Origin of the sequence: Rectinema subterraneum (genome assembly GCA_009768935.1) — a bacterium.
GTDB lineage: Bacteria > Spirochaetota > Spirochaetia > Treponematales > Rectinemataceae > Rectinema > Rectinema subterraneum.
The window spans coordinates 1-43,753 of record WESA01000021.1 but is presented as its reverse complement, the minus strand read 5'-3'; the positions used below and the strand labels follow the sequence as shown (position 1 = coordinate 43,753).

Here is a 43,753-nt window from a genome sequence, read left to right as displayed (position 1 = left end):
AAGCTTCTATATACGTTCTCGAGCGCAGTTGCATCGATGCCGCTCGCCTCGGCATGGGTGGCGGGTCTTCGGCCTGTCGGCCAGCGGATACGGTAGGGCTTTAAGTAGTTGTGCCACATAAGGTAGGCCCAGAGGCGCAGCATGCCGTTTGCGACATTGCGGTTGAAGCAGACACTCTCACGATGGTGGTTCGCCAGGTCCTTTCTGAGCTCGCGATCGGTGTAGTTCGAAGAAAAGAGCGGATTGTGGATCGTCCGTGGCAGGTGTGAAGAAATCCTCAGGTGCACGAGTCGCCCTCCTCCCTCACCCCAGTAGACTGCAAGCTTCCGCACGAGGCGCGCATAGTCGGGCTTCTCATCGGTGATCAGCACGAAGGGCCTATGAGGCTGTGGCGGCTGCACAGCAAGGCTCGTCGCCAGCACCTCCCTGAATGACCGGCCGATCCCACCCCGTTCGAGCCGAATCGTCGAATAGAGCGCCTGTGCCTTCGCCTTCTGGTCCTGCCGCATGCTCCCTGAACGTTTTCGTGTGCAGTGACTGACATCGAGCACGAAGCCGCTTGTCCGTCCCACCGCAATGGGGATTTCGCTCGGGAAGTACTGCGAGCAGTCGAAGGAGACAAAGCCGTCGATACAGATGTCTTCCTTGCCTCGCCGAACGCGCAGCATCCGGGCGTGGAGTGCAATACCCTGGCGAGCCAGTCGGTCGATACGATTCGTAAGCAGCGAAAGCGAGCACCCGAGCGCGCGACTCATCCCCCGTAGGCTCTCCCCGCCTACCAGCCTATAGAGCACATCCCGGTACGAGACAATGCGCTTGAGATAGTAGTGCGTCGAGTACGTCTGGGTGGAAAAGCTTTTTCCGCAGCGCGTACAACGAAACCGGCGCACCTTCCCGAAAGCCTTGGTAGCATACCAGCCAATCGCATAGGCCCAGGACGAGGCGGGTGCCTCGTAATGGTAGGGACAGTTCGGATTGGGACAAAAGGCAAACCAGTGCACGAATACCCTCCTTGACCGCAGTGGCGGTCATAGAGATATTCGCGCAAACTGACTATCTTTGCTTCAAGTCTTTACACAAGGTTGAGAGCACTACTCAAATTCTCATCGATGCAGTGCTCGCTCGATCTCGGGTTTATTGAAACCGACAATAATTCTGCCATTTACATCGATAACAGGTACGCCCATCTGTCCGGACTTCCGCACCATTTCCTCAGCGCGGCGCATATCTGCAGCGACATTATATTCGGTAAATGGAATGCCATTCTGGCGGAACCAATCTTTTGCCATCCTGCAGTATCCGCAGCTTGGTGTGGTGTAGATTGCAACAGACATATTTCCTCCTGCTTGGTGGTAGGTTTTTGTGGTTTGTGGTTACATATGAAAAATAATATATATAAAGTTGTGCGTCAAGATATTGAGCGCCAAAAAATGAAGCAGGCAAGCAATTGCTTGCGTCTAGTAAATGTGGGGATCAAAGAATATTGCTTGATTTCAGCATGGGTTGTTGCGTTCACATGTGGCTCGGGGTGTCTGGGCCTAGGGGGAAGAATTTCGCTAAGCGCCTCGACAAGCAGTACACGCACATATTTCCAGTATGAACTGTCGCCAGCGTTCCAGATTCAGGCTGCCATTCCGCTCGCTATAAGGAATGAAGTCTTAACACAATCCGTATTTGCGGAATCAGCTTTTGCCGCAAAAGGCAAGATTGCCGGAGCCGAGTTTGCCGCAGGAAAGCTTGCAATCAATGATGCTGCTGGTTTCCTAGCAAAAGCCGATGCGATTTCAAATCGCGGTTCATCGACGCTTTCTGTGAGCAGCCCTGGCAGCGTGAATGACCCATGGGGGCTTTCGGTTGGAGCCGGAAAATGGGCGCTTTTTGCCGCAAAAGGACCTCTGTACAGTGATGCTGCATTTCAATATGTACTTGCCGATCGGCCTGGAAGGCTGGCGGTTGCAGCAGGCTTCCTGATGGATGCGCAACAGGAAATAGGAACTGCATTGCGTCATGCGTCTCCGTGGATAGCAATCAGCGCAGGATATTTCCACCATAGTTCGAGCATTCTAGCAAGAATACAGATGCTGCCAAATTTTCAGAGCGCCCGGCAAATTCAGGCCGACCTCGATTGGGCAAAAGGCGCGGCAGCCCGGCTTGATTTTTCGTTCCGGAAAGGAAATTCGTCCGTCGAGGGATTCGCGTATGCCGAAGCTGGCGATTTTATTTCCGCTTCCGGCGATGTCGCAGCATATGATGCATTGATCTATTCCCATTACGATGCAGTCTTTCCTGGCTCACCGATAATAAAAAGCGTAAGCCTTCGGGCGGGAATATATTCAAAACAGGGAGCAGTCTCGCCAAAAACAGGCAGCCTGCCTGCATGGGGACAATATCCCGATCCGCTTCTATTGCGCTATTGGCCGGACAAAGCCGATATCAATTTCAAAATCAACAATACTGAAAGACGCTTCAACATATTCAACAGCCCAGGAGTTTTGGATTCAGCTTTTTCAGCAGGGATATCCATTGAACCTTCGGATTGGCGCGCAAGACTGCAGATGGATTTGCATACAAGACATGCGGGCAAAACATATCCGCAGTATGGCATAAATCTGGCGATTCAAGGCTCTTTTGCACTGCCGGAGGATAAAGCCAATGCTGCTTCGGAGCCCGAAAATGCAGTTGAAAATGCAGAAGAGAATGCGGCGGACGGAAATTTTTATGAATATCCAGAGCAGCAGGGGCGCGCCATCTCGTATTTGGACAGATTCCTTGGACGCATGCAGATCTCTCTGAGTTTTTTGTTTGAAAAATTTTCTTCGCGATTGGCGGTTGCGATTCCGATGAATGCAGAAGAGTCTCGCACCTATTCCTGCAAAATTCAGATCGGGCTCAAAACGGAGCCTTTACATCTCGAAGGCTCATTGACGCTTGAATATAATCCGGAAGCAATGATCATATCGCTGCCATATGCACGCGTTTTTGCAAGCTTTGCGCTATAGGGTCATCCTCATATAAGCGATTTTTGGTTCGGCGCTTTCAGGAAAGCGAATTCATCCAAAGGTAGTTTTCAAATCCTGGACATTGCGTTACCATGAACAAGGAGGATGCGAAGTGGAAAGTGCACTAATCGTTGTTGATATCCAGAACGATTTTTGTCCTGGCGGTGTGCTTGCCGTCCCGGATGGTGATGCGATTATTCCAGCAGCAAATTCACTGCTGGCTGCCTACCCCATCAGCGTGCTGACTCAAGATTGGCATCCACTCAATCATTGTTCATTTGCCTCTGCAAAGTCCCTGCCTCCTTTTTCTCTGGATACGAGTGCTGAGCCTCCGAATGTGCTGTGGCCCGACCATTGCGTCGCAGGCACCAAAGGTGCCGATTTTCATCCCGCGCTCCAGAGCTGGAAAGCCCGGTTCATCATTCGAAAAGGAACCAGAAAGGAACTCGACAGCTATTCTGCATTTTTTGAAAATGATGGTGTGACGCCTACAGGCCTTTCGGGCTTGCTGTCTTCGCTTGGCATACAGCGCGTGCTGGTTTGCGGGCTTGCAACAGATTACTGTGTAAAGGCAACCGCACTCGATGCCCGGCGTGTCGGGTTCAAAGTTGTCATCGTTGAAGATGCAATCAAAGGAATCGATGCAAATCCAGGGGATATCGACAAAGCAAAAACGCAGATGCGCGATGCAGGCTGCGTGTTTGCCAAGACACACGAGCTGCTGGCCAAGATCTAGAAGATAGCCTCAAGTAGCAATGAGGAAAGGAACACTATGAATTGCCTCTATCAAAGCGCGCTATTCACTGATTTTTATGAGCTGACTATGGCGCAAGGATACTGGAAGCGCCGCATGACCATGCCTGTTGTGTTCGATTATTTCTTTCGCAGACATCCGTTTGGAGGAGGATATTCGGTTTTTGCCGGGCTCGCGACGCTCATCGAAGCCCTCGAGGACTTTGCATTCTCCCGAGAAGATCTGGACTATCTTGCAACGCTCGGGCTTTTCGAAAAGGAGTTCCTCGAATATCTCTCTTCATTTCGTTTCAAAGGAACGATTTATGCTGCCCGCGAAGGAGAGATTGTATTCCCGCAGGAACCGCTCCTTCGCGTCGAAGCAGACCTCATCACCGCGCAGATTGTCGAAGGCCTTGTGCTCAATGTGCTCAATTTCCAGAGCCTCATTGCCACAAAAGCTGCACGCGTGTGGAATGCTTCACGGCGCGGTGCGATTATGGAATTCGGCTTGCGCCGCGCACAGGGCGCGGATGGGGCGCTTTCAGCAAGCAGGGCTGCATTTATCGGCGGTGCGGTCGGAACCTCGAATACACTTGCCGGCAAAGAATATGGCATTCCCGTCCTTGGCACTATGGCTCATTCCTGGGTCATGTCCTATGCTTCCGAGCTTGAGGCATTTAATGCATATGCCGACATTTATCCGAAGAATACGGTTTTTCTTATCGATACCTACAATTCTCTCGAATCAGGCATCGTCAACGCCATCGAAGCAGGCAAGAAACTCAAAGAAAAAGGGCTCAGTTTCGGCGTGCGCCTCGATTCCGGCGACATCGATTACCTTTCGCGCATGATCCGATCCAGGCTCGATGAAGCCGGCCTTCAGGATGTCAAAATTGTTGTCTCAAACGAACTCAACGAAGAGATCATTGAAAGCCTCGTCGACGACAAGGCCCCAATCGATGTGTGGGGCGTCGGAACGAATCTCGTAACCGGCGGGGATGAAGCAGCATTTACCGGAGTCTATAAACTCTCGGCGATCGATCCTGAGGGCGAAAAGCGGCCAGTCATGAAGTTTTCTGACAATCCCGAAAAATCGACCAATCCGGGAGTCAAAAACCTCTGGCGTATGTATGACGAAAAGGGTTCGGCACGGCTCGATCTTATTTCCTGCAGCGAAGAAGAAATTCAAGAAGGCACGGAATATATTGTCCACCACCCGAGCGCTGACTGGCGCCAGCTGAAAATTGTCCCTGCGCGAATTGAGCCGCTTCTTTTTAAAGTGATGGACCATGGCGTTCGCGTGCTCGACCTGCCCGATATCAAGGAATGTCAGGCATTCATGAAAGAGCGTATCAAGAGTTTCGATTCGACATACCTGCGCCTGCTCAACCCGCATATCTACAAGGTGTCGATTACCGACAGGCTCTATGATCTCAAAGTCTCGCTCATCAACGCTTTCTTGAAGCAGAAGCTGTCCAAATCCTGAGGATTTCTAGCGTTTTTGGGTTTCAAATTGGCGCTGGGGGCAATCCGAAAACTGCGTCAGCTGAATTTTCAGCTCCTTCGTTCGGGTTTTTTAAAAAAAGGCACGGCTGCTCCTTTGCCGATTTTAGCGACGAGGGATTCAATCAAGCGATCCATGTCCGTGTCCACAATGAGATCGTCATAGATTTCCTTGTGCAGAAAGCCTTCATTCACCATATGGCGCAGCAAACTCAGAAGCTGGTCGTAATAATGCTCGATATTGAGCAAAGCGACCGGCTTCTGGTGGTACCCGATATATCGCCAGCTCCAGACTTCAAAGAGCTCCTCCATTGTTCCTATGCCTCCCGGCAAGGAAATGAAGGCGTCTGCTTTTTTCTGCATAAGTGCTTTTCTCTCATGCATATCCTTGACAACGAGGAGCTCTGTCAGTTCCTGCTGTTCCACGAGCGCGAAAAGACGCTCCGGTATAATGCCGATTACCTTTCCCCCGGTTTTCATCGCCGATTCGGCGACGATGCCCATTAGGCCGACATTGCCGCCTCCATACACCAGGGTCATCCCTTGACCAGCAATTGTGCGCCCTAACCTTGCGGCAGTATCCGCGTACACAGGGCTGTTTCCCATGGAAGAGCCGCAGAATACGCAGATTTTAAGAGTTTTCCTGGACCGCGGCGCAGTATGCATGCTGTCTGTTCCCGACAGGTTTTTGCTCATTGGAGTTCCTTTCATTACTAAAGTATCCGGAAAAGTGCCGTCAGGCAATGGCGAGCCGGAAAGCGACAACGAGAGACAGCGGGCGCGCAAATAGCAGCGGGCTCGCCTTTTGGCAGCGTGCACGCAGACAAATGCAAACCCGCTTCCGCCAGTAAGAAGCCTACAGTACAATATTAGCAGGATAATAGAGAGGTTAATATGCCAAATCGCAATTACAAAGCAGAGCTCGTAGGCGTTTTCGGTTATCCTGTCGCGGAAAATCCTACGGTTGTCATGATGGAGGCCGCCTTTCGGGCGCTGGGACTCAACTGGCGGTACCTTACGATCGAGGTGAAGCCGGACAATCTCGCTGATGCGATACGTGGCCTTGTGGCCTTCGGCATGCGGGGTATCAATCTCACCATTCCGCATAAAATCGAGGTCATGAAGTACCTCGACGAAATCGCCGGCGACGCGCGCCTCATTGGTGCGGTGAATACGGTTGTCGCCGAAAATGGCCGGCTTCGCGGTGAAAATACCGATGGCAAGGGTTTTCTTCGCTCTCTGAAAGAGCAGGGTAGTACGCGCATCGCAGGCTCGAGGGTGTTTCTCCTTGGTGCGGGAGGAGCTGCGCGGTCCATTGCGGTCGAACTGGCCCTGGCTGGCGCCGGACACATTGTGGTTGCAAACCGGACGAGGACAAGGGGCGAGGATCTGGTGAGGACACTGAATGAGGCGACACAGTGCCACGCCGACTTTCTGCTATGGGACAGGCAGCTTGCAATTCCGGAAGATACGGACATCTTGGTCAATGCGACCTCGATCGGCCTTTTCCCGGATATAGAAGCAGTGCCGGACATCGATTATCGGACAATCCGGCCCGACCTCGTTGTCTGCGATGTCATCCCCAATCCGCCGCACACCGCATTCCTGAAAAAGGCTGAAGCGCGCGGCGCAAAGACGATCGATGGGCTTGGCATGCTGGTCAATCAGGGAGTCATAGGCTTCAAGCTGTGGACAGGGCTCGAGGCGCCTCGCGAGGTTATGATGGAAGCTCTGTCGAAGGAGTTTGCGGGCTGAAGCCTTTCCATGAGTGATCGAGCGAATCGGCGATATCCTTGTAGAGCTTGTATTTTTTTAGATACATTCCAGCTTTGGCGGAATCTGGCTCGAAGCGGCTTCCAAGCTTTACCATATGCGCGGCTGCTTCGCGCAAATCTCTGTAGGTGCCGCTTGCGACTGCGGCCGACATAGCGCAGCCCAGGGCTCCCGGTTCCGATGCAAGAACCGTTTCTACCGGAAGGCCGATGACATCGGCGAACATCTGGACCCATTCTCTCGACCTGGCTGCTCCTCCGGTGAGACGCACAGCAAGCGGAGGCGTGCGCGTCGCAAGCAGTTTGTCGATATGCGTTTTGTGGCTGAACACAATTCCTTCGAGCACAGCGCGAATCATGTGCGCCCTCGTGTGCCGGGCTGAAAAGCCTGCAAAACAGGCCCGCGCCTCAGGATTATAGTTCGAGCCGAAGAGAAATGGCAGGAATACAAGATCGCAATCTTCTGGCGCGATGTGCCGGGCCATGCGCTCTGCGAACTCGAAAATACTGAGGCCGGCTTCCGCAGCCTCATTTTTTTCTTTATCCAGAAAGAAATTGATGAACCATTCGTAATTACCGGCAGAGGTGGGGCTCGATTCCTCGATCAGGTAATATTCAGGCATGCAGAAAAGCGAGTTCATCATGATGTTGCCGTCGGTGACGGGCCTTCTGGACAAATATTCATTGATGCTCCAAGTGCCGGCGACGACACAGAAATATTGCTCATCGATCACACCCGAAGCCACCGCACAGGCATCGATATCGAACATGCCCCCCGCAACCGGCGTTCCTTCGACAAGCCCCGTCGCCTGAGCTGCTGACGCGCTGATTTTTCCGCACAGGTCTGTGGAGTGAACAAGCGGCGGCAGTTTGTCGTACAAATCGCCAAGGCCATAGGCTTCCAAAAGCGCGCTGTCGAAGCTCCGGTCGCGGATGTTCAAAAGCCCGGATCCGGAATAGTCGGTGATTTCGGCATACGCTTCACCTGTCAGCATAAAACGCACATAATCCTTGGCTTCGAATACCCATTTCGTGCGTTCAATAACCTCGGAAGCATGGTCCTTGAGCCATGCGACAAGCGAGACAGGCTGGCAGGCAAGTATTTTCTGAAAGGTTTTTGCATAGACGGTTTGAGCGGTGCCGTCTTTCTCCCAGCGCAAGGGGTATTCCCAAGCCCTTGTGTCGGTGGAAACTATGCCGGGGTAAGCTGGCCTTTCATTTTTTCCCCAGAGGTAGAGCCCTTTGCCATGGCCTGTACAGGCAACTCCTGCTATCAACTTTGAAGGAATGCGCGACTTCTGGAGCACTTCTCGGATGATTCGGCAATTAGCCTGCCAGAGCTCGAGCATGTCGCGCTCGGCAAAGCCGGGTTTCGGGGCAGAGAAGGGCACGGTTTCGGATGCGATGGCTATTTCTGCGCCTGTTTCATCGAAGAGGGCAGCTTTTGCAACGGTGCCTCCGTTGTCGATGCCGAGAAAATAGTGTTGCATATTCATTCTCCGCTACTGATTCGATCGAGCTTTTTTCTGAGGAATGCGTGGGCACGCCCAATGTCGAGCTCCCAATCTGCGCCTTTCTGGTACCAGAATTCCGAGGTAAAAATCCGCGCGCCGGCAGAAAATGCCGCTTCAACGCATGTATCGAAATTGACATGCCCCTTCCCGTACGGTATTTCGCGGAAAATACCGGGCTGCGTCTCTTTCAAATGGACTGCCACCAAATGCCCTGCGCCGCCCAAGATATCTTGAGAAATGCGCGTAATATCGCCTTCAAACGCATTCGTCACATTGCCGACATCGGGATAGATCTGCAGAAATGGCGAGTCGATTTTCCGCACAAACCTGAGCGCTTTTTCTACAGTATTCATAAAAGGTGTTTCCATTGTTTCGAAAGCGAGGCAGACCCCATAGCGTGCCGCGAATGCCACACTTTTTGCCAGGTTTTCAGCAAAGAGCGCCTGCGTCGTTTCTGTCGAAGGCTCATAATAGGCGTCGTAACCGGCAATCTGAATAATTCGTATACCGAGGTCTGCAGCCAGAAGTATCGCGCCCTCCATGATTTCCATACCGCGCGCGCGGGTTTTCGGGTCTGCACTGCCAATAGGGTATTTTCTGTGACCGGACAGGCACATGGTCAAAATGCGAATGCCAGCGTCCTGTGCTGCGTTTACTAGCTCGCGCTTCCACTGAGCTGACGCTTCGAGGCGAGCTAATTTTTCATCGCTCTCATCGATGCTAAGTTCCATAAAATCGTAGCCATGCCGCGCCGCAGCCAGCAGTTTTTCCGAAAGGATGAGCGATGGAGGCATGGCTTTTTCGTATATTCCAAGCGAGTATTGGTTTCTGGAGCTCTCATGTTTCATTTCAGCAGGCGCGATACGAGTTCTCGCAGCCCGGAGAACGAGGCATCGAGCGACACCCGCTGGTAGGTCCTCGCGGTTTTGAGCACAAGCATGTCGCCTTCCGCTTCTATATCGGTTATGGCCTCGGCAGCCAATGCATCTTCCAGTTCGACAAGCGCGGTTCCGTAGTTGAGCGTACGTGCGCTTTTTGCCGGGATGGTCACCATTGTTGGCGTCCCGAGCAATTCGGGATGCGCGCGGGAATACGCAAGGCCATTGGCAAAAGCCCCGACGGCGTTCTCTGTGCCGAGACAGAATGTCCGATCTGCACCGCCTTCGTGCAAAGCCCACGGTGTAAAATTGCGCCCGCCGTACTGCATCCAGAGGTCGTTGAAGCCGAGCGCGATTTCATCGTTTGGCAGCCCTCGTGGCCCAGGGAAAAATGTTACATAGGCGAGCTTCAGAACCGGATTGACGACACAGCTCCAGCCCAGCGCCTTGTGTGCAGGGATTGCACCAGTCACGAAATCGGTATACCCGATCATGCCCGGGACAATGCTCAGGTCGACCGGTTTGCCGTCGCGGCCTGGCGCCTTGAGCAGGCTGTCGAACTCAGCGCCCTGCGCAAGCCTGCCAGTGTCGTCGAATTCGGTGCCCTTTGGTGCGGTCATACAACGCTCAGCACTCACATAGATGCGGCAGCCAGCCTGGAGGAAGGGCGAGCCCAGCGTGTTGTGCCGAGCAAGGTTTATGGAGACGGGAGCATCGCCATGGTTCTCTATGGTCATGGCGCTGTAGTATGCCGGTTTTCCTGCCTGCACGACATCGTATTTTGTGTAGGAAAGCGGCATACGCACATCCGGGCTTTCGAGCGTGAATTTTGCATACGCAGCATTGCCATCCTGTATGGCGCCTGAAGACGCTAAATTCCATCGCTCATTCGCTGTCCAGCCATGGGCAGGAAGCCCGACGCCATCCACTGTGCAATCGGGGCCAAAATTCGGGCTGCAGGGGAAGTCGCCAGCCAGAATATAGAGAATGTTTGCTTTCCAGTATTGCCCATGCTCGTGCGAGGACCAGGGCAGCCCAGAATTGCCGCGAAAATCTGGTATCCAGTGCGCGTTCACTGCGCCTTTCCCTTTTTTAAGACTGAATTCTGGCATCATGCCGCCAAGATCATCGACGATCGCGCGTACCTTTTCATTGCTGAGCAGAACAGAATTCCGGCCAAAATATGCTATGCGTTCGACATCCGCCGCGGTATGCATCATGGCGCCTCCTTCTTCAAGCCTTAAGCCTCGGGCCCGAAGTGCTTGAGCATGACGAGGTCGTCAGTGTCGCTTGTGTTGGTAATCAGCACCCCTTCACGCGCCGCGCGCTCCGTGACAAAGAGCTCGTCATGTGTCATCTGGCCGAAGCGGATCATGGCCGGCGACTCGATGTCGAGCGAGCCGAATTTCCCGTGTCCCTGAATGACTATGGCACCGTATGGGCCCTTGTCCTTGATGAGCGCCGAGCGCCCCGGAAGAATGGTCAATTCTTTGGCCGAAAAATATTCGGACTTGTAGACAATGTCGTGCTCCTCATAACCTTCCGCGCGCATGTCTTCCAAAGGCTTGGCGGGTTTGGGCGGCATGAAGCGATGCTCGTAGAAGAGCGGATCGGTGTTGAGTTCCCAGTCCAGAAGCTCTACATAGTAGTCGAGGTCGTCTTTTTTGTCCTCGGGAATATCCTTCTGCAAAAGCTCTTTGGGTGTGTAGGAATTCCATACGATATTCTGGAACATCGCAAATACATCAGAAGCGCGCTGTGGTTCATAGGTGAGCAGGGAGCCAGGTGCGTGCAGGATTCCGGGCGGTACATCCCAACCAGTGCCGGGCTGCAGCAGGTAAGCCCGCGAGAGCGCGAGGATATTGTTGTCCTTTTTCTCCCAGTCAGCGAGGCATTGCTTGATCTGTTCCCTGGTCGTGCCCGGGTTGAGGCCGAAGAAGGTATAGGGGAACCATCCACCGTGATTGTTGAGCTGCTTCGGGAAATAGTAGGATTCGGGCTTTCCCATCTGGCCTATATTTGCGGCCATTTTGTCGGTGTGGTGCACATGGTGGGGCAGAGGTTCCTGATTGTCGAAAAATTTCGAATACGCGCGCCATCCGCCATGCTTTTTCATGACAGCATCCCCCAGGATTTCGCGTCCAGCGAGCTCGATCGCATCTTTCAGGAGCACATGCTGCTTTTCATCCACCCAGATAAACGAAAGGCCTTCGAATGGGGTTGTCAAAGGGCCGTTGTCCGCTTTGGTAGTCGAAGCGAACCAGCGTTCATCGATGCCGCCGCGGTTTGCGCCATACGCATAATAATCATTTGGATGCAGTTTGAGGCGCCTGCCGGGGATGCAGAACGAGCGCGGAACCCATGCGGGCTCGAGCCTGAATACGCCATTGCCTTCATTCAAGGCTTTTTCGACGAGCTGTTTTTCATGTGCCATAGAATAGCCTCCTGTGCAGTTCTTATTATTTTCTTTCAACTTCTTTTCTTTCGGCGGCAAAGCTGCCTTCTGGCGGTCTTGCCGTTGTTTCCCGAACGATGAGTTCCGGCTTGAGCATTACCCGGATTTTTTCTCTATTGTCATCTTCCCTGCCAGCTCGATCGATTATGATATCGACCGCATGCGTGCACATTTCGCGGAAGGGTTGAGCTACAGTGGTCAGCGATGGTCGCATCATCCACGATTGCTGGATATTGTCGAGCCCGGCGACGGAAATCTCGCCAGGAACCGCTATGCCGCGATCAGAAAGCAGGTTGAGCACGCCAACTGCCATATAGTCATTCTGAGCCCACAGCGCAGTGAATCGTGCTCCCGTGTCGAGAAGATACGCAATACCTTTTTTGCCCGATTCGAACTTGAAATTGCCCTCGTAGATACACTTGTCTTCCAGAGTCCCGCCACCTGCCAGCACAGTATCCCGAAAACCGGCAAGCCTGTCGCGATTTATCGCAATGTCGAGCGGGCCGGTAATGCATGCGAAAGCCCGGTGGCCGAGCGAGAGCAGATGCTCTGCAACCAGCTTGCCGCTTTCGTAATTGTCCATAACTACAGATGGAATATCTTCTCTTTCGAGTGTGCGGTCGATAATGACGACCGGAATTTTTGTCCTGTCGAGAATCTTGAGCACATGGCTCTTGTCGGAAACGCGGGAGAATATGATGCCATCGATATTGCGCCGGATGAGGTTCTCGATGAACCGCTCTTCCCGGTCGGGGTCGGAATTAGTCGAGCCGATTATGAGATTGTAGCCTTTTGCCTCAGCGGCTTCTTCAGTAAAGCGGATGAAGGAAATAAAGGTTTCATGCTGCATTTCCGGCACAACAAGCCCGAGGAGCCTCGTACTTTTGATTCGCAGGCTTTGCGCGACCAGGTTGGGTTTGTAGCCCATGTCGCGGACTGCTTTTTCGACTCTCAGGCGAGTCTCTTCGGACACAGGAATAGTTCCGTTGATTGCCCGCGATACGGTGGATGTCGATACACCTGCCAGCCTTGCGACATCTTTTAACGACGGCATATGGTCAGCCCCGATTCATGATAACGATTGCACAAACGATATCGCACTTTTAGCAAGTTGTCAAGGTCGAACAGAAGATTAAATAATTTCATATTATATAAATAAAAATTTCAATATCATGCGGATAGTTGGCAACTATGTATCTTTTTCTTGCAATCGATTGCACAAATGATTTCATGAAAAAAATTGCGCTTTCTTGTTGACAACAGGACAGAATCGCCTGATAATATGATTGCAGAATGCAAACCTTTTCTAAACAGGAGGCTACAATGAAAAAGGTTATTCTTGTCGCGCTGGTGGTCATCGCCTTGGTTCCTGTTTCTGTTTTTGCGCAGAAGCAGATTGTCATAGGCATGACAGTCCCTGGCCTTCAGTTCCCGTTCTTCGTCACCATGAAGCAGGAAGCTGAAGCAGCTGCCGCAAAGCTCGGCGTAAAGATAAACTTTATCGATGCGCAGAATGCTTCGGACAAGCAAATGGCAGCCATAGAAACATTCATTTCCCAGAAGGTCGATGGAATTCTCATATCGCCAATGACAGAGGATTCTCTTGTTCCGGCGATTGAAGCCGCGGTGAAAGCTGGTATTCCTGTCGCCACTGTAGACCGCAAAGCGAACACAGACAAAGTTCTCATCCATGTGGGCGCCGACAATGTGGAAGGCGGCCGCGCAGCAGCCCGGTTCATTATCGAAAAACTCGGCAACAAGGGAACTGTCATCGAGCTCGAAGGGACACCGGGATCATCCGCTGCAATCGACCGCAAGAAAGGGTTCGACGAGGTGATGAAGGCTTCGAATGTCAAGATCCTTGTCTCCCAGACCGCGGATTTCACCCGCTCCAAAGCGCAGTCCGTAATGGAAAACCTCATGCAGGTGTATCCAAAATTCGACGCCGTATTCGGTGCGAACGACGAGATGATCATCGGTGCGATCGAGGCAATGCTTGCAGCAGGCATTAAGCCGGCAACAAAGGTTACGATTGGATTCGATGCGACGACCGATGCCTTCACCTATATGAAAGAAGGCAAACTGAATGCGACGATCGACCAGTTCCCCGGCAAACAGGCCGCGATGGCACTGGAAGCGCTTGTCAACAAGATCAAGAATAATGTGAATCCGCCGCAGAAAGTGGTATTTATCAGCCCTCTGCCCGTAACCAAATAAGGACATGACGGCAATTTCGGAATGAGCGGCTGATCGAGAGGCGCCTGAGAAATTGCATACGAAGCCTCTCTGGAGGGCCGGCTGAACAGGCCGGCCCTTTTTCTAAAATCGCGAGCAAAAGGCGAACATATGGATGACATTGTGCTTTCCATGAAGGGCATAAGCAAGTCTTTTCCGGGAGTCCAGGCCTTGAAATCCGTGGATTTCGATCTCAAAAAAGGAGAGGTCCATGCATTGGTAGGCGAAAACGGAGCCGGGAAATCGACACTGATGAAGATATTGTCCGGGCTGTATCGCGCAGACGAAGGTGAAATCTGGCTGAAAGGAAAAAAGATTACGACGCGCGGTATCAAGGCGATGATCAATGCAGGCGTGTCGGTTATTTATCAAGAGCTGAATCTTATTCGCCAGCTTTCCGTTGCCGAAAATATTTTTATTGGAAGGGAGCCTATGCTTCCCGGGGGTTTTATCGACTGGAAAAAAATGTACAGCGATGTACATACGCTTCTTAAGCCCTTCAATGTCGATATCAATCCCAGAACAAAGGTTTACATGCTGAGCCCCGCATATCAGCAAGTTGTGGAAATCGCGAAAGCTCTTTCTCTCAAATCCGATATTCTTGTCATGGATGAACCAACTGCGCCCCTCACCGGGAACGAAGTGGACAAGCTCTTTGAAATTATCCACAATCTCAAGAAAAGCGAAGTGTCGATCATCTACATATCTCACAGGCTGGAAGAAATTCCCAAAGTTGCTGAGCGTGTTACAATATTGCGAGACGGCGAAAAAATACTGACAAAACCCTTGGCCGAACTCACTACCGCCGAGATAATCAAACATATGGTTGGGCGGACGCTCACCGAGCAGTATCCCAAAATATCCATACCAATCGGCGAAGAGGTGCTGCGCATCGAAGGCTTGAGCAAAAAGGGCTACTGTACTGATGTTTCATTCAGCGTGCGCAAAGGCGAAATTGTCGGATTTACCGGCCTGGTCGGCGCCGGCCGCACCGAAATAATGCAGACAATCTATGGCCGCATGAAAAAGGATGCTGGCAGAATCTATATCGATGGCAAAGAAGAACATATTCGCGGTGTGTGCGATGCAGTCAGAAAAGGCATCGGCCTTATTCCAGAGGAGAGAAAACACCAGGGGCTCGTGCTGGGCTTATCAGTTCAGGACAATGCCACGATGACAATTCTCGACAAGGAATCCGTTTTCGGTTTTCTGAAACAGAAAAAATTGAGCGCCCTTGTAGGGAAAATGATCGAGACAATGAATATCAAGACACCTTCCGCCAGACAGCTCGTGCGCTATCTGTCCGGAGGCAACCAACAGAAGGTAATTCTCGCGAAATGGTTTTTGCACAATTGCAAAGTGTACATCTTCGATGAGCCCACCCGAGGCATCGATGTCGGTGCGAAGGTCGAAATCTATAAACTGATGCAGAACCTTGCAAAAGACGGGGCAGGTGTGGTCATGGTTTCTTCTGAATTGCCGGAAGTCCTCAATATGAGCGACCGGATCGAGGTCGTCTTCGGCGGCAGAATTGTCAAAGAATTTCGCAGGGATGAAGCAGACAGCGAGACTGTAATGGAATATGCGCTTGGCCTTCGGGAGAACGCCAGCCAACAAACACCGCTTGAGGCAGGAGCTGAATCATGAAAGTAAAATTCGTCGAGACGTTGAAAAATTATGGCATCATTCTTGCCTTTTTCATTATTCTGGTTGTCCTTTCCATTTTTTCTCCTGTGTTCTTAACAGTAAACAACATAATCAATGTGATCCGGCAGACATCGATTTACGGCATAATGGCAGTCGGGATGACCTTTGTCATTCTCACAGGCGGAATTGATCTTTCAGTCGGGTCGGTTCTTGGCGTGTCGGGAGCAATTTGCGCAGGAATGCTCAAGGCGGGCAATCCAATAATCCTTGTTATTATCGCCACGCTCGGTGTGGGAATTGCCTGCGGCTTTGCGAGCGGTATTTTCATCACCAAGGCCAGAATCACACCATTTGTTGTCACCCTTGGCATGATGAGCATCGCGCGAGGGCTTACGCTCATCTATACAAAGGGCTATCCCATTTCCGGTTTTTCTCCCGCATTCCGCCTGATTGGCGGCGGCTATGTCCTTGGGCTGCCGATTCCGATCATTATTTTTTTAGTCATAGTAATAATCGCGTATATTGTACTCACGCAGACAAAACTGGGCAGGTATACCTATGCGATCGGCGGCAATGAAGAGACAGTGCGGCTTTCGGGTATCAATTCGAATTTTTACAAGACGTTGGTGTACGTCATTTCGGGAGCCACCGCAGGTTTCAGCGCGCTTATTCTCACATCGAGGCTGAATTCCGCCGAGCCTGTTGCTGGAACTGGCTACGAACTGGATGTCATCGCTGCGGTGGTCATTGGCGGAGCGAGCCTGAATGGCGGGCGTGGCAGTGTGTGGGGCACATTCATCGGCTCGCTGCTTATCGGCGTTATCAATAACGGCATGAATCTGCTGGGTATTTCGCCATATTTTCAGCAAGTTGTGAAAGGGCTCATCATCATCGGCGCAGTATGGCTCGATCAATTGCGGGCCAAAGAAGATTGAGGAGGCATGCAATGAAGACAGAAGCGCTCTGGTATCTGGGAGAACGGTCGATCGAGCTGAGGAAAATGGAAATCCCGGAGCCGAAAGCTCATGAAGTGCTTGTGGAAATGGAAATATGCGGCATGTGCAGCTGGGATGTACTTGCATTTGCGGGCAAATTCGGAAAATTCCATCCATATCCTTTTGCAGCAGGGCACGAAGGGGTGGGGCGAGTGATAAAGGTTGGCGACAATGTCGCATCGATCAAGGTCGGCCAGCGCGTTGCCTGCCATGAAGTACCTATCGGCACGCCAGGCGGAGCCCTCATGGCTCGCCATGCGATTCGCACGGAAGACAAGGCGACAGTTATCCCCGAAAATCCGATACCGCTCAAGTATTGGGTTGTTGAGCCAGTTGTCTGCATTGTAAATGGCCTTGTGTATGCGGGAATCCAGCCAGGTGATTCGGTCGCACTTGTCGGGGCTGGCTATATGGGGCTCATTTTTGCGCAAGGGCTTGCAAAGACCCTGGCGCGCGAGGTTGTCGCCTTCGATGTGGATGAAAAAAGGCTTAGCTTAGCTCGCGAATTCGGAGTGACTCGCACGGTTAAAATCGAAGGGGATGCCATCCCTGAAGATTATCGAAAACATTTCGACGTAATAATAGAAACCGCTGGGAAGCCTTCATCGATGCAGCTCGCGCTTGCCGTCGCAAAGACCGGTGCCATTATCGAGAATTTCGCATGGCACCATCATATGCATGAGTTCGATCTCGATGCATGGCACATCAATGCATGGCGCATTTTGAATATCCAGCCGGGAGTGAATTCGCATTTTAGCGATCTCTTCCAGCGCACGATCGATCTTATGATCGCAGGCACTTTTTCGAACGAGAAGCTGATAACGCATTGGGCTCCGGTTGAGCAGGCGAAAGAGATTTTCACCACGGCGCTCGAGCGCCGCGACGGATACATGAAGGGCGCGATATTGTTCTCGTAGATGCATATGGCCGGCAATATGGAGGTGGGGGGAATTGAACCCCCGTCCCCGGGCGTGCAATGCACGCGTCTACAGGTTTAGCCAATCGGTATATTGTCGGGATCCGGCGAGTGGATTGGCGCGCGTCCGGCTCCGTATTCCGGTTTGATGTCCCTCGGAACTTCCGGACCAGCCCCAAGGTAAGCCCCCGAGTGTTACAGACCTCCATAGCGTCGGAGACAGCCCGCTATGGTGTCCGTCGCCTGCTACTTACGCAGCGAGAGCGAAAGCGCCGTTGTTGTTGGCACTTAAAGGTTTTGCCACTTTGAGGAGAGTAGCCACTCCACCTGCAGCGCACACCACGAACCGCACAGGTCGAAACCAGTGCACCCCCATGATGCTCAATACCATAAAATACTTGAACTCATTCGAAAAATCAAGGCTGAAATCTTGAATGCCGAAGGCAGCGCGCTGTTGTTTTTCTATATTCCGGCGCTCAGCCTGAATGCAGCACGCTGTTATTCTTCAATGTCCTCGTCAGGGATTGCCTCATCGATAATTCCGCCGCCAAGCACAAGCCCGTCATCCGAGTAGAGCACTGCGGATTGTCCGGGCGCAACGGCTCTCTGGGGAATTTCGAATTCGATGCGCGCTTCGCCATTGGATTGCACGAGGACAGTCGCTGGTGCGGGCTTGTGGTTCTGGCGAATTTTTACTCGGCAAGCAAAGGATTTGCCCAAATCACAGGGATTCTGCAGCCTGAATGAATTCGAAATGAGGCCCGAAGAGAAAAGGCCTTTCCCATGGCCAACAATGACGCGGTTCAGTTTTGCATCGAGGGCGAGGACGTAGAGCGGCTCTGTTCCTATGGAAATTCCGAGCCCGCGCCGCTGGCCAATTGTGTAGAAGGGCAGTCCGCGGTGCCGCCCCAGCACATTGCCTTTTATATCAACAATATCGCCGGCTTCGGGCTTATCATTTTCGAAAAGCGGCGCGTAATCGCCGCCTCCTACGAAATCCTGGCTCTCGGGCTTTTCGGCGACTTCGAGCCCGTGGGTGCGCGCAGCTGCACGCGTCTGCTCTTTTGTCATTTCGCCAAGCGGAAACATGATGTGCGATAGGCGCTCGGAATCGAGTCCATAAAGGAAGTAGCTCTGGTCTTTGCCTGCATCGCGCGCTGTCTTGAGGTAGGTGATGCCATCAATGGTCGCTTTGCGAACATAATGCCCAGTCGCAAAATAATCGAATTCGAGGCCCGCCTGGTGCGCGCGTTCAATGAGAAAGCCAAATTTGATCTCGCGGTTGCAGATGATGCAAGGGTTCGGCGTTCTTCCGACGAGATATTCTTTCCTGAAGTATTCGATGACAAAGCGCTCATATTCTTCAGACAAATCGATGACATGATAGGGAATATCGAGCCGGGCGCACAGCCGCTCGCACGCGGCGATGTCTTCCTCCTCACCAGGGCCGAAACACGCATGCTTGAGATCTTCTTGAATCTTATAGGCGCCTTTCCATATTTTCATCGTAAGGCCTATGACTGCATATCCTTGTTCTTTAAGGAGATATGCCGCAAGCGAAGAATCCACTCCGCCTGAAAGGCCAACGGCGACAATCGCGGTGTTTATAGCTTTCATAGCTTCCATAGCTTCCATAGCGCAGCCACTTTACTATAAAGGCAGCAATTAATCCAGCGCGCTTTACTGCGGATATACCGCCCGCGGCGGGGCCCTTTCAATAGTGTTCTTAACCTTGTGTAAAGAATCGAAGCGAAGCGAAGCCTTTCCGCCCTTGTTGAGATTTGCAGCTATTGTCCCTTCCTGTTGTATTCTTGTCCTGGATGGCCGCTGTAGAGTACATTCAATCCATGCAGGATGTATTTATCGGCTTTACTTCGATTACCTGGAAAATGCTGGTCATGTATGGCATCGGCGGACTGCTCATATGGCTCGCAATAAAAAAGCAGTACGAGCCCATGCTCCTTCTGCCGATTGGTTTTGGCTCGATCCTCGTCAATCTGCCGCTCGCAATTGCATGGGAACATGAGGGTGTGCCAGGATTCCTGCACATCCTGTATGATGCAGGAATTGCAAATGAGCTCTTTCCTTTGCTGATTTTTATTGCGGTGGGGGCGATGATCGACTTCGGGCCGCTGTTCCGCAATCCCCTCATGATTTTTTTTGGGGCAGCCGCGCAATTCGGCATCTTTGCGACAATGATCATCGCAACATTGCTCGGCTTCGATCTGAAAACTGCGGCGTCCATAGGCATCATCGGGGCGGCGGACGGGCCAACAGCCATCTATGTGGCGAACAAGTTTGCCCGCGATTATCTTGCACCAATTTCGGTTGCGGCATATTCCTATATGTCGCTCGTGCCTATCATCCAGCCGCCGGTCATCAGGCTTCTTACGACAAAGCAGGAACGGGGCATCCATATGGCATTGCATGAAAAGCCGGCGCCCCACTGGCTCAGGATTTTGTTTCCGATTGTTGTAACGATGACAGCGGGTATTGTCGCGCCGATTTCAGTGCCGCTTGTCGGCTCGCTCATGTTTGGCAATCTTATCCGTGAATCTGGAGTCCTGGAGCGGCTTTCTCAGTTCGCCCAGAATGAGCTTGCCTATCTGGTGACGCTCCTTTTGGGAATCACCATCGGCGGCAGCATGTCAGCTGAAAAGTTCCTGAACTGGCAGACTCTTCTTATTCTCGCGATGGGGCTTGTGGCGTTTGTATTCGACACGGCGGGCGGCGTGCTGTTCGCGAAGTTCGTCAATCTGTTCCTGCCGCACGAGCGCAAGATCAACCCGATGATTGGAGCCTGTGGCATTTCCGCTTTCCCGATGTCCGCGCGCGTCATCCAGAAAATGGCAAACGACGAGGAGCGTGGCAACATTATCCTTATGCAGGCCATTGGCGCGAATGTTTCAGGTCAGCTCGGATCGATTATTGCAGGCGGTCTGGTTTTGGCGCTTGTGCCGCTTCTGGTGAAGTAGGGGAGAATATGGAAAATCTTATAGAGACACTCAAGAATGCAAGCCCCGCTGTTCAGGCAATTGGTGTGTCAGCGGGCGGCCTTATAGGGGTTTTTGCGACAATTGCATTCTTCTTTGTGCTGATAGTGGCCGCCGATCGTTTTGGGAAGCGCTGAGCAACGAGGGGCGCGGATCCTGCGCGACCTGCGTGAGCGCCTTTTTATGCCCCTTTGACAAGTCGGGCAAGCTCTCGGCCCCGTTCGCGCAAGAGCTCAGCAGTTTCTTCATCGGGGGCGCCGGCCCATTCAACAGGCTCGAGGGAATCCCATTTGAGCTGTGCAATTTTCGCTTCGTATTCTTTTTTTGCGCCGCCAACCCAGCCGAAACTTCCGATACGCAGGGCTTTGCGGTACCATACATGCTTTCGTTCGAAAATATCGAGCACATAGGCCATCGGCGGGAACATTTTGTACTCGTAAGTAGGCATGGCGATTACGATGCCTTCGCTTTTGTATGCATCTGCCAGAACCCATGAGACATTATCATTCGGCACGCGATGGATCGTATAGGGAACCTGTTCTTCTTCAATACCTTCGATGACGTGCTGGAGGCCGTTTTCCGTGTTGCCGTACATGGATCCCCACACAATGGCGATTTCTTTTTCTCTTGAGCCCTCGAGGTAATCGGCGTAGCGGAGATATCGCTCAATGATCATCTCGGGGTGTTCTCTCCAGATAATGCCATGGCTGGGTGCAACCACCTTTATCTGAAGATTCGAAAGCTTGTCGACAGCGCGCTTCACGAAAAGGCCGAAACTTGCGACGATATTGGCATAATACCGAAGCGATTCAGCTTCGAAAAACTCGTGCTCTTCTGCAGAGAACTCATCGTCGAAGACGCGGTCTCCAAGGGCGCCGAAGCTTCCAAATCCATCGCAGGAAAATAGCACGCCGCCATCTAGTGCCCATGTCATCATGGTTTCGGGCCAGTGCACATTGGGCGTTTCGAAGAATTGAAGAACTTGGCCAGCACCCAAATCCAGGGTTTCTCCATTTTTGACAGCCCGCACTCGCTCATGTTCGAAATAAAAGTTGTTCACAAGTTCGATGCCTTTGGCTGTGGCGAGGATGATAGCTTTTTTGTTGATCTCGAGGAATTCACCGAGCCAGCCGGTATGGTCAGGCTCGAGGTGGTTGAGAATGAGATAATCGATGTCGCTGAGGCTAGTTCTGGCAGCCGCAAGCTGGCCGGCGAGCTCTCCAGGGGCGCCAACCCAGTCGCGCACGAGGTCGATGAGGGCGATTTTTTCGCCTTTCACAAGATACGAATTGAGCGATACTCCATATGGTATGGGCCAGATGCCTTCGAAAAGATCATCGCTTCTGATATCCGCATGGATTGCATAGATGCGAGGCGTTATGGAATGTACTTTCATGGCATATCCTCTCTTTTGTGCCAGCCGCGGCTGCAGGGCAAAGTCCAGCAGCGGCCGTGCCGGCACAGAATTTGACCATTTCCTTTGAAACTACTATATCAAAAGCGCCCTCGGCATTCCACTAGGCATCAAAAATTGCCCGTACCTGCTGAAAGCGACAAGCTGAGCGTCATCGGGTTATTCGGCCTGAGAATGCCATACTCTGTATCGCTTGCGCCAAAGAAGAAAAGAGCAGAGCCGGTCAGCTTAAGTCTGTCGGCAACCTGCCAGCTTACGCTTGGCTGGACAAGGCCGGACAAATCAGAAAAATTCGCAAGCCCCAGCAAAGAGGCTGAAAAATCGCTGCCACCGATTTCCGAGAATGAGATGCTGGCTGCGCCATAATGCCTGCCTGAACCATACGCAAAGAGCTTGCTGAGGCCCGTCAGCGCAGTTTTTGTTGCATCAGGAAGGGGCATGGAGAGCAAGGCATTGAGCGCTGAAATTGAGCTGCTTCTTTCGCTGTCGGCGTAACCTTCTCCATTATAGTAATATTGTGCGATAGCGGTGATGTTGTTGTTCTGGTCATTGTAGAGAAAGCCCGCGGTTGCGGAAGGATAAAGAGTTGTGCGATGGTCTTTGGATGCAGATGTGCTGTAATACGGCGCACTCGTCGAGAAAGAATAGAATGTCTTTGGGCTTCCTCTTGAAATGACGCCCTCTGCAAAGACATCGAATTTCCCCAAGGGGCCTGTCAGTGTGAGTGCCGCGCGCTCCGCGGTATCGTCGCGATAGTAACCGCTCACACCGAGCTCATAGCGGCCGAGCACAAATTCGGCTTTGCCGGCCAGCGCTGTCGTCGAAAAATCCGGGTTTGATGTATCGAAAATTGTATAGAAGCTTACGGTGTTCTGGCTCGGGCCAAAGGGCATGAGCACACGGAACTGAAGCGGTCCTTCGCGTTGGGCTGTCGGGTCGAAAAGGTTAATCTGCTCGAGGTTGATGATATCCGCCGGGCTGAAAAAGTAGCCCACACCCCATTTGACTGTCGCCTTGCCAAACCGGAAATAGGCTTTGTCCCCAAGCTGAAAATCCGAGAAAAGTTCGAAGATGCTCACATCGGGGACAGTGATCGAAGTGCTTGTTGTCGACAATGTTGTGCTGTTCACAAGGGTGGCCGAGTTCAAAACACTGTATTTGCTCGAAAATGGCCATGCAGTCTTGACAGATCCATACACCCTGAATTCCTCGTCGGGCCGCGCATCGAAATAGACGAGGCTGCTCAAGGCTGGCGATAGCTGCTGCGCATCAGGAGCGGTGATATCAAAGCCCTTTGTCCACGGATCATTCCAGGTACCCGAAATGCCGACGGTGCCGGTGATCGAGCCGCCAATCCTGACAGCTTCAGTTTTTAAGAGCCCTTGTAAGGGGTTGGCTGCGATCGCCGAGCCTCCCTGGCCGGTCTGATCTGGCTGAGCTGTCTGACCAGCGGGATTCTCTGGTACTACAACTTCCTCGCCAAACAGCGAATCGAGATCCGTGCCGCCTTCCTGCGCTGAAACAAATTGAACCGCCATGCTCAAAAAAAGGACTATGCCTGCTATTGCGATAAAGCGCTTTGTCATATCTGCCTCCCTATCTGCTCACCTGCTCGAGGAAGGCCTTGGTGAAGACCTTGTCCGGCAAGGGGGCAACCGACTGCTCAGCCATTGTGATCTGGCTCTTCTCGCCCTTGTTGATTTCATCGAGAATGAGTATCTGCGTCGACAGAAGCTTGCCATCGAGCTCGATATATTTCGGATAGGCGGTGGTGCGCATAAGCCTGCCGTTCACCGAATAATCCTCGCGCTTTAGGAGCATCGTTCGATCCTTACGAATGTACAGAACTACGCGCTCATAGGAGACCTCGTTTGTTTTCGCTTTCAAGTCGAGGATCCAGACGGGGAATTTGCCCAGCGTTCCTTCCGTCATGCTGGTGACCGCATAATCATCAGCAAAGGAACTCAGCGTGAAGTCGCTGTTTTTCGCTTTTGTATTCTGGAGATTTTCTTTTACCGAAGAGTGCGAGAACTTGCGGCTCGTCGGATCATAGAACCAGACATTGTCCTCCTCGCGGAGGTAGCCCTGGCCTTTGTTCACTTCGGGCAGGAGAATGAGAATAAGGAACTGCTTTTTTGTGTCGCGGCGGAAAATGCGCGCCTGCGTCACGCTGTCCTTCTCGCCAGGCTTCTGGGTGACGATAGTAAATACCGCAGAAAAATCTTTTCCTGAAAAATCGCTGAGCTGATCCAATTCCTTGAGCAGTGCGACTGGATCTGGCTTTGCCTGGGCAAAGACTGTCGGCACCGCTGCCAGCAACCCGGCCAGCATCATCACAGCCAGAGAGGCGGCTTTTACAAATTTTGGATTTCGTTTCCTGAAAAAAACATTCATCTATTGACTCCTTGTGTTATTTGACTGTTCTGAGCGCTTCGGCCGGCGCAAGCTTGGCTGCTGCATTGGCCGGCGCATACACTGCAACCAGCGTGAGCACTGCGATAATTGCGATATTGCCTATGGCCCGCAGCGGCGGCAGATAGAACGACAGGTGTCCGCGCTTGAGAATAAGGAATATTGCCGACTGTGGATCGAAGCTGAACAAGCCGAGAATTCCCATAATGACAAGCGCAAGCACGATGCCCGCTATCGCCCCAGCAAGCGCAAGGAAAAGAGCTTCGTACAGGAACATCGCCCGTATTTCTCCGCGCTGGACGCCGACTGCTCGCATTGTTCCGATTTCGCGGATACGTTCGTACATCGACATGCGGAAGGTATTGGAAATGCCGATCATAACAATGGCAAACAGCACGATGAGAATTGCCACGCTCGCGGTATCGAGGGCGACCACTATTTGGCGCGCTTGCGAAAGCACATCGTCGATTGTATAGACACGGTATTTCGTGCCGCTCCAGGTTTCGCTGTTCTGCTCGCTGATCATTGCCTGGAAAGGCGTTGTCGAGGTGCTTTCCTGCTTTGCATTTCTGTCAAAAAGCTGAATTCCGTTTCCTTTCATGGAAGTGTAGAGAGACGTCGCGAATCCATCCGAGAGATCGAGCCTGTCCAGCATGATGCCAAGCGACATGTATTCGCCCTTGCCAAGTCCGATGAGGTTGTTGAGATACTCAAGCTGCACATAGGTCATTCTCGAGCCGATAATGCTCGAGTCCACGGAAATGGCAGCCACCCTGAATTCTCCGACATTGTTTTGCCCTGTCACGGTCTGGAGCTGGGCGACAATCTTGTCGCCGGGCAGTACGTTGAGCTTGTTCGCGACGCTCTGGGAAATAATGATTGCATCAGGCTGGCTTGCATCTTCCCAACTGCCTTTGACGAGCACAAGTCGCTCTTTCAGCATTTTGGAATGCGTGATGTCGATTCCAGTCAGGTTCTGACTAACGCTCTTTCCTTCAAAGATAAGGGAGGCAGTCGCCTGGCTGGTTTTCGCAATGCTCGCCCATTTCTGCCCTGAATCCTCCAGGGCTTTCATAATGACGGAATCATCGCGGATTACAGAGATGCGCTTGCCCGAGGGGGTATATTCCGAGCCGCTCACGAATACATGTCCACCCATGAGATATGCGAAGTTCTCGGAAACATTCTGGATGAAGGAGCCAGCAAAACCATTGATGAGCGTGACAATCATGATGCCGAACGCGATGGCCCCCGCAAGTAGAATTGTCCGCTTTTTCTGCCTGAGAAGATTGCGCGCCGCAATGCGCGGTAGAACCATATTCATAGTAGTGCTCCTATTCTTCCTGCATCGCCCTGACCGGCTGGATTTTGAGTGCCAGCGAGACCGGATACAGGTGGGCGATAAAGCCAACCACGACCATGACGACGATCGCGGTAATCATATTTCCGGCGGATACAATCGGATTCATGTATTTTCCACCAAAAAGAATAAGGAAGAACTGGTTTGTCGCTTCGATATGGAGCGCTCTCAGTATCGAAGTCACTGCAATGCCGAGCCCCGCTCCAACTACTGAGGACACCAGTGCAAGTGCGGTCGCTTCGGCTGTGAACAAACCGCGGACAAAGCCCTTTCCTGCGCCGATAGCGCGCATCGTGCCGATTTCCGAAGTGCGCTCTATAACCGATATTACAAATGTATTCATGATAATGATAATCGCCACAATCGACAGGATGATGATTGCCGCTGCGAAGACAATGCGGACCACGTCGATGGACTGCCCGTAAGGTCCGGCAGCTTTCTGCCAGTCCCCGGCAACCACAGGGATACCTTCTTTCGCGAAGGACGCATTCAATGCAGCAATAGTTCGTTGCACATTGCGCGGAGAATCCGCTTTGGCAACAATGAATTGCCATGCCCCTTCATCGGCCTGTAGAGGCTTTGCAGCGCTCTCTTGTGCAATCTGCGCAGCGATGGCATTGACATCGATACCTGTCGAGGACCCTTGCGTGACCGTCACATCCTCGCCGAACAAAGAATCGGCATTGTCAGTAGACAGCATGCTCGTCTCTTCAGGCTTAAGCTGGATCGGTTCGTTTGCGCCAACTGTCATCCCGCTCATTACTCGCAGCGATTCGATATCGATGTAGGCGAGCTGTTCAGGAGAAGCCCCTTGTTCCTTGAGCTGGAATATGCCGACTATCGGAAGCTCGCGAAGGCGCATTCCAGCAGAAGAGAAGCCCTGGATGAGCAATGTGTCGCCAATCGAAAGCGGCTTGCCGAGCCAGTCTGAAAATTTCTGGCGCTGGCTCTCGCTGATCATAAGGCCGGGCTGTCCTGGCTGAAGGCGCTCACCCTGAACGATTTCCACCTGATTGAAAAGATTCCAGTACGAAGCAGCATCGACACCAAAGAGAAACAAAAAGCGATCCTGGGACTGAATTGTACTTTTGAGCGCATTGGCTTGTTGCGGCGTGCTGTCCTCGCGTGTCAGCTGGGCAAAGCCTGTTGCCAGCGAAGAATGGCCGGCAATATGAGGCGTCGATTTTACGATGGAAAGGACTTTTTCGTAATTCGGGATTATCGGCGTCGCCGCGAGCCCTCCGGGAGAGGAAACGCCGAACAGCGATACCGGGCCTTCGGAGCTGATGCCGGAAATAAAAATATCGCCTGTATACACATCGGAAAATGTCGAGCGGATGCCAGCTTGCGAAGCATCGATGAAAGCGGTTCCGACAACCAGAATCAAGGCTCCGAGCGCGAGAAGGATGCCGATGATAAGGCTCTTCGATTTGTGTTCCCTGATGTTGCGGAACGCCATTCTGAGAATGACGGCCATACTCAATCCTCCACTGGTGCGCCAACGGCGCCCGAGCCGTTTATGTCTTCGCCATTGCGCCTGTTTTCGATGATAGTTCCATCCCGCAAGCGGATGACATGATCGGCAATACTGACAATCGTGGCGTCATGCGTCGAAAATATGAATGTGGTTTGAATTTCGCGGTTGATTTTTTTCATGAGATCGATGATCTGCTCACCAGTAGCAGAATCGAGGTTGGCTGTGGGCTCATCCGCGAGCACTATGGAAGGCTTGGTCACGAGTGCGCGCGCGATGGCGACACGCTGGCGCTGACCTCCCGAAAGCTCGTTCGGCTTGTGGTCTCTCCAGTCGCCAAGCCCGACTTCACCGATGAGAAAATCGATCCAATCCTTCCATTCATTCTTGGGAACGCGCGTCCTTCCAAGAAGGAGAGGGAACTCGATATTTTCCCATACATTGAGCACCGGAATAAGGTTGAATGATTGGAAAATGAATCCGAGCACTTCATGGCGAAAGCGGGTAAGCTCCTGATCCGATAGCCCCGAAGTATTCTTACCGTCGATGATGACTTCCCCCGAAGTAGGAATATCGATGAGGCCGATCATATTGAGAATGGTTGTCTTGCCTGAGCCCGAAGGTCCCGCAATCGACACAAAATCTCCTCTCTCGATTGCAAAGGATACCCCCTTGATTGCCGGCACGGTTACTTTGCCCAGAAGATAGTCTTTTTTTGCATTGCGCAACTCGATAATTTGCATGATACCGCTCCAGAACTGAATATTTCATTTCCTTCTTGAGAAAATAGCGATTTAGTCCGGGCGCGGCAACAGAATTCGAAAACAAAAAATGATATTTAATTAAGCTTAATATTCAGGCTTGCTTAGGCATCACGAAAGCGGTGGCCATGAAAAAGCGGGTTACCTACAATGAAGCTTTATATATCCTCAGGCGAAGTCTGCCCGCGCGGGCCTGCTTCGTGCGCCTCTATTTCTTCACTGATCACGTTGGCGAGCCGCTTGGTTCCTTCTTCGATCTGCTCAAAGCTCGAGTACGAGAAGTTGATGCGCATCGAGTTGGTTTCTGGCTCGTCGAAATAGAATGCGCTGCCGACCACATAGGCTACTTTTTTTTCGACAGCTTTGTAGAACATTTTGTCCGTGTCGATGTAGCGTGGCAGCGAGAGCCAGAGAAAAAGCCCGCCTTCCGGCTTTGTCCATGCAAGATCGAAACGCTTGGGCATATATTTCTCGAACATTTCGAGCATGAAATTGCGCTTGTTGCGATAGATGCCGCAGGTTCGTGCAACGATATCCTTGAGCTTCCCTGTCGCCATAAACTCTGCAATCATTTTCTGGGTGAGGACGCTCGTGCAGAGGTCCATGGCCTGTTTCGCAATGACCATTTTCTGGATGAGATCTTCGCGCGCGATAATCCAGCCTATGCGTGTGCCGGGGGCGAGTATTTTGGAAAATGTCTTCAGATTGATAACAATGCCCCTGTTCTGCATCTGCTGGTCAAGCTGGTAGATGGAAGGCACAGGCTCTCCCATGAAACGTATTTCGCGATATGGAGCATCTTCTACAATAAAAAGGCCTTCGCGATAGGCGAATTCGAGGAGCGCTTTCCTTTTTTCGAGGCTCCAGCATATTCCGGAGGGGTTCTGGAAATCAGGAATGACATAGATGTATTTAATGCGTTTCTTTGCGCTGATTGCTCGTTCGTAGCGTTTTTCGAGCTCTACCATATCGAATCCATCATCAGCGGTACTGAACGGAATGCCGAGCACGTTGCCCTGATATGACTGGATTGCTTGGATGGCGCCAACATAGGTGGGGCGGCCGGCGATTACATAATCGCCCGGGTCGAGAAAAAGCTTGGGCAGCATATCGAGAGCCTGCTGGCTCGCGGAGGTGATAAGCAGGTTTTCAGGGCCAAGCTTGATGCCCTGCGCCGATTCGTAGGCAACAAGCTGTGCTTTGAGATCATTGTCGCCTTCAGTAGTGCCGTATTGCAGAATCTTGTCTCCATATTTTCTGAAGACGCGATCGCTCGCTTCTCTCAATTCTTCGACTGGAAATGTCTCAGGAGCGGGAAGCCCGCCGGCGAAAGAAATGATATCAGGCTGATTCGTGAGTTTGAGCAGCTCCCTGATAACGGATTTTTTCATGTTATTCGCATTGGCGGATAGATACTTCGAAAAATCCTGCATCAATCGATCCTCCTCGATGATTTGATGGCTGCAGTTATCCTACCCCAGTTTTTCCAGTCAGTAAATATCGAATTTCGAAATTTCGAACTTGCGTTTCAATATATGAAACGCAAGGTTTTGCTCTTGCCGTATACTGGCTTGTAGTATACTGTTATTGTCTGTTCGCAACAACGCAAGCAATATGATAAAGGTGTATATACCATGCCATTGAACTGTGGAATAGTCGGTCTACCAAATGTAGGAAAATCGACGATTTTCTCGGCGCTTACGAGCGCAAAAGCGGAAGCTGCCAATTATCCTTTCTGCACAATCGATCCGAATGTGGGCATTGTGCCTCTGCCGGACAAGCGCCTGGATCGGCTGTGCGAGATTTTCAAGCCCAGACGAAAAGTACCTGCAGTTGTGGAGTTTGTGGATATTGCAGGGCTTGTTCGCGGTGCTTCGAAAGGCGAGGGGCTGGGCAACCAGTTTCTCTCCCATATCCGGGAAGTGGGCATGATCGCGCATGTTGTGCGGTGTTTCGATGATCCTGATATCATCCATGTGGCAGGCAAAGTGGATCCTGCTGATGATATCGATGTGATCCATACTGAGCTGGCGCTTGCCGATCTCGACAGCATCGATCGCAGGCTCGATAAATTGAATCGTCAGCTCAAAGTACAGGATCCCAACCTGAAAAAAGATACCGAAAAGGAGATTGCTGTACTGCAGAAGGTCAGGCCGGCACTCCAGGAGGGCAAGCCAGCATTCACGGTTGACCTTGAGCCTGAAGAAATCGAATTTGCGCGTCGCAGCTTTCTTATGACTATGAAAAAGGAGCTCTTTGTCTGCAATGTCGACGAATCGGGAGTGCATGGAAACAAATATGTCGATATAGTGAAAGAAATTGCAGAGAAGCAAGGTTCCGAGGCAGTGGTCATATGCGGTAAATTCGAAGCTGAGCTTGCTGACATAGAAGATCCTGCGGAACGCGCCGAGTTCCTTGCTGGAATAGGCCTCGAAGCGCCAGGGCTTGCGTCGCTAGCGCACGCTGCGTATCGGCTCCTTGGTTTGCGCACCTTTTTTACCGCAGGTGAGGATGAGTGCCGCGCATGGACGATTCTTGCGGGCGACAAGGCTCCCGCAGCCGCCGGGGTCATTCATACCGATTTTGAGAAAGGGTTCATCAAAGCTGAGGTCTACCACTACGACGACCTCATCCAGTATGGCTCGGAAGCCGCTGTCCGCGCTGCAGGGAAAATGCGCCAGGAAGGGCGTGAATATGTCGTGCAGGATGGCGATATCATGTTCTTCAAGTTCAATGTCTGAGCCTTTGGAGAAGGGGGAGCCTGTTGGGCAGGGCAGCATAGAGCAGGGCTTTTCTCCGGCTGGTGACGAAAGCGCGCCGCGATTGCTGGCGCTTGGCTCATTCCCGTCAATCCGGTCCAAAGAAAAAGGCGAATACTATGGGCACCCGCGCAACCATTTCTGGCCGATTCTGGCTGCCTTTGCGATGGAAAGAGGAATTGTATTGCCCCCCGGGTCGCTCGATAATTATTCCGCAAAGATTGCGCTTGCAAGCAGTCTGGGGCTTCTTATTTGGGACATGGTGCAATCGTGCCGCAGACAGACAAGCGCTGATGGTGAGCTTGAAATCGTCGCGCTCAATGATATCCGGGATCTGCTTGGACAATATCCTTCTATAAAATGGGTAGGACTCAATGGCGCACTTGCTGCCTCTCTTTTTATGCGCCATGTAGTATCGCCAGAGAATCGCCTGCTTGCAAGAAAAGCTCTGCGCATGGCCGGCGGCAGAATCAGCATCGAAATAGGCGGCCAGATGCGCAGCATCATGTACTTGCCATCCACCAGCCCTGTGCCGTCGCGCAATTTCCGGTCAACCATAGACAAGCAGCACATCTGGTTCGAATTCCTTGGCGCGTGATTGACCTGAGTCCTTTTCTCCTGCATTTTTTCACATTCCGAACAGCTATACATATGTCAAGCATACTTGCCTCGACTCCCCTCGCCGCAGTATGCTTTTACCGCAATGGACAAGCTCATCATCAAGGGTGCACGCGAACATAACCTGAAAAATATCGACCTTGAATTGCCGCGCAACAAGCTCATAGTTATCTCGGGCCTTTCCGGTTCGGGGAAGAGTTCTCTGGCGTTCGATACTATTTTTGCCGAAGGCCAGAGGCGCTATGTCGAATCGCTTTCGGCATATGCGCGCCAGTTCCTGGGACGCATGGACAAGCCCGATGTCGATTATATCGAAGGCCTTTCACCGGCTATTTCTATAGAGCAAAAGACGACCACCCGGAACCCGCGTTCAACCGTGGGGACCGTCACCGAAATCTACGATTACTTGCGCCTGCTTTTTGCGCGCATTGGTGTGCCGCACTGCCCATCCTGCGGGCGGGAAATCCGTGAGCAGAGTGTCGACCAGATTCTCGATGTCATATTGTCATGGCCCAGCGAGACCAAATTGCAGATTCTGGCTCCAGTTATCCGCGCCCAGAAAGGCGAGCATCGCAAGGTACTTGAAGATGCACTCAAGCAGGGCTTCTTGCGGGCACGCGTTGATGGGCAGTTCATCGAGCTCGAGGTGCCCCCAGCGCTTGAAAAGCAAAAAAAGCATACTATCGAATTAGTTGTCGATAGAATACGGCTTTCTGAAGAAAGCAGGCGGCGGGTTGCCGAAGCGGTCGAGACAGCACTCGGCATTGCCGATGGCATAGTCACGGTGATTCGCGAAGGGAGCGGAGCGCAAGAAGGCCAGCTCAAAGAAGAATTTTTCAGCCAGAAAGGCGCCTGCCCGGTCTGCGGCATATCGTTGCCCGAAATGGAACCGCGCCTCTTTTCGTTCAATGCGCCACAGGGAGCCTGCCCCGCTTGCGCCGGGCTCGGCATGAACATGGAGTTCGACCCCGACCTCATAATCCCCGATAAAAGCCTTTCTTTCAACGAAGGCGGATGTATTCCCTACAATCCGACATCCGCATGGAACCGCTCCCGCTTTGAAGCGCTCGCGCATCATTACCATTTCAGCCTCGATACGCCCTTTGAATCGCTTCCTGAAAAAGTGATGCACGCCATCCTCTATGGCAGCGACGAAGATATCCATGTTCGGTATGACAACAGAGACCGCACGGGTCACTTCGAATACCAGTCGAAATTTCCTGGCATTTTGGCAGATTTGCGCCGTCGCTACATGGAATCGACGAGCGATGAAATCAAGGACTGGCTCGAATCCTTTATGATCGAAAAGGAATGCGAGGTCTGCCACGGAAAGCGGCTCCGACCGGAGGCGCTTGCAGTAACTATAGGTGGTAAAAACATCTATGACATAACCTGCATGCCCGTTGGCGAAGCGGTTCAGTTTTTCGAATCGCTCAAGCTCACCCCGACTGAAGCGCAGATTTCGAAGCTCATTCTGAAAGAGATAGTGGCGAGGCTCGGCTTTTTACGCAATGTCGGGCTCGATTATCTGACGCTCGAGCGCAAGGCGGCGACGCTTTCGGGTGGAGAAGCCCAGCGTATTCGCCTTGCGACGCAGATCGGAAGCTCGCTTGTCGGCGTTCTCTATATCCTTGATGAGCCATCGATCGGCCTTCATCAGCGGGACAACCAGCGCCTTATCGATACGCTCACCTACCTGCGCGACCTCGGCAATACGCTCATAGTAGTCGAACACGACGAGCAGACGCTCCGCACCGCGGATTATCTCGTCGACCTTGGACCCGGTGCCGGCGAGCATGGCGGCTATGTTGTTGCGCAAGGGACAGTCCCCGAAGTCATTGCTCATCCCGATAGCCTTACCGGACAATATCTGGCTGGAACGCTCAGAATCGACGTGCCGAAGGTCAGACGCCAGGGAAATGGGGCCTATATCACGGTGAAGGGCGCCAGCGAGCACAACCTCAAGCATATCGATGTGAAAATCCCGTTAGGAAAATTTGTCTGCATCACGGGCGTATCGGGCTCGGGCAAGAGCACGCTGCTCTCCGATGTACTGTATCCTGCCATTTCCAACCGCATCATGCGCTCTTCGCATCGCGAAGGAGCTTTCGAGGCAATCCATGGGCTCGAGCACATCGACAAAATCATCAACATCGACCAGAGCCCCATTGGCCGCACACCGCGCTCGAATCCTGCGACCTATGTCGGCGTGTTCACGCCCATCCGCGAGCTCTTTGCAAGCCTTCCGGAATCGCGCGCACGCGGATGGAAGCCCGGCCGCTTCAGTTTCAATGTAAAAGGCGGGCGCTGCGAGCACTGCCAGGGCGACGGCACCATCAAAATCGAAATGAATTTTCTGCCGGATGTTTATATCACCTGCGAAGTCTGCCATGGGAAACGTTTCAATGCCGATACGCTCGATGTGCGTTTCAAGGGGAAGAATATCGCAGATGTGCTCAATATGACCGTGGAAGAGGCGAGCGGATTTTTTGCGCATATCCCTTCGATTGCCCACAGACTGAAGACAATGCTCGATGTTGGCTTGGGATACATTCGCCTGGGACAGTCTGCGCTGACGCTATCTGGTGGCGAAGCCCAGCGAGTCAAGCTTTCCCTCGAGCTGGCGAAGCGCGCGACAGGTCGTACCCTCTATTTTCTGGATGAGCCTACGACAGGCCTGCATTTTGCTGATGTCCGCCAGTTGCTGGAGGTAATCCATCGCCTTGTGGACAGCGGTAACACAGTCGTCATGATCGAGCATAACCTCGATATCATCAAACAGGCCGACTGGGTCATCGACCTCGGGCCGGAAGGCGGGGATCGAGGCGGCATGATCGTTGCAGAAGGCACGCCCGAAGATATTGCGCGCTGCAAACAATCCTACACGGGGCAATATCTGGGACCAATGCTCGAAATATCGGGACCTCGCTAAGCTGATTCTTGCCTTTCCATTCCTCTTCCATGTACGATACCAGGCGATGCGTCGCATACTCTGCATTTTTGGCTTGCTGTTCATTTTGATTCTATTTTTGCCGGCACAGGAGGCTGTAAACCAATCGTCTCCCGCCGAAGAGTCTACGGCGCAGCAAACAGATACACAATCCATCCCCACAGCGATTTCCGCTTCTCCGGTTCCTGAAGATTTCGCCCGCAAAACTTTGCGCTTTAGAATTGCCGCAGCGACGATCTACGAGCTTCGCGATATCGCGGCAGAATATGGGCTTTCTGCAGACGGAACAGCCGATGAGCTCAGAGCTCGCCTTTTTGCCCATTTTGGATTCGAGCCAATTCCAAAAGTCAAGGGCGATGTTTCCATGACTATCGAAAAGGCCGGAAATGTTCAGTATTTTACAATTGAAAATGGCACCAAAGAGATACGCGTCAATGGCCCTCTAGAGATTCGCTTTGCAGACTCGCAAGGAACGATTCACCGCATATCGGCGCAATACCTTGTGTTCAACAGGGATACAAACGAAGTACAGGCGGCTGGCAATGTCGAGTACACAAGGGAAACGAAAACCAGAACCGATATTTACAAGGGCCAATCCATCGCTGTGAATCTCGATGAATCCTCTGGCGTGTTTGTCGATGGCTCGTTCAATATGGAACCAACCGGAGCGGAAAGCCGAACACTGATTGTCCATTTTGGCACACTGATTTCCAAGTCCGAAGAGGTGGTTTCGCTTGCGAATGGGTCGCTTACCGCATGCGATGCGATTGATCCGCACTATATTCTGCGCGCGAAAAAAATATGGCTGTTCGGTTCGGGCGATTGGGCGGTAGTCAATGCGACTTTGTATGTCGGCAGTATTCCGGTATTGTGGCTGCCGTTTTTCTATTATCCTTCAAAAGCGTCCGTGTTTCATCCCGTAGTCGGGTTCCGGTCCCGTCAGGGCGGCTTTGTTCAGACAACGACCTATGTAGCGGGAACCCAGGGCGCGGAAGCTCGCCAGTCGTCTGCATTTTCGCTTCAGCAAGGGGCTACCGGCTCATTCGGCACATATGTCTCAAGAACGCAAACAACCACAGAACAAAGCGATACGTCATCGCTTGCCGTGCTTGTCGATGCATATTCTTCTCTTGGCGCCTTTGCGGGCTTGCGCGGAAAAAGCGCATCCCGCTTGCCTGTCAATCTCAGCTGGCTTGTCGGCGTGGGGCTGTCGCGTTCTGTTTTTCTTGAGTCGACCGGCTACTATTCGCCATACGATTGGGCAGGAAACTACAAATCGGTATGGAATGACTGGAAATTTGGCTCAATTGCTCTGCCGGTGAGGTTTGTGACCAGCTTTGAAGCGTCTTCCAGGCGGAATGCTTCGGGGCTGAGCTGGAAGGTGAGTCTGCCGTTCTATTCCGATCCGTTCATCGATCAGGATTTTCTGGATCGCAAAGAGTCCTATGATTTCTTCTCGATATTCGGTGGCGCGAGCAGTACTGTGAGCGAACGCACTTCATTTGTCCAGAAAGCCAGCCTTTCATGGTCATGGAGAGCGAAGAACACTCAGAAACCTCTGACATTCAATCTAAGCAACCTCTCTTCATCGCTCAGCTGGAAGAGCAAATATGCATCGACAAGCGGAATGACAGCGGCACAGCTTCGTCTCAATGCAGTCAATCCACAACGGCATTTTTTCTATCCAGAAAATGCGCGCGTGGTAGATACGACATTCTCTGCTTCCGGCATCATCGCGCGGAGCAATGCTGCTTCATTGGGGTGGACCACTTCCAATGCAATGTATATCGAAGATCGATTCTATAGCTTTGCCTGGCAGAAACCGCAGGATATCGACTTTAAAAGTTGGTACTGGCTTCTGGGCAGCCGCAATAATGCCAGCTTGAATTCTCAGCTTTCTGTCGAGAAAGCTGCTCTCGATTTTCAATTTTCGAGCGGCGTAAGCGGGCAGGTGCAGTATCGTCCGTATTTGTATGACGAGCGCGTTTCTCCCACAACAGTACATCCATTCAAGCTCGCTGACTATGGCTACAACACGGCGAGCTGGAATGCCGGGACGAGCATCATATGGTCGCCTCTGCGAAATATCGATATGCTCGCTGCTTCAAAACTCCAGTACTCATTGTCCGGCAAAATTGCCATGGTGAGCTATGAAGGCCTCGACGGCAGTGGTGTCAATGCAAACCCTGTATATAAATTGAATTGGCTTTCATGGGACGATACCATGATACGCGATCACTCCATACTCGCCGAGCTCGCAGCAAAAATCGGCTCGACATCGGAACGCTTGAGTTTTAAAATCGCCTTGCCTCCTCTCCTCGAGAATTACACATTCTCTCTATCTTCCGCCGCCGGAATTGCCAGTTTCGGAGCGGCGTATATCATTTCCCGCCAATCTTCGCTGGCTGACCTCAAGTCAACTTCGCTTGCCGGAAATGTCTCGTTGCAGCCATTGAAACAACTGCGATTTGCGGCGAACGCAGCCTGGGATTTTGATGCGAATGCGCCACTCAGTGTGAGTGCCGACATCACAGCCTGGTCCTTCAATGCTCGCTTCACCGCGCAGAAAGCCAATGGCTATACATTTAAAAGTGGCTCATGGATCCAGGACGGGACGCAATATTTCAGACCTTCTACTGTTTCGCTCTCCTGGAAACCGGTGCTCATGATGAAGCCGCCGCAGGATATCAGCGACAAGCTGGTGTGGTATTTCGAATTTGGGAGCGCTCTTTCGCTCAGTCAAAATCTCATTCAATACACAAATGCCATATTTGGCTCTGATTTTCGCATTTCCCTCAAGAATTCGGGCGGCTTGTCCCTCGATCTTTCGGTCTCATCGATCAATAAATCTTTCTGGAGGTATTACGCGGGGCTGCTCCCTGTAGCCGGTGATCTCGATCCCGAAATATATAAGAGAAACTTTTTCAATGACTTGCTCGACAGCCTTTCGATTTGGGACAGCGCACGTCTTCAGCGGACACTCTTCAAGCTGCAGAAGCTTTCGCTCACACTTGCGGTCGATGCCCACGACTGGGATCTTGCCGGAAGTATCGCTGCGGGGCCGACACTGATCACGCCGGATACAGGACGGCCTTACTACCAGATGGACGTGTCGTTCAGCATAGCTGTTACCTGGAAAGATATATCCGCGATCAAGAGCTCAATCAATTACAGCGAAGGCGCCTTCCGCGAATAATACGCGCTCCGCAAGCAGCGCGATGACTGGAAAGAGTAAGTATATCGTAGTATATTAAAAGTAATAGCGCATTTTTTCATGAATCAGGAGAGCGATTGAGTCCTTCGCATATAGTACTTGAAGATACACGCCTTCTCGCGGAACTCTGTGGTGCAAACGACTACAATCTTTCTGTGTTGAGCAGCCTTCTTGGCGCGCGGGTGCTGAGCAGAGGGAACGAGCTTTTCATCGAAAGCGAGAATGACGAGGTTGTCGGCCTTTTCTCGCAGCTTGTCAGTGCAATCGGAACCTCGATTGAAGATGGAGTTCCTGCCACGCCCGAACTCATCATTGCCCTTCATGCAGAGTTGACGCCCGAAGGGAAACAGCCTGACGACAGAGGAGATCAAAGCGCGCCAGAAGAGAACGAAAGCGGTATTTCGAAGTTTCTCGATACCTGCATCCAGATTCCGAACGGGTTTGGCAAAGTTTTCCCCCGTTCCTCCGGACAGAGCTTGTATCTCCAGGGCATTGCGATGCATGATCTGGTATTTGCGATTGGTCCTGCAGGAACCGGCAAAACCTACCTCGCCATGGCGTATGCGCTGCGGGAACTTCTAGCGAAAACAAGAAGGAAGCTTATTCTGACCCGCCCCGTCGTAGAGGCGGGCGAAAGCCTTGGCTATCTTCCAGGTGACCTGGAGCAGAAAATCAATCCTTATCTCAGACCCCTCTATGATGCCATGGAAGCGCTTGTTCCATATGAAACCATTCGCCGTCTCGAAGAGAGCAGGGCGATTGAAGTCGCGCCGCTTGCATACATGCGCGGTCGCAGCCTTACCAATTGCATTGTGATATTGGATGAGGGACAGAATACGACAAAGGAACAGATGAAGATGTTTCTGACCAGGCTCGGCGACCATACCAAAGCGATCGTGACAGGGGACATTACTCAGATCGATCTGCCAAAGAAAAACGAATCTGGCCTTGTCCATGCTGTTACCCTGCTTGAGCATATCGATGAAGTATTCGTGAGCAGGCTCGATGCGCGCGATGTCGTGCGAAGTCCATTGGTGCGCAAGATTATAGAAGCATATGAAAAAGAATAATGATGAGCTGTTTTTCAGTTCCCTCCTGAGGCAGCTTGCTTCGATGGCGCCGTCGATGTGGTACTTTCTGGCGGCAATCGTCATTGCAGCGGTCGGCCTTGTATTTTTGGGGCCTTCTGCTCTTGGAAGCCGCAATTCGCTCAGATCCATCCAGCCAGGCAAGGTAGCCGATTCCGATGTGTATGCGGGCAAAGATACAGTATATGTCGATAAGGAAGCGACCCAGCGGAAAATTCTGGCTGAAGAACGGCTTGTGCTTGCCGTCTTTGTCCTCGATGACAAAATCACATCAGCGGTGCGCGAAAAGGCCGAAGCATTTGCTTCGTATTATAGGCAGCTTGCTGGGGAGCCTGGAGGGGTAGATGCGCTGAGCCTCCTTTTGCGAAGCCGTTTTCCAGACTTGTTTCAGCCGGAACTGTACACTGTTCTGGTGCGCGCGAAATTGAATGCCCAGGCGTTTGTCTATGTCAGCGATATTGTTGAGAGTATGCTGGGGAAAGGAGTTGTATCCCTCCCCGATGGAGTTTTCGATCAATTCAATCCCAATTATTACGAGCTTGTCCGCACTTTGGGGACCAGGCAGGAGAGTGAACAGCTGCCGGTGAATGGCATGATTACGCTTGCGAATCTGGGTAATCGGCTAGACGATGAAATGGATGCACGGCACGTTCCGGAATCGATGAAACAGTATGTGCGCCTTCTCGGGAAAGCGCTTCTGCGAGAGAATGTATTCTTTGACCAGGGTCTTTCGGAAAAGCGCATTGCAGCGGCCCGCGCGCGGGTGGAACCGGTGACACGGTTTGTAAGCCGAAACGAAATTCTCGTCCGGAAAGGCGAACTGGTCACACCGGAATTATATCAGCAGATAAAGACAATACGTTCGGCGATTCTGGTTTCCGATGTCGGCGTATTGATGACTGGGCTGGGACTGCTCCTTGTGGCTTCACTGCTCGGGTTCCTGCTCGCCAGAGTGAAGGATTTGTCCGATTTTCCGAGCGACAGGTCTTCGCTGCTGTTTTTGCTTTCTTCACTGCTCATTTTATTGTACTGGATTCTGGTGATTCAGAATGTGATTGACAGCAAGAGTCTTTCGCGTGGAGCGCTGTTTGTGCCAGCTTCTCTGTTCGCGGGGCTTGTTTCGTTGCTCTACGGGCCGCGGACGGGCATTTTCTTCAGCCTGATTTCATTTTTTCTGACGGGTGCGGCGACAAATCTGAATGCGCAGTTCATGATCGGCATTCTTTTGGCAGGAATATCTGCGACGCTGACCATGCGGACTGCCCGAACGAGAATCATGCTCGCCCGCGCAGCAATTTTCCAGGCTATAATACAAGCATTGCTTGCAATAATACTTCTGCTCAACCAGAAACCGAATGCAGCAGAGCTCATCCAGTCTATGGGTCTTGGAGCGCTCAATGGTTTTGCAGGCGGCTCGTTCATTCTGCTCCTGCTGCCTCTTTTCGAGCGTCTTCTCGACAGGGCTACACAGTTCCGCCTCATGGAACTCGCTGACATCAATGCTCCAATTCTCAAGGAAATGCTCTCGAACGCTCCGGGGACATATGCCCATTCGATACAAGTCGCGCATCTCGCAGAAGCCGCAGCCAAAGATATCGGCGCGAACCCGCTTTTAGCCCGGATAGGCGCATACTATCACGATATTGGAAAAATCGAGCACCCTGAATATTTCACGGAAAACCAAAAAGGCGTCAATCGGCATGATGATATCAACCCGTCGCTTTCCGCGAGCATTATCCGGCGACATGTGAAAGATGGTGTCGAGCGTGGTCGGGAGATAGGACTTCCGAAAGAAGTCATTGAGATTATCGGCCAGCACCACGGCAATTCGGTTATGGAAGCCATCATCAGCAAAGTGAAAGACAGCGTCTCAGAGGCGGATGTGCAGTCTTTCAGCTATCAGGGAGAGCATCCGAAAAGCAAGGAAGCCGCGATCGTCATGCTTGCCGATACTGTGGAAGCCGCTTCCCGTTCGCTGAAAAACCCAAGCTCAGCCAAACTCGAGCAATTCGTTCATCAGCTCATTTTGCATAAGCTGAACACCGGCCAGCTCGAAGACAGCGAGCTCACTATGCGCGACATCCGCATCACCGAGGAGGCTTTTTCGAGGATTCTGCAATCCCAGATGCATACCCGGATCGAATATCCAGGCCAGGAGCAGCAATGAACGGGAATGAAGTCTTTTATTCAGTAATTGGAACCGACGAGCCTGCTTGGGCGCAGCGCGCTGCTAATTATGCGCTGTCTGTGCTCGATGCGCTTAAAAAACAGAACTGGCAGATTTCGCTCACATTCTGCGATGATGCAACCATGCAATCGCTCAACCGAGACTATCGGAACATCGATGCGCCGACAGACGTGCTGTCGTTTACCCTTGGAGAACTCGAACATGTAAACGATGGCGAAGATGTTTTTATCGCTGGCGATGTAGTGATCAGCGTTCCGGCTCTCTACCGCAATGCGGAGGATTTTGGCGTAAGCGCGGACGAAGAGTTGCGGAGGCTCATCATTCATGGCATTCTTCATCTGTCAGGCATGAATCATGAAGATAATGAGCCGGATCAGCCAATGATGCATCTCCAGGAACAGCTCTTGGGCCAGCTGGGAGGAAATTCGATTCTATGAGTCTTCTTTCGCAGATATTTAAGCCGCGCGCGAAGACAGAATTGTCGAGCAATGAATCAGTCGAAGAACAGCGCGAAATGATCGAAGGAGTGGAGCATCTTCCGGAGAAAATAGTCAAAGATGTTATGGTGCCTCGGACAGATACCGTCTGTGTCGATAACACAACTTCGATAGATGAGATACTTGCGATATTGGTAGAGTCGGGGCATTCGCGAATTCCGGTGTATTCCGATACAATCGATAATATTGTGGGTATTCTCTATGCGAAGGATGTGCTTGCGGCACTTGTAAAAAAAGAGCCCCTCGAGCTTAAGCGCCTGATCCGCCCGCCTTATTTTGTGCCCGAAACAAAACGAATCGACAGTCTTTTAAAAGAATTCAAGCGCAGACACGTGCATATTGCCATTGCAGTGGATGAGTACGGCGGAACCGCTGGCATAGTGTGTCTTGAAGACATTATCGAAGAGATCGTTGGCGAAATTCAGGATGAATTCGATGAAGAGACAGAACAGGTAATAAAAGTCAGCGAAAATACATGGCGTTGTGATGCTCGCATCAGGCTCGAGGACCTTAATGAGGCTATTGGCGCGCAGCTGCCCATTGGAGAATACGATAGTCTGGCCGGATATGTGTTTGATCTTTTCGAGCGCATTCCTGCGACCGGAGAGCAAGTCACTGCAGGAGACCTTCAGTTCACTGTGGAAGCAATGGAAGGGCACCGCCTCACCATTGTGCGCATAGACAGAATTCTCGTTTCATAATATAAAACGGCATTTCAAATATCAATTCAACTTGCATGATTCGATAAACAGGTATAGAATTTGAATGCTGACATTCTGCCGGCATCATGAAAAAGAACAATCCCTAAAAGGAGGGACACATGAATTCCTACATAAAAGAAGTGCTGGATGGACTTCGCGCTCGCTATCCATGGGAAAGCGAGTTCCTGCAGGCTACAGAAGAGGTTCTGGAATCTATCACCCCGCTCATTGAAGCAGAGCCGAAATATCGGCAGCAGAAGATATTGGAGCGCATTGTCGAGCCAGAGCGAGTCGTGATGTTCCGTGTTCCCTGGGTGGATGACAAGGGCGAATACCATGTCAATCGCGGCTACCGGGTTCAGTTCAATTCGGCGATCGGGCCGTATAAGGGCGGGATTCGCTTCCATCCGAAAGTTACGCTTTCCACCCTCAAATTTCTGGCATTCGAACAGATTTTCAAGAATTCGCTCACTGGGCTTCCGATGGGCGGCGGCAAGGGCGGATCGGATTTCGACCCGAATGGCAAGAGTGACAACGAGATTATGCGCTTCTGCCAGAGTTTTGTAACTGAGCTTTTCCGCCATATCGGACCGGACACCGATGTCCCTGCTGGTGATATCGGCGTTGGTGGGCGCGAGGTAGGCTACATGTTCGGCCAGTACAAAAGGCTTGCAAACCAATTTTCCGGCGTGTTTACCGGCAAAGGATTGTCGTTTGGCGGATCTCTGATCAGGCCCGAAGCGACCGGATTTGGCGCGGTGTATTTTGCAGAGGAGATGCTCAAGCTTCGCGGCGAAACGCTTGAAGGCAAGACTGTGTCGGTATCAGGCTTCGGAAATGTCGCATGGGGCGCCTGCATCAAAGCCAGCCAGCTCGGTGCAAAGGTCGTCACCATTTCCGGGCCGGACGGCTATGTGTACGATCCTGATGGCGTCGGAACGCAGGAAAAGTGGGACTATCTCGAGGAAATGCTCATCATCGACCGCAACAAAGTGGAAACCTATGTCAAGAAATTCCCCAAGGCCGTCTTCTACAAAGGCAAAAAACCATGGGAACAGAAGGTCGATATCGCGATGCCCTGTGCTATCCAGAACGAGCTCAATGGCGAAGATGCCAAGATGCTTATCGCCAACGGCGTAAAAACTGTCGTCGAAGTTTCGAATATGGGATGTACGCCGGAAGCATGGAAGCTCTTTATCGAAAAGGAGATCCCGTTCGGGCCTGGCAAGGCAGCGAATGCGGGCGGTGTCGCGACAAGCGGCCTTGAAATGAGCCAGAACTCGATGCGGCTTGCTTGGAGCGCTGAAGAAGTCGATCATCGCCTGCACGAGATCATGACCAACATCCACAAGAGCTGTGTTGAAACCGCAGCCAAATATGGCTTTGAAGGCAATTACATTGTGGGAGCGAATATTGCGGGCTTCAAGAAAGTCGCTGACGCAATGATTGCGCAGGGGCTGGTGTAATTGCTTAGGCTCTGCGGATCCTAGGTAAGCTCGAGTCATAAATCAGCGTAAACTGTGCAAGAATGGGCGGCTTTCGAAAGAAGGCCGCCTTTTTCGTTGTGCGCCCGGCAGGGCGCACTCACTAGCGGGTGCGGCAATACATTGCCAAGTCCCGTCTGGGCCCGGTAAGGGGAACCAGTAGCCGAACGCCAAGGGTGTCCATCGCGAGG

The 43,753-nt window shown here is 52.0% G+C and carries 35 protein-coding genes and 1 other RNA gene; 19 read left to right on the top strand and 17 right to left on the bottom strand.

Annotated features, from left to right (window positions below; genetic code table 11):
• Together GAP13_RS06965 and GAP13_RS06960 are read right to left on the bottom strand one after the other, a co-directional pair.
• Nucleotides 1-1,001: hypothetical protein (locus GAP13_RS06965; RefSeq protein WP_158907574.1), on the bottom strand; the 1,001-nt coding region annotated here is incomplete at its 3' end.
• Between the two features lie 102 nt (nucleotides 1,002-1,103).
• Entirely contained in the window at nucleotides 1,104-1,334 is a 231-nt protein-coding gene (locus tag GAP13_RS06960) for a glutaredoxin family protein (protein ID WP_158907572.1), read from the bottom strand.
• A gap of 96 nt (nucleotides 1,335-1,430) precedes the next feature.
• On the opposite strand from GAP13_RS06960, the gene GAP13_RS06955 reads away from it, so the two are divergent.
• The 3 genes from GAP13_RS06955 to GAP13_RS06945 all read left to right on the top strand — a co-directional run bounded on the left by GAP13_RS06955 (nucleotide 1,431) and on the right by GAP13_RS06945 (nucleotide 5,220).
• Nucleotides 1,431-2,999 carry a hypothetical protein gene (locus GAP13_RS06955; RefSeq protein WP_158907570.1) on the top strand — a complete coding sequence of 523 codons (1,569 nt, stop codon included), beginning with the start codon at nucleotides 1,431-1,433 and terminating at the stop codon, nucleotides 2,997-2,999.
• A 112-nt stretch (nucleotides 3,000-3,111) separates the two neighbouring features.
• Entirely contained in the window at nucleotides 3,112-3,735 is a 624-nt protein-coding gene (pncA, locus tag GAP13_RS06950; RefSeq protein ID WP_158907568.1) for a bifunctional nicotinamidase/pyrazinamidase, read from the top strand.
• A gap of 36 nt (nucleotides 3,736-3,771) precedes the next feature.
• Nucleotides 3,772-5,220, top strand: coding sequence for a nicotinate phosphoribosyltransferase (locus GAP13_RS06945; protein ID WP_158907566.1), 1,449 nt, complete (start codon nucleotides 3,772-3,774; stop codon nucleotides 5,218-5,220).
• A gap of 68 nt (nucleotides 5,221-5,288) precedes the next feature.
• On the opposite strand, the gene GAP13_RS06940 is transcribed toward GAP13_RS06945, so the two are convergent.
• On the bottom strand, nucleotides 5,289-5,933 hold the full coding sequence (locus GAP13_RS06940) for an LOG family protein (protein WP_241864308.1): 645 nt from the start codon (nucleotides 5,931-5,933) through the stop codon (nucleotides 5,289-5,291).
• A gap of 198 nt (nucleotides 5,934-6,131) precedes the next feature.
• Between GAP13_RS06940 and aroE the strand changes: the two genes are divergently transcribed.
• Nucleotides 6,132-6,992, top strand: coding sequence for a shikimate dehydrogenase (gene aroE / locus GAP13_RS06935; protein WP_158907564.1), 861 nt, complete (start codon nucleotides 6,132-6,134; stop codon nucleotides 6,990-6,992).
• On the opposite strand, the gene GAP13_RS06930 is transcribed toward aroE, so the two are convergent.
• Genes GAP13_RS06930 through GAP13_RS06910 form a run of 5 tightly spaced genes read right to left on the bottom strand, consistent with a single transcriptional unit; the run spans nucleotide 6,955 to nucleotide 12,910 of the window.
• A complete protein-coding gene (locus GAP13_RS06930) occupies nucleotides 6,955-8,499 on the bottom strand; it encodes an FGGY-family carbohydrate kinase (protein WP_158907562.1) in 1,545 nt (514 codons plus the stop codon). The two genes, aroE and GAP13_RS06930, sit on opposite strands and share 38 nt — an antisense overlap.
• A gap of 2 nt (nucleotides 8,500-8,501) precedes the next feature.
• The gene (locus GAP13_RS06925) at nucleotides 8,502-9,371 is read right to left on the bottom strand and encodes an L-ribulose-5-phosphate 3-epimerase (RefSeq protein ID WP_158907560.1); all 870 of its coding nucleotides are present in this window, start codon (nucleotides 9,369-9,371) and stop codon (nucleotides 8,502-8,504) included.
• Complete coding sequence (locus GAP13_RS06920) at nucleotides 9,368-10,621, bottom strand: aldose epimerase family protein (RefSeq protein WP_158907558.1); 1,254 nt, start codon at nucleotides 10,619-10,621, stop codon at nucleotides 9,368-9,370. Before GAP13_RS06920 ends, GAP13_RS06925 begins: the two co-directional genes overlap by 4 nt.
• Nucleotides 10,622-10,641: 20 nt before the next feature.
• On the bottom strand, nucleotides 10,642-11,835 hold the full coding sequence (locus tag GAP13_RS06915) for a hypothetical protein (RefSeq protein ID WP_158907556.1): 1,194 nt from the start codon (nucleotides 11,833-11,835) through the stop codon (nucleotides 10,642-10,644).
• A gap of 25 nt (nucleotides 11,836-11,860) precedes the next feature.
• Nucleotides 11,861-12,910, bottom strand: a complete 1,050-nt coding sequence (locus GAP13_RS06910) for a LacI family DNA-binding transcriptional regulator (protein WP_158907554.1) — start codon at nucleotides 12,908-12,910, stop codon at nucleotides 11,861-11,863.
• A 269-nt stretch (nucleotides 12,911-13,179) separates the two neighbouring features.
• Here GAP13_RS06910 and GAP13_RS06905 point away from each other — a divergent pair, with 269 nt between their 5' ends.
• From GAP13_RS06905 to GAP13_RS06890, 4 genes are all read left to right on the top strand, one after another.
• On the top strand, nucleotides 13,180-14,073 hold the full coding sequence (locus GAP13_RS06905; RefSeq protein WP_158907552.1) for a substrate-binding domain-containing protein: 894 nt from the start codon (nucleotides 13,180-13,182) through the stop codon (nucleotides 14,071-14,073).
• A 129-nt stretch (nucleotides 14,074-14,202) separates the two neighbouring features.
• On the top strand, nucleotides 14,203-15,738 hold the full coding sequence (locus GAP13_RS06900) for a sugar ABC transporter ATP-binding protein (protein WP_158907550.1): 1,536 nt from the start codon (nucleotides 14,203-14,205) through the stop codon (nucleotides 15,736-15,738).
• Nucleotides 15,735-16,673 carry an ABC transporter permease gene (locus tag GAP13_RS06895; protein WP_158907548.1) on the top strand — a complete coding sequence of 313 codons (939 nt, stop codon included), beginning with the start codon at nucleotides 15,735-15,737 and terminating at the stop codon, nucleotides 16,671-16,673. The genes GAP13_RS06900 and GAP13_RS06895 overlap by 4 nt, the downstream gene beginning before the upstream one ends.
• An 11-nt stretch (nucleotides 16,674-16,684) precedes the next feature.
• Nucleotides 16,685-17,650, top strand: a complete 966-nt coding sequence (locus GAP13_RS06890; RefSeq protein ID WP_158907546.1) for a zinc-dependent alcohol dehydrogenase — start codon at nucleotides 16,685-16,687, stop codon at nucleotides 17,648-17,650.
• Between the two features lie 16 nt (nucleotides 17,651-17,666).
• On the opposite strand, the gene ssrA is transcribed toward GAP13_RS06890, so the two are convergent.
• Both ssrA and mnmA read right to left on the bottom strand, forming a co-directional pair.
• Nucleotides 17,667-18,023, bottom strand: a transfer-messenger RNA (tmRNA) gene (gene ssrA, locus GAP13_RS06885).
• Between the two features lie 124 nt (nucleotides 18,024-18,147).
• On the bottom strand, nucleotides 18,148-19,266 hold the full coding sequence (gene mnmA / locus GAP13_RS06880; protein WP_241864307.1) for a tRNA 2-thiouridine(34) synthase MnmA: 1,119 nt from the start codon (nucleotides 19,264-19,266) through the stop codon (nucleotides 18,148-18,150).
• A gap of 203 nt (nucleotides 19,267-19,469) precedes the next feature.
• Between mnmA and GAP13_RS06875 the strand changes: the two genes are divergently transcribed.
• Both GAP13_RS06875 and GAP13_RS06870 read left to right on the top strand, forming a co-directional pair.
• Nucleotides 19,470-20,624: a sodium ion-translocating decarboxylase subunit beta gene (locus GAP13_RS06875; protein WP_241864306.1), complete on the top strand. Its 1,155-nt coding sequence runs from the start codon at nucleotides 19,470-19,472 to the stop codon at nucleotides 20,622-20,624.
• Between the two features lie 8 nt (nucleotides 20,625-20,632).
• Entirely contained in the window at nucleotides 20,633-20,779 is a 147-nt protein-coding gene (locus GAP13_RS06870) for a hypothetical protein (RefSeq protein WP_158907542.1), read from the top strand.
• 44 nt (nucleotides 20,780-20,823) lie between these two features.
• On the opposite strand, the gene GAP13_RS06865 is transcribed toward GAP13_RS06870, so the two are convergent.
• The 7 genes from GAP13_RS06865 to GAP13_RS06835 all read right to left on the bottom strand — a co-directional run bounded on the left by GAP13_RS06865 (nucleotide 20,824) and on the right by GAP13_RS06835 (nucleotide 29,496).
• The gene (locus GAP13_RS06865; RefSeq protein ID WP_158907540.1) at nucleotides 20,824-22,038 is read right to left on the bottom strand and encodes an FprA family A-type flavoprotein; all 1,215 of its coding nucleotides are present in this window, start codon (nucleotides 22,036-22,038) and stop codon (nucleotides 20,824-20,826) included.
• Nucleotides 22,039-22,166: 128 nt separating this feature from the next.
• Nucleotides 22,167-23,642, bottom strand: coding sequence for a hypothetical protein (locus tag GAP13_RS06860; RefSeq protein ID WP_158907538.1), 1,476 nt, complete (start codon nucleotides 23,640-23,642; stop codon nucleotides 22,167-22,169).
• A 10-nt stretch (nucleotides 23,643-23,652) separates the two neighbouring features.
• Nucleotides 23,653-24,450, bottom strand: coding sequence for an outer membrane lipoprotein-sorting protein (locus tag GAP13_RS06855; protein ID WP_158907536.1), 798 nt, complete (start codon nucleotides 24,448-24,450; stop codon nucleotides 23,653-23,655).
• A gap of 16 nt (nucleotides 24,451-24,466) precedes the next feature.
• Nucleotides 24,467-25,792 (bottom strand): ABC transporter permease, encoded by a 1,326-nt coding sequence (locus GAP13_RS06850; protein ID WP_158907534.1) that lies wholly within the window; start codon nucleotides 25,790-25,792, stop codon nucleotides 24,467-24,469.
• Between the two features lie 10 nt (nucleotides 25,793-25,802).
• Nucleotides 25,803-27,305 carry an ABC transporter permease gene (locus GAP13_RS06845; RefSeq protein WP_158907531.1) on the bottom strand — a complete coding sequence of 501 codons (1,503 nt, stop codon included), beginning with the start codon at nucleotides 27,303-27,305 and terminating at the stop codon, nucleotides 25,803-25,805.
• Between the two features lie 2 nt (nucleotides 27,306-27,307).
• Nucleotides 27,308-28,045: an ABC transporter ATP-binding protein gene (locus GAP13_RS06840; RefSeq protein WP_158907529.1), complete on the bottom strand. Its 738-nt coding sequence runs from the start codon at nucleotides 28,043-28,045 to the stop codon at nucleotides 27,308-27,310.
• 176 nt (nucleotides 28,046-28,221) lie between these two features.
• Nucleotides 28,222-29,496 carry an aminotransferase-like domain-containing protein gene (locus GAP13_RS06835; protein ID WP_241864310.1) on the bottom strand — a complete coding sequence of 425 codons (1,275 nt, stop codon included), beginning with the start codon at nucleotides 29,494-29,496 and terminating at the stop codon, nucleotides 28,222-28,224.
• Between the two features lie 201 nt (nucleotides 29,497-29,697).
• Between GAP13_RS06835 and ychF the strand changes: the two genes are divergently transcribed.
• The 9 genes from ychF to gdhA all read left to right on the top strand — a co-directional run bounded on the left by ychF (nucleotide 29,698) and on the right by gdhA (nucleotide 43,544).
• Nucleotides 29,698-30,804, top strand: a complete 1,107-nt coding sequence (gene ychF / locus GAP13_RS06830) for a redox-regulated ATPase YchF (RefSeq protein WP_158907525.1) — start codon at nucleotides 29,698-29,700, stop codon at nucleotides 30,802-30,804.
• The gene (locus GAP13_RS06825) at nucleotides 30,797-31,420 is read left to right on the top strand and encodes a DNA-deoxyinosine glycosylase (RefSeq protein ID WP_158907523.1); all 624 of its coding nucleotides are present in this window, start codon (nucleotides 30,797-30,799) and stop codon (nucleotides 31,418-31,420) included. Before ychF ends, GAP13_RS06825 begins: the two co-directional genes overlap by 8 nt.
• A gap of 105 nt (nucleotides 31,421-31,525) precedes the next feature.
• Nucleotides 31,526-34,372: an excinuclease ABC subunit UvrA gene (gene uvrA, locus GAP13_RS06820; protein ID WP_158907521.1), complete on the top strand. Its 2,847-nt coding sequence runs from the start codon at nucleotides 31,526-31,528 to the stop codon at nucleotides 34,370-34,372.
• Nucleotides 34,373-34,418: 46 nt separating this feature from the next.
• Complete coding sequence (locus GAP13_RS06815; RefSeq protein ID WP_158907519.1) at nucleotides 34,419-37,586, top strand: LPS-assembly protein LptD; 3,168 nt, start codon at nucleotides 34,419-34,421, stop codon at nucleotides 37,584-37,586.
• A gap of 95 nt (nucleotides 37,587-37,681) precedes the next feature.
• The gene (locus tag GAP13_RS06810; RefSeq protein ID WP_158907517.1) at nucleotides 37,682-38,674 is read left to right on the top strand and encodes a PhoH family protein; all 993 of its coding nucleotides are present in this window, start codon (nucleotides 37,682-37,684) and stop codon (nucleotides 38,672-38,674) included.
• Entirely contained in the window at nucleotides 38,661-40,859 is a 2,199-nt protein-coding gene (locus GAP13_RS06805) for an HD family phosphohydrolase (RefSeq protein WP_158907515.1), read from the top strand. Before GAP13_RS06810 ends, GAP13_RS06805 begins: the two co-directional genes overlap by 14 nt.
• Nucleotides 40,856-41,317 (top strand): rRNA maturation RNase YbeY, encoded by a 462-nt coding sequence (gene ybeY / locus GAP13_RS06800; RefSeq protein WP_158907513.1) that lies wholly within the window; start codon nucleotides 40,856-40,858, stop codon nucleotides 41,315-41,317. Before GAP13_RS06805 ends, ybeY begins: the two co-directional genes overlap by 4 nt.
• Nucleotides 41,314-42,078 (top strand): hemolysin family protein, encoded by a 765-nt coding sequence (locus tag GAP13_RS06795; protein WP_158907511.1) that lies wholly within the window; start codon nucleotides 41,314-41,316, stop codon nucleotides 42,076-42,078. The genes ybeY and GAP13_RS06795 overlap by 4 nt, the downstream gene beginning before the upstream one ends.
• A gap of 119 nt (nucleotides 42,079-42,197) precedes the next feature.
• Nucleotides 42,198-43,544, top strand: coding sequence for an NADP-specific glutamate dehydrogenase (gene gdhA, locus GAP13_RS06790; protein ID WP_158907509.1), 1,347 nt, complete (start codon nucleotides 42,198-42,200; stop codon nucleotides 43,542-43,544).
• Nucleotides 43,545-43,753: the final 209 nt, after the last annotated feature.

Bases quoted from the DNA above. Each gene is read 5' to 3' on its own strand.
- GAP13_RS06905 (WP_158907552.1), top strand. From the start codon at position 13,180: ATGAAAAAGGTTATTCTTGTCGCGCTGGTGGTCATCGCCTTGGTTCCT.
- GAP13_RS06955 (WP_158907570.1), top strand. From the start codon at position 1,431: ATGAAGCAGGCAAGCAATTGCTTGCGTCTAGTAAATGTGGGGATCAAA.
- GAP13_RS06930 (WP_158907562.1), bottom strand. From the start codon at position 8,499: ATGCAACACTATTTTCTCGGCATCGACAACGGAGGCACCGTTGCAAAA.
- GAP13_RS06945 (WP_158907566.1), top strand. From the start codon at position 3,772: ATGAATTGCCTCTATCAAAGCGCGCTATTCACTGATTTTTATGAGCTG.
- mnmA (WP_241864307.1), bottom strand. From the start codon at position 19,266: ATGAAAGCTATAAACACCGCGATTGTCGCCGTTGGCCTTTCAGGCGGA.
- GAP13_RS06895 (WP_158907548.1), top strand. From the start codon at position 15,735: ATGAAAGTAAAATTCGTCGAGACGTTGAAAAATTATGGCATCATTCTT.
- GAP13_RS06900 (WP_158907550.1), top strand. From the start codon at position 14,203: ATGGATGACATTGTGCTTTCCATGAAGGGCATAAGCAAGTCTTTTCCG.
- GAP13_RS06915 (WP_158907556.1), bottom strand. From the start codon at position 11,835: ATGGCACATGAAAAACAGCTCGTCGAAAAAGCCTTGAATGAAGGCAAT.
- GAP13_RS06855 (WP_158907536.1), bottom strand. From the start codon at position 24,450: ATGAATGTTTTTTTCAGGAAACGAAATCCAAAATTTGTAAAAGCCGCC.
- gdhA (WP_158907509.1), top strand. From the start codon at position 42,198: ATGAATTCCTACATAAAAGAAGTGCTGGATGGACTTCGCGCTCGCTAT.
- GAP13_RS06795 (WP_158907511.1), top strand. From the start codon at position 41,314: ATGAGTCTTCTTTCGCAGATATTTAAGCCGCGCGCGAAGACAGAATTG.
- GAP13_RS06845 (WP_158907531.1), bottom strand. From the start codon at position 27,305: ATGGCCGTCATTCTCAGAATGGCGTTCCGCAACATCAGGGAACACAAA.
- GAP13_RS06960 (WP_158907572.1), bottom strand. From the start codon at position 1,334: ATGTCTGTTGCAATCTACACCACACCAAGCTGCGGATACTGCAGGATG.
- aroE (WP_158907564.1), top strand. From the start codon at position 6,132: ATGCCAAATCGCAATTACAAAGCAGAGCTCGTAGGCGTTTTCGGTTAT.
- GAP13_RS06890 (WP_158907546.1), top strand. From the start codon at position 16,685: ATGAAGACAGAAGCGCTCTGGTATCTGGGAGAACGGTCGATCGAGCTG.
- GAP13_RS06835 (WP_241864310.1), bottom strand. From the start codon at position 29,496: ATGCAGGATTTTTCGAAGTATCTATCCGCCAATGCGAATAACATGAAA.
- ychF (WP_158907525.1), top strand. From the start codon at position 29,698: ATGCCATTGAACTGTGGAATAGTCGGTCTACCAAATGTAGGAAAATCG.
- ybeY (WP_158907513.1), top strand. From the start codon at position 40,856: ATGAACGGGAATGAAGTCTTTTATTCAGTAATTGGAACCGACGAGCCT.
- GAP13_RS06825 (WP_158907523.1), top strand. From the start codon at position 30,797: ATGTCTGAGCCTTTGGAGAAGGGGGAGCCTGTTGGGCAGGGCAGCATA.
- GAP13_RS06860 (WP_158907538.1), bottom strand. From the start codon at position 23,642: ATGACAAAGCGCTTTATCGCAATAGCAGGCATAGTCCTTTTTTTGAGC.
- GAP13_RS06925 (WP_158907560.1), bottom strand. From the start codon at position 9,371: ATGAAACATGAGAGCTCCAGAAACCAATACTCGCTTGGAATATACGAA.
- GAP13_RS06815 (WP_158907519.1), top strand. From the start codon at position 34,419: ATGCGTCGCATACTCTGCATTTTTGGCTTGCTGTTCATTTTGATTCTA.
- GAP13_RS06840 (WP_158907529.1), bottom strand. From the start codon at position 28,045: ATGCAAATTATCGAGTTGCGCAATGCAAAAAAAGACTATCTTCTGGGC.
- GAP13_RS06940 (WP_241864308.1), bottom strand. From the start codon at position 5,933: ATGAGCAAAAACCTGTCGGGAACAGACAGCATGCATACTGCGCCGCGG.
- uvrA (WP_158907521.1), top strand. From the start codon at position 31,526: ATGGACAAGCTCATCATCAAGGGTGCACGCGAACATAACCTGAAAAAT.
- GAP13_RS06865 (WP_158907540.1), bottom strand. From the start codon at position 22,038: ATGAAAGTACATTCCATAACGCCTCGCATCTATGCAATCCATGCGGAT.
- GAP13_RS06920 (WP_158907558.1), bottom strand. From the start codon at position 10,621: ATGATGCATACCGCGGCGGATGTCGAACGCATAGCATATTTTGGCCGG.
- GAP13_RS06875 (WP_241864306.1), top strand. From the start codon at position 19,470: ATGGCCGCTGTAGAGTACATTCAATCCATGCAGGATGTATTTATCGGC.
- GAP13_RS06850 (WP_158907534.1), bottom strand. From the start codon at position 25,792: ATGAATATGGTTCTACCGCGCATTGCGGCGCGCAATCTTCTCAGGCAG.
- GAP13_RS06870 (WP_158907542.1), top strand. From the start codon at position 20,633: ATGGAAAATCTTATAGAGACACTCAAGAATGCAAGCCCCGCTGTTCAG.
- GAP13_RS06805 (WP_158907515.1), top strand. From the start codon at position 38,661: ATGAAAAAGAATAATGATGAGCTGTTTTTCAGTTCCCTCCTGAGGCAG.
- GAP13_RS06910 (WP_158907554.1), bottom strand. From the start codon at position 12,910: ATGCCGTCGTTAAAAGATGTCGCAAGGCTGGCAGGTGTATCGACATCC.